The 54877-nt window shown below is 53.5% G+C and carries 61 protein-coding genes (1 of these 61 cut by a window edge); 36 read left to right on the top strand and 25 right to left on the bottom strand.

What is annotated here, in order from left to right:
- Window positions 1–95 precede the first annotated feature (95 nt).
- Window positions 96–479 carry a glycine zipper domain-containing protein gene (locus DK507_RS09195; RefSeq protein ID WP_216822368.1) on the bottom strand — a complete coding sequence of 128 codons (384 nt, stop codon included), beginning with the start codon at window positions 477–479 and terminating at the stop codon, window positions 96–98.
- Between the two features lie 192 nt (window positions 480–671).
- Between DK507_RS09195 and DK507_RS09190 the strand changes: the two genes are divergently transcribed.
- The 3 genes from DK507_RS09190 to DK507_RS09180 are packed head-to-tail and all read left to right on the top strand — an operon-like array spanning window position 672 to window position 1794.
- Entirely contained in the window at window positions 672–1154 is a 483-nt protein-coding gene (locus DK507_RS09190; protein WP_162558981.1) for a hypothetical protein, read from the top strand.
- Entirely contained in the window at window positions 1154–1378 is a 225-nt protein-coding gene (locus DK507_RS09185; RefSeq protein WP_109356056.1) for a helix-turn-helix transcriptional regulator, read from the top strand. Before DK507_RS09190 ends, DK507_RS09185 begins: the two co-directional genes overlap by 1 nt.
- Before the next feature lie 8 nt (window positions 1379–1386).
- Window positions 1387–1794 (top strand): DUF1801 domain-containing protein, encoded by a 408-nt coding sequence (locus DK507_RS09180; protein ID WP_109356055.1) that lies wholly within the window; start codon window positions 1387–1389, stop codon window positions 1792–1794.
- On the opposite strand, the gene DK507_RS09175 is transcribed toward DK507_RS09180, so the two are convergent.
- Entirely contained in the window at window positions 1763–2878 is a 1116-nt protein-coding gene (locus tag DK507_RS09175) for an AI-2E family transporter (protein ID WP_109356054.1), read from the bottom strand. The two genes, DK507_RS09180 and DK507_RS09175, sit on opposite strands and share 32 nt — an antisense overlap.
- A 141-nt stretch (window positions 2879–3019) precedes the next feature.
- On the opposite strand from DK507_RS09175, the gene DK507_RS09170 reads away from it, so the two are divergent.
- The 5 genes from DK507_RS09170 (at window position 3020) to DK507_RS09150 (ending at window position 9262) form a co-directional block, all read left to right on the top strand.
- The gene (locus DK507_RS09170) at window positions 3020–3967 is read left to right on the top strand and encodes an MBL fold metallo-hydrolase (RefSeq protein WP_109356053.1); all 948 of its coding nucleotides are present in this window, start codon (window positions 3020–3022) and stop codon (window positions 3965–3967) included.
- A gap of 103 nt (window positions 3968–4070) precedes the next feature.
- Window positions 4071–4742, top strand: coding sequence for a crotonase/enoyl-CoA hydratase family protein (locus DK507_RS09165; RefSeq protein ID WP_109356052.1), 672 nt, complete (start codon window positions 4071–4073; stop codon window positions 4740–4742).
- A gap of 31 nt (window positions 4743–4773) precedes the next feature.
- Entirely contained in the window at window positions 4774–7209 is a 2436-nt protein-coding gene (locus DK507_RS09160) for a ligase-associated DNA damage response DEXH box helicase (RefSeq protein WP_109356051.1), read from the top strand.
- Window positions 7210–7269: 60 nt separating this feature from the next.
- Window positions 7270–8253 (top strand): aspartyl protease family protein, encoded by a 984-nt coding sequence (locus tag DK507_RS09155; RefSeq protein WP_109356050.1) that lies wholly within the window; start codon window positions 7270–7272, stop codon window positions 8251–8253.
- 64 nt (window positions 8254–8317) lie between these two features.
- Window positions 8318–9262 (top strand): retroviral-like aspartic protease family protein, encoded by a 945-nt coding sequence (locus tag DK507_RS09150; protein ID WP_109356049.1) that lies wholly within the window; start codon window positions 8318–8320, stop codon window positions 9260–9262.
- Between the two features lie 2 nt (window positions 9263–9264).
- Here DK507_RS09150 and DK507_RS09145 read toward each other — a convergent pair whose 3' ends face one another.
- Genes DK507_RS09145 through DK507_RS09135 form a run of 3 tightly spaced genes read right to left on the bottom strand, consistent with a single transcriptional unit; the run spans window position 9265 to window position 11229 of the window.
- Window positions 9265–9510, bottom strand: a complete 246-nt coding sequence (locus tag DK507_RS09145; protein WP_109356048.1) for a hypothetical protein — start codon at window positions 9508–9510, stop codon at window positions 9265–9267.
- A 55-nt stretch (window positions 9511–9565) separates the two neighbouring features.
- Window positions 9566–10222: a glutathione S-transferase gene (locus DK507_RS09140; protein WP_109356047.1), complete on the bottom strand. Its 657-nt coding sequence runs from the start codon at window positions 10220–10222 to the stop codon at window positions 9566–9568.
- Window positions 10219–11229, bottom strand: a complete 1011-nt coding sequence (locus tag DK507_RS09135; protein WP_367889558.1) for a rhodanese-related sulfurtransferase — start codon at window positions 11227–11229, stop codon at window positions 10219–10221. Before DK507_RS09135 ends, DK507_RS09140 begins: the two co-directional genes overlap by 4 nt.
- 9 nt (window positions 11230–11238) lie before the next feature.
- Between DK507_RS09135 and pdeM the strand changes: the two genes are divergently transcribed.
- The 5 genes from pdeM to DK507_RS09110 are packed head-to-tail and all read left to right on the top strand — an operon-like array spanning window position 11239 to window position 16905.
- Entirely contained in the window at window positions 11239–11979 is a 741-nt protein-coding gene (gene pdeM, locus DK507_RS09130) for a ligase-associated DNA damage response endonuclease PdeM (protein ID WP_109356046.1), read from the top strand.
- Between the two features lie 17 nt (window positions 11980–11996).
- Window positions 11997–13139: an 8-amino-7-oxononanoate synthase gene (locus DK507_RS09125; RefSeq protein ID WP_109356045.1), complete on the top strand. Its 1143-nt coding sequence runs from the start codon at window positions 11997–11999 to the stop codon at window positions 13137–13139.
- Window positions 13136–13762 carry a dethiobiotin synthase gene (bioD, locus tag DK507_RS09120; RefSeq protein ID WP_109356044.1) on the top strand — a complete coding sequence of 209 codons (627 nt, stop codon included), beginning with the start codon at window positions 13136–13138 and terminating at the stop codon, window positions 13760–13762. The genes DK507_RS09125 and bioD overlap by 4 nt, the downstream gene beginning before the upstream one ends.
- Complete coding sequence (locus tag DK507_RS09115; RefSeq protein WP_109356043.1) at window positions 13762–15021, top strand: adenosylmethionine--8-amino-7-oxononanoate transaminase; 1260 nt, start codon at window positions 13762–13764, stop codon at window positions 15019–15021. Before bioD ends, DK507_RS09115 begins: the two co-directional genes overlap by 1 nt.
- 27 nt (window positions 15022–15048) lie before the next feature.
- Window positions 15049–16905 (top strand): sodium:proton antiporter, encoded by a 1857-nt coding sequence (locus tag DK507_RS09110; RefSeq protein WP_174209032.1) that lies wholly within the window; start codon window positions 15049–15051, stop codon window positions 16903–16905.
- On the opposite strand, the gene DK507_RS09105 is transcribed toward DK507_RS09110, so the two are convergent.
- Window positions 16902–17579: a YggS family pyridoxal phosphate-dependent enzyme gene (locus DK507_RS09105; RefSeq protein WP_109356042.1), complete on the bottom strand. Its 678-nt coding sequence runs from the start codon at window positions 17577–17579 to the stop codon at window positions 16902–16904. The genes DK507_RS09110 and DK507_RS09105 overlap by 4 nt on opposite strands.
- Window positions 17580–17646: 67 nt before the next feature.
- On the opposite strand from DK507_RS09105, the gene DK507_RS09100 reads away from it, so the two are divergent.
- The gene (locus tag DK507_RS09100; protein WP_109356041.1) at window positions 17647–18204 is read left to right on the top strand and encodes a thiamine phosphate synthase; all 558 of its coding nucleotides are present in this window, start codon (window positions 17647–17649) and stop codon (window positions 18202–18204) included.
- A gap of 5 nt (window positions 18205–18209) precedes the next feature.
- Here DK507_RS09100 and DK507_RS09095 read toward each other — a convergent pair whose 3' ends face one another.
- Window positions 18210–18953 (bottom strand): hypothetical protein, encoded by a 744-nt coding sequence (locus tag DK507_RS09095; RefSeq protein WP_109356040.1) that lies wholly within the window; start codon window positions 18951–18953, stop codon window positions 18210–18212.
- A 440-nt stretch (window positions 18954–19393) separates the two neighbouring features.
- Here DK507_RS09095 and DK507_RS09090 point away from each other — a divergent pair, with 440 nt between their 5' ends.
- From DK507_RS09090 to holA, 4 genes are all read left to right on the top strand, one after another.
- A complete protein-coding gene (locus tag DK507_RS09090; RefSeq protein ID WP_254054331.1) occupies window positions 19394–19810 on the top strand; it encodes a DUF3576 domain-containing protein in 417 nt (138 codons plus the stop codon).
- Between the two features lie 64 nt (window positions 19811–19874).
- Window positions 19875–22430, top strand: a complete 2556-nt coding sequence (gene leuS / locus DK507_RS09085; RefSeq protein WP_109356038.1) for a leucine--tRNA ligase — start codon at window positions 19875–19877, stop codon at window positions 22428–22430.
- Window positions 22427–22942, top strand: coding sequence for an LPS assembly lipoprotein LptE (lptE, locus tag DK507_RS09080; protein ID WP_109356037.1), 516 nt, complete (start codon window positions 22427–22429; stop codon window positions 22940–22942). The genes leuS and lptE overlap by 4 nt, the downstream gene beginning before the upstream one ends.
- Window positions 22943–22996: 54 nt before the next feature.
- The gene (holA, locus tag DK507_RS09075) at window positions 22997–24043 is read left to right on the top strand and encodes a DNA polymerase III subunit delta (RefSeq protein WP_109356036.1); all 1047 of its coding nucleotides are present in this window, start codon (window positions 22997–22999) and stop codon (window positions 24041–24043) included.
- Between the two features lie 18 nt (window positions 24044–24061).
- On the opposite strand, the gene DK507_RS09070 is transcribed toward holA, so the two are convergent.
- The gene (locus DK507_RS09070) at window positions 24062–24610 is read right to left on the bottom strand and encodes a DUF4402 domain-containing protein (RefSeq protein WP_254054315.1); all 549 of its coding nucleotides are present in this window, start codon (window positions 24608–24610) and stop codon (window positions 24062–24064) included.
- Window positions 24611–24948: 338 nt separating this feature from the next.
- Between DK507_RS09070 and msrB the strand changes: the two genes are divergently transcribed.
- On the top strand, window positions 24949–25347 hold the full coding sequence (gene msrB / locus DK507_RS09065; RefSeq protein ID WP_109356035.1) for a peptide-methionine (R)-S-oxide reductase MsrB: 399 nt from the start codon (window positions 24949–24951) through the stop codon (window positions 25345–25347).
- A gap of 88 nt (window positions 25348–25435) precedes the next feature.
- Complete coding sequence (locus DK507_RS09060) at window positions 25436–27535, top strand: transglycosylase domain-containing protein (protein ID WP_109356034.1); 2100 nt, start codon at window positions 25436–25438, stop codon at window positions 27533–27535.
- A 6-nt stretch (window positions 27536–27541) separates the two neighbouring features.
- Here the strand turns inward: DK507_RS09060 and DK507_RS09055 are convergent, their stop codons facing one another.
- The 3 genes from DK507_RS09055 to DK507_RS09045 are packed head-to-tail and all read right to left on the bottom strand — an operon-like array spanning window position 27542 to window position 29311.
- Window positions 27542–28303, bottom strand: coding sequence for a M48 family metallopeptidase (locus tag DK507_RS09055; RefSeq protein ID WP_109356033.1), 762 nt, complete (start codon window positions 28301–28303; stop codon window positions 27542–27544).
- Window positions 28272–28718: a YcgN family cysteine cluster protein gene (locus tag DK507_RS09050; RefSeq protein WP_109356032.1), complete on the bottom strand. Its 447-nt coding sequence runs from the start codon at window positions 28716–28718 to the stop codon at window positions 28272–28274. Before DK507_RS09050 ends, DK507_RS09055 begins: the two co-directional genes overlap by 32 nt.
- Window positions 28706–29311, bottom strand: a complete 606-nt coding sequence (locus DK507_RS09045; RefSeq protein WP_367889557.1) for an SCO family protein — start codon at window positions 29309–29311, stop codon at window positions 28706–28708. The genes DK507_RS09050 and DK507_RS09045 overlap by 13 nt, the downstream gene beginning before the upstream one ends.
- 165 nt (window positions 29312–29476) lie before the next feature.
- Here DK507_RS09045 and DK507_RS09040 point away from each other — a divergent pair, with 165 nt between their 5' ends.
- The gene (locus tag DK507_RS09040; RefSeq protein WP_109356030.1) at window positions 29477–30085 is read left to right on the top strand and encodes an ankyrin repeat domain-containing protein; all 609 of its coding nucleotides are present in this window, start codon (window positions 29477–29479) and stop codon (window positions 30083–30085) included.
- A 16-nt stretch (window positions 30086–30101) separates the two neighbouring features.
- On the opposite strand, the gene DK507_RS09035 is transcribed toward DK507_RS09040, so the two are convergent.
- From DK507_RS09035 to DK507_RS08985, 11 genes are all read right to left on the bottom strand, one after another.
- Window positions 30102–30644: an MmcB family DNA repair protein gene (locus DK507_RS09035; RefSeq protein WP_367889556.1), complete on the bottom strand. Its 543-nt coding sequence runs from the start codon at window positions 30642–30644 to the stop codon at window positions 30102–30104.
- Between the two features lie 80 nt (window positions 30645–30724).
- The gene (locus tag DK507_RS09030; RefSeq protein ID WP_109356029.1) at window positions 30725–31426 is read right to left on the bottom strand and encodes a cell wall hydrolase; all 702 of its coding nucleotides are present in this window, start codon (window positions 31424–31426) and stop codon (window positions 30725–30727) included.
- A gap of 194 nt (window positions 31427–31620) precedes the next feature.
- The gene (locus DK507_RS09025; protein WP_109356028.1) at window positions 31621–31956 is read right to left on the bottom strand and encodes a DUF1491 family protein; all 336 of its coding nucleotides are present in this window, start codon (window positions 31954–31956) and stop codon (window positions 31621–31623) included.
- Window positions 31953–32435 (bottom strand): PaaI family thioesterase, encoded by a 483-nt coding sequence (locus tag DK507_RS09020; protein ID WP_109356027.1) that lies wholly within the window; start codon window positions 32433–32435, stop codon window positions 31953–31955. Before DK507_RS09020 ends, DK507_RS09025 begins: the two co-directional genes overlap by 4 nt.
- Window positions 32436–32437: 2 nt before the next feature.
- Window positions 32438–32905, bottom strand: coding sequence for a PTS sugar transporter subunit IIA (locus DK507_RS09015; RefSeq protein WP_109356026.1), 468 nt, complete (start codon window positions 32903–32905; stop codon window positions 32438–32440).
- Window positions 32906–33049: 144 nt separating this feature from the next.
- On the bottom strand, window positions 33050–33622 hold the full coding sequence (gene raiA, locus DK507_RS09010; protein ID WP_109356025.1) for a ribosome-associated translation inhibitor RaiA: 573 nt from the start codon (window positions 33620–33622) through the stop codon (window positions 33050–33052).
- A gap of 65 nt (window positions 33623–33687) precedes the next feature.
- Entirely contained in the window at window positions 33688–34386 is a 699-nt protein-coding gene (gene dnaQ / locus DK507_RS09005; RefSeq protein ID WP_109356024.1) for a DNA polymerase III subunit epsilon, read from the bottom strand.
- 27 nt (window positions 34387–34413) lie between these two features.
- Entirely contained in the window at window positions 34414–35013 is a 600-nt protein-coding gene (coaE, locus tag DK507_RS09000; protein WP_109356023.1) for a dephospho-CoA kinase, read from the bottom strand.
- Window positions 35010–35828, bottom strand: a complete 819-nt coding sequence (gene aroE, locus DK507_RS08995; protein ID WP_109356022.1) for a shikimate dehydrogenase — start codon at window positions 35826–35828, stop codon at window positions 35010–35012. Before aroE ends, coaE begins: the two co-directional genes overlap by 4 nt.
- The gene (locus tag DK507_RS08990) at window positions 35825–36418 is read right to left on the bottom strand and encodes a nucleoside triphosphate pyrophosphatase (RefSeq protein ID WP_109356244.1); all 594 of its coding nucleotides are present in this window, start codon (window positions 36416–36418) and stop codon (window positions 35825–35827) included. Before DK507_RS08990 ends, aroE begins: the two co-directional genes overlap by 4 nt.
- Window positions 36419–36434: 16 nt before the next feature.
- Window positions 36435–37280 (bottom strand): pyruvate, water dikinase regulatory protein, encoded by an 846-nt coding sequence (locus tag DK507_RS08985; RefSeq protein ID WP_109356021.1) that lies wholly within the window; start codon window positions 37278–37280, stop codon window positions 36435–36437.
- A gap of 302 nt (window positions 37281–37582) precedes the next feature.
- On the opposite strand from DK507_RS08985, the gene hemE reads away from it, so the two are divergent.
- The 5 genes from hemE (at window position 37583) to DK507_RS08960 (ending at window position 41529) form a co-directional block, all read left to right on the top strand.
- Window positions 37583–38617, top strand: coding sequence for a uroporphyrinogen decarboxylase (hemE, locus tag DK507_RS08980; RefSeq protein WP_109356020.1), 1035 nt, complete (start codon window positions 37583–37585; stop codon window positions 38615–38617).
- Window positions 38614–39057, top strand: coding sequence for a CopD family protein (locus tag DK507_RS08975; RefSeq protein WP_109356019.1), 444 nt, complete (start codon window positions 38614–38616; stop codon window positions 39055–39057). Before hemE ends, DK507_RS08975 begins: the two co-directional genes overlap by 4 nt.
- A gap of 168 nt (window positions 39058–39225) precedes the next feature.
- The gene (rho, locus tag DK507_RS08970) at window positions 39226–40482 is read left to right on the top strand and encodes a transcription termination factor Rho (RefSeq protein ID WP_109356018.1); all 1257 of its coding nucleotides are present in this window, start codon (window positions 39226–39228) and stop codon (window positions 40480–40482) included.
- Between the two features lie 25 nt (window positions 40483–40507).
- Window positions 40508–40804, top strand: coding sequence for an antibiotic biosynthesis monooxygenase (locus DK507_RS08965; protein WP_109356017.1), 297 nt, complete (start codon window positions 40508–40510; stop codon window positions 40802–40804).
- Window positions 40801–41529, top strand: coding sequence for a TerC family protein (locus tag DK507_RS08960; RefSeq protein WP_109356016.1), 729 nt, complete (start codon window positions 40801–40803; stop codon window positions 41527–41529). Before DK507_RS08965 ends, DK507_RS08960 begins: the two co-directional genes overlap by 4 nt.
- Window positions 41530–41547: 18 nt before the next feature.
- On the opposite strand, the gene DK507_RS08955 is transcribed toward DK507_RS08960, so the two are convergent.
- Window positions 41548–41955, bottom strand: coding sequence for a nuclear transport factor 2 family protein (locus tag DK507_RS08955; RefSeq protein ID WP_109356015.1), 408 nt, complete (start codon window positions 41953–41955; stop codon window positions 41548–41550).
- Window positions 41952–42650 carry a dienelactone hydrolase family protein gene (locus tag DK507_RS08950; RefSeq protein WP_109356014.1) on the bottom strand — a complete coding sequence of 233 codons (699 nt, stop codon included), beginning with the start codon at window positions 42648–42650 and terminating at the stop codon, window positions 41952–41954. Before DK507_RS08950 ends, DK507_RS08955 begins: the two co-directional genes overlap by 4 nt.
- Window positions 42651–42786: 136 nt before the next feature.
- On the opposite strand from DK507_RS08950, the gene DK507_RS08945 reads away from it, so the two are divergent.
- From DK507_RS08945 to DK507_RS08900, 10 genes are all read left to right on the top strand, one after another.
- Complete coding sequence (locus DK507_RS08945; RefSeq protein ID WP_109356013.1) at window positions 42787–43050, top strand: DUF6489 family protein; 264 nt, start codon at window positions 42787–42789, stop codon at window positions 43048–43050.
- A gap of 18 nt (window positions 43051–43068) precedes the next feature.
- The gene (gene mnmE / locus DK507_RS08940; RefSeq protein ID WP_109356012.1) at window positions 43069–44364 is read left to right on the top strand and encodes a tRNA uridine-5-carboxymethylaminomethyl(34) synthesis GTPase MnmE; all 1296 of its coding nucleotides are present in this window, start codon (window positions 43069–43071) and stop codon (window positions 44362–44364) included.
- Window positions 44365–44453: 89 nt separating this feature from the next.
- On the top strand, window positions 44454–46319 hold the full coding sequence (mnmG, locus tag DK507_RS08935) for a tRNA uridine-5-carboxymethylaminomethyl(34) synthesis enzyme MnmG (protein ID WP_109356011.1): 1866 nt from the start codon (window positions 44454–44456) through the stop codon (window positions 46317–46319).
- Between the two features lie 7 nt (window positions 46320–46326).
- Window positions 46327–46944: a 16S rRNA (guanine(527)-N(7))-methyltransferase RsmG gene (rsmG, locus tag DK507_RS08930; protein ID WP_109356243.1), complete on the top strand. Its 618-nt coding sequence runs from the start codon at window positions 46327–46329 to the stop codon at window positions 46942–46944.
- Window positions 46945–46986: 42 nt separating this feature from the next.
- A complete protein-coding gene (locus DK507_RS08925; protein ID WP_109356010.1) occupies window positions 46987–47769 on the top strand; it encodes a ParA family protein in 783 nt (260 codons plus the stop codon).
- Complete coding sequence (locus DK507_RS08920) at window positions 47769–48728, top strand: ParB/RepB/Spo0J family partition protein (protein WP_109356009.1); 960 nt, start codon at window positions 47769–47771, stop codon at window positions 48726–48728. The genes DK507_RS08925 and DK507_RS08920 overlap by 1 nt, the downstream gene beginning before the upstream one ends.
- A gap of 268 nt (window positions 48729–48996) precedes the next feature.
- Window positions 48997–49497, top strand: a complete 501-nt coding sequence (locus DK507_RS08915) for a DUF4402 domain-containing protein (protein ID WP_109356008.1) — start codon at window positions 48997–48999, stop codon at window positions 49495–49497.
- A 238-nt stretch (window positions 49498–49735) separates the two neighbouring features.
- Window positions 49736–50578 carry a molecular chaperone gene (locus DK507_RS08910; RefSeq protein WP_174209031.1) on the top strand — a complete coding sequence of 281 codons (843 nt, stop codon included), beginning with the start codon at window positions 49736–49738 and terminating at the stop codon, window positions 50576–50578.
- Window positions 50579–50637: 59 nt separating this feature from the next.
- Window positions 50638–53394 (top strand): carboxypeptidase regulatory-like domain-containing protein, encoded by a 2757-nt coding sequence (locus DK507_RS08905; RefSeq protein WP_109356007.1) that lies wholly within the window; start codon window positions 50638–50640, stop codon window positions 53392–53394.
- Window positions 53395–53488: 94 nt separating this feature from the next.
- Window positions 53489–54379, top strand: a complete 891-nt coding sequence (locus tag DK507_RS08900; RefSeq protein ID WP_109356006.1) for an alpha/beta fold hydrolase — start codon at window positions 53489–53491, stop codon at window positions 54377–54379.
- Between the two features lie 19 nt (window positions 54380–54398).
- Here the strand turns inward: DK507_RS08900 and DK507_RS08895 are convergent, their stop codons facing one another.
- A protein-coding gene (locus DK507_RS08895; protein WP_109356005.1) for a diacylglycerol kinase family protein crosses the window boundary here: on the bottom strand, window positions 54399–54877 show its 3' end. It continues 493 nt past the right edge of the window; 479 of the gene's 972 nt are visible here — the last part of the coding sequence; its start codon lies beyond the right edge, outside the window; the stop codon is at window positions 54399–54401.

Here is a 54877-nt window from a genome sequence, read left to right as displayed (position 1 = left end):
CTTCGGAAAATATGCCCCGATGGTTGTTTTGTTGATTTTGTGAAATTTGCGGTCGTGACTGACTGGATCAGATCGCTAAGAAATCTCGTATTTTATCAGCCGACAACGGCGTGACCGCGACCACTCATGCAGCGAATAACAATGTCTTTTCGATCCGTTCGGGTATCAGCGGCGCCGCTCGCACCGCCGATCAGGCCGCCCAAAAGCGCACCGACTATCGCACCCTCTACTGAGTCATCTTCTATGGCCCCTACTGCGCCGCCGACAACGGCACCGGCCAAGGCTGAAGTCTTGGTATCCCCATTGTCATAGCGCTTCGTTTTCGCAAGTGCCTGACAATCGGCAAGATCTGCATGATAGGCTTCATCCTCATAGCCATCGACTATCGGCCGATATCCGGATGCGGTATTTGCACACCCTCCCAGGACAAGGCTGCCACAGGCGATTACCATAATAGCGTTGCTTCTTTGAATTCTCATTTCTGCGTTTCCTTCAATGGATATTTCGATTGCATATCGCCAGCTACACTCTAGAATCTTTCTGAAACATGAATATTTATTATTGTTCTACAATAATTTTTATCTGTCATTCAAAAGGTAGTTTCTATGAATCAGAAAGCTTACATTCAGAATCGATGGCTTTATCGAGCCCTGCGAATTATTGCCGGACTCATGACTTCGTTGGTCGGATTGGTCATTATTCTTACGGCCGTGACTGCATTGACCGGAGATATGGAGTTATTGACCGATATGGTCGAAATCGAGTCGGACGATCCCAAACTGGGTTTGGTTGCCCAGATTGCTCTTGTCGCCACATGCAGCCTCGCAGTTTTCACATTCCTCCTGCTTTTCCGGTCTATCAATCGGTTTCTAGCTCATGCAGAGAAAGGCGAGCTATTTTTGGACAGTGCGGCCAATGCCTTATCCAGAATGGGTGTCTCGATGATATTGCTATATGTGGTTTTCCTCGGTTTTGACATATTGCTGCCGATGCTGATCGAACCGGAATCGATCATTGAAAATAGCATTGATTTCTTTGTCTATCTGATCGATCTCAATGCTCTGGGCTTGCTTATCGGCATTGTGCTGATGGCACTGGCGGGAGCCCTGCGCGAAGGACGCGAGCTTCAGGACGAACTGAGGCAGATCGTCTGATGAGCATTGAAGTAACCCTTGATGTGATGCTGGCCGTCCGGAAAGTTAAGTCCAAAGATCTTGCCGCTCATGTGGGCATTACGGACGCCAATCTCTCCCTGTTAAAATCCGGAAAGGTCAAGGGCATTCGTTTTGAAACGCTTTCCAAAATCTGTGAGTATCTGGATTGTACGCCGGGAGAACTGCTGCGCTATGTGCCTGGCGCTTCGGCTGATGAAAAATAGGTGACATCATGAACACCAAGCTACCATCGCAAACCGAGGCAGTTTTCGACGGCCTTCCCCCAGCCATGGCTGATCGGCTGGTGACGCTGCGGGCGCTGATATTTGAGACCGCTGCCGACAATCCGGCAATCGGGCCGCTGGAGGAAACGCTCAAATGGGGTCAGCCAGCATATCTGACGCCTGCTACCAAATCCGGTACGACCATCCGCATTGATCGCCACAAAAAATCCGGCAGCGGTTACGCCATCTATGTGCATTGCCAGTCCAATCTGATCGAACGCTGCAGGCAATTATATGGCGATATACTGACATTTGAGGGCAACCGCGCGATTGTCTTTGACGTCGAGAGTGAATTACCGACCGAAGCAGTAAAACACTGCCTTTCTATGGCTTTGACTTATCATCTGCGATCCTGACTTTCGCCATTCGCTCTCTCTCGCTCTTGTTCATTTCGGCAAAAATCCGCCAGACCGCGATAAACAAGGCGGCCAGTAGCGGCCCGATGACAATACCATTAAAACCGAACAGCTGCAGCCCACCCAATGTCGAGATCAACACAACATAATCCGGCATACGCGTGTCCCGGCCGACCAATATTGGCCTAACAATATTATCGACCAAGCTGATGACGAATATACCCGCGAGGATAAGAACAACCCCCTGCCATATCGATCCTGTAACCAGCAAATAGATCGCAACCGGCACCCAGACAAAACCGGTTCCAATCGCAGGAATGAGCGACAATATTGCCATCGAAACGGCCCAAAGCAAAGCGCCGCGAATATCCAGCGCCCAGAATATCAGCCCGCCGATCGTTCCCTGCAGCAATGCAACAACAAAGCTGCCCTTTATCGTTGCGATGATGACGACAAAAAACTTGTCGATCAGGATGGCACTCTTACTCTCAGACAGCGGGACGATATTTTCAATCTGGGCAGCCAGGGCGCGCCCGTCACGCAGCAGGAAGAATGTCAGATAGAGCATGACGCCCAGAGCGAGCAGGAATCGAAACGCCCCCTGACCGAAGCTAAGCGCCTGCGCGATCAGAAATTCAAGACTGCTGCCAATCGCGTCTTCAATTTGTGGCCGTACGGTTGCCAGATCGCCATAGCCCATAGCCGCAATTTGATTTTGCGCCCATGATGGCAGGCTATTTTGAAAGGCTATGAAGGCGCCGCCAAAATCAATCTCCCCCGCCTGGATGCTGGCATAAGCGCTGGTCGCCTCACGCACCAGAGCCATGCCCAGCAAAATAGCAGGAACAATAACCAGAAGAATAACAAGGATCAGCGTCACAAAAGCCGCAAGGTTGACCCGCGGCGAAAGCCAGCCGGATATTTTTTGATAAACCGGCTGAAACAGAACTGCGACGACAACGCCCCAGACTATCGCGCCAAAAAACGGCTCGATCAGCATCGCAAAAGCCAGTGAGATAATCACCAACAGCGCCAGCACAAAAAGCCGTTCTATTCCAAATTGGGGGGGCTCTGATTCATTCATATATTTTCGGCCACTTTGGTATAACAATTTGAGTTTTTACACAATAAATCCCGAAACCACACCCCATTTCGGTCCTCTATCCAAATGGTCCGAAAGCTGCCAGAACATGCAAAAAAGAAAAACAGTAAAGCGAGAGGTAAAATGGATAACATACCCTTCCAGAAAGGCCTGTATGAAACCGGCAATGGCATCTTCGCCTATTTGCAGCCTGATGGCGGCTGGGGCTGGTCCAATGCCGGGCTGATTACTGATGGTGGGCAATCGTTGCTCGTCGATACATTGTTCGATGCCAGCCTCACCCGCGATATGCTGTCCACCATGGCTGATGCTGCGGGTGTTGGCGCCGATGACATTGGCATTATCGTCAACACACATGCGAACGGAGATCATACCCATGGTAATGGTTGCTGCCAGCACGCGGAAGTAATTGCGTCAAAGGCCAGCGCCAAAGAAATGGACGAGCTGCCCGCACCTGCCCTGGCGGCAATCATGGCACAGGCAAAAGACTTGGGCCCGACCGGACAGTATCTTGTCGATATTTTCGGCAGCTTTGATTTTACCGATGTCGCCGAAAAACACCCAACCAAGACATTTAGCGGGGAATATAGCGTAACAGTCGGTGACAAGCAGGTTGACCTGATCGAGGTCGGTCCCGCCCATACCGCTGGCGATGTGTTGGTTCATGTGCCGGATGACAAAACTGTTTTCACCGGTGATATCCTGTTTATCGAAGGCACACCGATTATGTGGGCGGGGCCGGTTTCCAACTGGATCGCCGCCTGCGATCATATTATCGATTTGAAACCGGAGACGATTGTTCCGGGTCACGGACCGATCACGGATGAAGCAGGCGTAAGGCGAGTGCAAGACTATCTGCACTATATCGACGGAGAAGCGCGCAAACGCTATGATGCAGGTCTCCCGGCGCGTGATGCTGCCCATGATATCCGGCTGGGAGACTTTTCCAGCTGGGGCGATAGCGAACGGATCGCGGTTAATGTTTCGACCCTCTATCGCGAATATTCTGGCGACACCACGCCCCCTGATGCCACACAGTTATTCGGGTTGATGGCGGAACTGCGGCGTTAGACGTTAGAGACCTTTCGTCACTGCCAAAAATCGCTGGCACAAATAGCAATTGCTTTTCGGTTGAATTTAATCGATTGATTAAATTTTCGATCCGGAGATCAAAATGAACATTACAGTGAAGATAGACGGCGACATCGCCTATCTGACGATGGATGATGGCAAAGCCAATGCAATCAATCCTGATTGGATGACCGATTTTGTAGCAAAGTTCGAAGAAGCGGAAAGCGGTGCCAAGGCCGTCATCCTGTCTGGCCGCGAAGGTGTCTTCAGCGGCGGATTTGATCTCAAATGGTTGGCCGCAGAAGGGGCAGCGCGCTCGGGCGAGCTACTGGATCAGGCAAGCAAGATGCTGATCAAAGTCTATGGCAGCCGGGTTCCCGTCATTGCCGCGTGTAATGGCCATGCCATTGCCATGGGTGCGTTTCTATTATTGGCCTGTGATACCCGCATCGGCGCGAAAGGCTCGTTTCGATACGGAGCGAACGAGACGATCAACAACATGAATTTGCCGGTATTTGCCGTTGAACTGCCAAAGGCACGTCTGGATAGTCGCAAACTTACCCAAGCACTGATTCAGTCGCAACTTTATGAGCCAGCGGAAGCGCTGGATGTAGGATATATCGACATGCTGGTTGATCCCGAGCTGGTTCTCAAAACCGCAAAGGAGCAGGCTGAACTACTCAGCAAACTTCCCGGACGTGCATATGGCGCCAATAAACTGGCCGTGCGCAAACCCACGCTCGATCTCATTGAAGCGGCGATAGGGACCTACTAGATATCTCAGCTGCGCTGCTTATGGTGAAGTGATGAGCGGCAACGCACTTCCTAAACCTCTTTCCGACTGGTTCGCCTCGCGCAAATGGACGGTGCGTCGGCATCAGCTGGAAATGCTCGAAGCTGCGAGGGCGGCGAGGCATGCCTTGCTTACCGCACCCACAGGCGCGGGCAAGACACTGGCCGGGTTTCTGCCGACGCTGGTGGACCTGATCGAACAGCCCGATTTTGATGGTCTCCACACGCTCTACATTTCACCCCTCAAGGCCTTGGCCGTCGATGTGCAGCGCAACCTGCTGACGCCGATTGACGAAATGGGCCTGCCAATCAAGGTGGAGACCCGCAGCGGGGACACGCCCGCCAATCGCAAGGCGCGCCAGCGCGTCAAGCCGCCGCAAATATTACTGACCACACCAGAATCGCTCAACCTGCTGCTCAGCCAGGAAGACAGTTTCACGCTCTTTGCGAAACTGAAGCATGTGATCATCGATGAAGTGCACGCTTTTGCATCCGGCAAGCGCGGTGACCTGCTTTCCTTATCACTTGCCCGGCTACAACGGATTGCGCCGGATATGCGCCGCGCCGCCTTGTCGGCAACCGTAGCCGACCCTGATGATTTTCGCGCATGGCTGGCACCCTATGGTGATATTGACGCTGTCACCCACGTGCTGGGCGAAGAGGGTGCACCTGCTGACATCGCGATCATGATCCCCGAGACCCCGGAAGGCGACAAGATCCGTGTGCCATGGGCCGGGCATGCCGGTGTCTATGCCGTTCCTCAGGTGATGGAGCAGATCAAGGCCAATCGGATGACACTGGTTTTCACCAACACCCGTTTTCTGGCCGAATTTATCTTCCAGAAACTGTGGGAGATTAATGACGACACCCTGCCGATCGGGGTGCATCACGGCAGCCTCTCCAAAGAAGCCCGGCGCAAAGTCGAAAATGCCATGGCCTCGGGCAAGATGCGCGCGCTGGTCTGCACGGCCTCCCTGGACCTTGGTGTCGATTGGGGCGACATAGATTGCGTTATCCAGATGGGGGCGCCTAAGGGCAGTTCGCGCCTGCTCCAGCGGATTGGCCGGGCCAACCACCGGCTCGACGTCTCGTCCAAGGCTTTGCTGGTCCCCGGTAACCGTTTTGAATATCTCGAAGCCCAGGCGGCACTGGATGCCGTCAATGAAGGCCGGCGAGATGGGGAGCCTTTTCGCCCCGGCGGGCTCGATGTCCTCGCACAACATGTCATGACCTGCGCTTGCGCCGCGCCATTTCAGGAAGATGATTTGCTCGACGAGCTGCAATCCTCACTGCCCTACAGCGCGCTCGACAGAGAGACGTTTGACCGCGTGCTCGGCTTCACGCGCGACGGCGGATACGCGCTGAAAGCCTATGACAAATTCAAACGCCTGCGGCGCGACAACAAGGGTGTCTGGCACCTTGTCCATCCGCGTTTCGCCACCCAGCACCGGATGAATGCGGGGATTATCGTCGATGCCGCGATGATGAATGTGCGGTTTAAAAATGGCCGGAATCTCGGCAAGGTGGAGGAGAGCTTCGCTGCCATCCTGAGCCCCGGTGATACGTTCTTTTTCGCCGGTATGAGCCTGGAGCTGATCAAGCTCGACACGTCGGACGTCATTGTGCGGGCGACCAAGAAAGCGGCGATGATCCCCAGCTATATGGGCCTGCGCCTGCCGCTCACCACGCACCTGTCAGACCGCGTACGCGGTTTTTTGACAGATCGGGCAGGGTGGGCGCGTTTCCCCGATGACGTGCGCGAATGGTTGGAAATGCAGGACCATCGATCACGGCTGCCTGAACCCGGCGAACTGCTGGTTGAAACTTTCCCGCACGAGGGGATGCACTATATGACGGCCTATAGCTTTGAAGGCTGGAACGCCCATCAGTCGCTCGGTATGCTGCTGACGCGGCGGATGGAAACCCGGGGGCTGAAACCCATCGGCTTTGTCGCCAATGATTATGCGCTCGCCTGCTGGAGTGTTGAGCCGGTAACTGATCCTGTACCACTGTTCAGTGCCGACATATTGGAAGACGAGTTCTTCGACTGGATCGAAGGTTCCTATCTGCTCAAACGTGCGTTTCGGGAAGTGGCTGTAATTAGCGGACTGGTCGACCGGCAACATCCCGGCAAGCGCAAGACCGGCAAGCAGGTGACTTTCTCCACCGACCTGATTTTCGACGTCTTGCGCAAATATGAGCCCGATCATCTGTTGATGCAGGCTGCCTGGGCCGATGCAAGGGCACGAATGACCGATGTCGCCCGACTCGGCGACCTGCTAGACCGGGCAGCGGGTTCCATGGTCCATGTCGAACTCGACCGGGTCAGTCCCCTTGCCGTACCTGTTTTGGTGATGATCGGCCGCGAACATGTGGCGCAAGGAGCTACGGATGACGCACTGCTGATCGAAGCGGAAAGCCTGATTGAAGAGGCGATGCGCGGTGATTAGACACGTTTGGTATTTCGTACATATTTGTCGCCCGCTAAAATTTCGGGTAACTAGCTATTGATGAGCATATCTTTTCCCCTGGCTGCAGTGTTACCGCTGCTATTTTCAGCCCAAACTGCTGAGCCGGCGGCGCCTTTGCCGGAAACGGCAGCCGCCATACCGGAAATTGTCGAACCCGAAGCGATATTGGCTGATCGCCTGCCCGATCAGTTCATCAAGCCGGATGCCGAACAAATAGAGATTACCGAAGACCGCAGAGCGCGCATGACTGTTCCGGTCAGTATTGAAGGAAGCGGCCCTTTCAAGTTCATTATCGATACGGCAGCACAACGCACAATATTGTCCAAAGAAATTGCGGGCAGCCTGACCCTGGAACTGGAAGAGGAGGTCAATATCATTGCCTTGGCGGGCAACACGGTAGTGCAAACCGTCTATGTTCCTGAACTGACTCTGGGCAGTCGCAGCTACGGGGGCATTATCGCACCAACCTTTCGGTCAACCAATATTGGCGCCGATGGCGTATTGGGTCTCGACAGTCTGCAGGGACAGCGCATTTTATTTGATTTTATCTCCAGCGCCATTTCGGTCGAAGATACAGCCAAAAAGCGCAAGGCCCGCTCTCGCCGCGAAATCGTTGTCACCGCCAGACGCCGTTCCGGCCAGTTGATTTTTACCAATGCCGAAATTTCAGGTATCAAGGTCAGTGTAATCATCGATACTGGTGGAGAGCTTTCAATCGGAAACAAGGCGCTGCAACGCCGCTTGCGGATGAAGCGCTCGGCATTGCAACAGATTAGTCTGGTCGACGTGACCGGCCGTTCCATTGCGGCGGACTATGGTATTGCCAGCGAGCTGCACATCGGTCGTGCACGCTTTGGGGTGATTCCAATCGCCTTTGCCGATATCGCGCCTTTTGCCGCCCTGAACCTGCAAAAAAAGCCGGCCATGTTCCTGGGCATGGATGCGCTTCGGAAATTTGACCGGATGGCGATCGATTTCGCCAACCGCAAAATCTATTTTCTTTTGCCAGAAAGCGCTACGTGAGCGCGTTTTGGCAATATCCCGATTTGATGTTACTATATGACCCAAACCATGGCTGGAGAGTATAATGCCTGTTTTTTCGAATGGCCTGATTCCCGCAATTGCATCTTCGGTTCTAGCCTTTTCCTATCCTGTCCCAATGGGGCAATCGATAGAACCCGGGGCACTAACTAAACCGGAAGGGGAAATCGTTTCGATAGACGAGGATCGCGCGCGGCGGATGACTGTTCCTGTCAGTATTGAAGGCCGGGGACCATTTTCTTTCGTGATCGATACGGGTGCCGAACGAACGGTATTATCCCGTAAAATTGCCACCCGGCTTGCGCTTGATGCGGAAGAACCCGCAGAACTGCTCAGCATTGCTGGCAGTAGTACCGTAGATATGGTCTATGTTCCGGAATTGACTGTAGGCACCAAGAGTTACGATAGCCTAATTGCGCCTGTTCTACTGGCACGACATATTGGAGCAGACGGTATATTGGGCCTCGATAGTCTTCAGAATCAGCGTGTTCTGTTCGATTTTGTTGCCAATCAAATATCCATTGAAGATACAGACACCCCGAATTCGATGGCGTCAAATCGTGAAATTGTGGTGACCGCCAAACGGCGTTCTGGGCAATTGATTTTTACTGAAGCAACCATTTCGGGAATCAGGGTGAACGTGATTGTTGACTCAGGCGCACAAATTTCCATTGCAAACTCAGTCTTGCGAAAACGATTATCCAAGCGCGCGAAAGAACGCGGCGAAGACGACAGCCTGATCGCGGTTACGGGTCAGACACTGGGTGTCGAATTTGGCAGAGCACGCAACCTTCGCATAGGCCGCGCAGAATTTGCGAGCCTGCCGGTAGCCTTTGCCGATGCGCCGCCCTTTGAGAAGTTAGGAATGGCCAAAAAACCGGCGCTGCTTCTTGGTATGGATGTTTTACGCAGGTTTGATCAGGTCGCTATCGACTTTAAAAAGCGGAAAATCCATTTTCTTTTGCCAAAAAATACTCGCGTGAAACTATAGTTTCACTCTTCACCATCCTCTGCGCTGTTTTCTGTCTCAGCACTATCTTCCAGCGCCCTTTGCTCAGCTTGCAGCTCTTCAAGCGCGGCATCGGCCTCTTCTTCGGTCAGTGATTCGTTGATTTCGGGCTGTGGCGGCATTTCTGCCTCCACCGGCACCTCGTCATCCAGCACGGGAGCGTCCGCTTCCTCACTGCATGCGGATAACAGGCACAAAACGGGGGCGATAATGATCAGGGCGATTTTCATTGCGGCATCCTTTGGCTGGTTTGGCTTTACTGAACAGCAATAGGGAGGCAAAAGTTTATCCCGGAAATGCGGGCTCAGTATCGCCTGTTTGCCACTGCGGATATTTTTTCATCGTACTGGCAAACAAGTCGGAGCCCAAATGCGCTGCGAGCCATGATTGTATTGCTGGCAGCGGCTCAGCGTCAAACCAGTTGCGATCATTATTGGCAAATTGGCGGACGAACGGAAAAATCGCAAAATCCGCCAGCCGAGGCTCGTTTCCCAGCAACTGCCCCTTTAAGGCCAGTAGTCCCTCCAGCTTCTCCAGAAATGCGAGGCCAGCGGAACGATGCGCTATCGGGTCAACATCATCATAGCGCGTCGGATATTTATAGCGGTCGAGATTGTCTTTGAAGTCGCTGTCAGCTTCGGCGATCAAATCCGCGCCTGCCTCTCTATCATCCAGCCAGTCTGCCGGATCATTCCGCTCTAATGCCCAGTGCATGATTGCCAGGCTTTCATCAATGACCGTACCATCATCCTTTACCAGAACCGGGACTGTCGCCTTGGGCGAAGCGGCAATCATTTCCTCCGGCTTGTCGCGCAATACCACTTCTCGCAGGCGCACCTGTGTCTCACTGATCAGCAGCGCCATGCGCGCCCGCATGGCATAGGGACAACGCCGAAAACTATAGAGGATCGGCAAGCTATTTCCGGTCTCTGCGGGACTCATGTTGTTCCCAGATGCTGACGGCCTTCCCGCGCCGCCCTTTCCACCTGGCGCTGCCGTTCGCGATAGCGTTCGCGCTGCTCGTCCGTGCGGCTGTCATAGCAATGGGGACAAGCCTCTCCCGGAACATATTTTTGCGATGCGCGCTCTTCGGTGTTTAACGGCATCCGGCACGCATGGCATTGATCATAGTCGCTCTCTTTCAGCCCGTGACCAACCGCCACACGCTGATCGAACAGGAAACAATCACCATTCCAGCTGCTATTTTCTTCCGGCACATTTTCGAGATATTTAAGGATACCGCCCTTCAGATGATGGACATCATCAAAACCTTGGGCCTTCACATATGCCGTCGCTTTTTCGCAGCGTATGCCGCCGGTACAGAACATCGCAATTTTCGGCTGCTTTTCGGATTTTTCCTGCAACTGCCTGGAAAAATCATCAAACCAGCCCGGAAAATCGCGAAATGTCTCTGTATCCGGATTAATCGCACCCTCGAAACTGCCAATCGCCACTTCATAGGCGTTGCGTGTATCGATCACGACCGTGTCAGGATCGGCAATCATCGCATTCCAGTCCAGCGGATCGACATATTCACCCTTGGCCCGTGCGGCATCAATGCCATCGACACCCATGGTAACTATCTCTTTTTTCAGCCGCACTTTCATGCGCAGAAATGGCATGTCCTCAGCATCAGAATATTTGACTTCCAGCCCGGTAAATTGGGGCAGGTTTCGCAAGAAAGCGATCAGCGCATCTATGCCGTCTGCTTCACCCGCAATGGTCCCGTTAATCCCCTCTGGCGCAAGCAGGATTGTGCCTTTCAGCCCCCTGGCTTCGCAGGCCGCAAGAATTTCCGGCTTCAGGGCCGCAGGATTCTCAACCACTGTAAAATGATAGAGTGCGGCCACCTTGTATGAAAAATTTGATTCCGTCATGGCGCGCATATAGTCGGACCCGCCGTGAAATTCCAACCCTTCCCGCTTGCGCGCGCACTCTGATCGTCGCATAGCAGACAAATGGTTCCCCTTTCGTTCGCCAATCATCTGTTCCATGTGGCTGGCCCGGCGGCCTTGTACTGGCCGGTGCACAAGGCATTGCTGGTGGCCGACCTGCATCTTGAAAAAGCCAGCTTCTATGCACGCCAGGGACAGATGCTGCCGCCTTATGACAGCCGTGCAACGCTGGATGAGCTGGCTAGCCTGATCACCAAAACGGCTGCAGAGACGGTTTTTTGTCTTGGTGACAATTATCACGATGATGACGGCGAGGCACGCTTGGAGGGCGAAGCGGCACGCTTGCTGGAAACGCTAACCCGAAACACGCGCTGGGTGTGGATCAGCGGCAATCATGACCGCGATGTAAGCGGCCTATGGGGCGGCGAAGTTATGACCGAATGGATTGGCGATGGTCTCGCTCTGCGTCACGAAGCGACACGGGGCACTGACCTGCCTGAAATTTCCGGTCATTTTCATCCCAAATTGCGCGTGCCCGTGCGCGGACGGCATGTGTCCCGGCGCTGTTTTGTCAAAGGCGAAAAGCATTTGATCATGCCAGCTTTTGGTGCGTTGACCGGCGGACTGGCAGCCAACCATAGCGCGATTGAAGAAGCTGTTGCAGGATCGGCGGAGGCGGTCATCGCACTTAAAGAAAAGCTTGTGTGCTTCGATCTCGGATTCGCGTCTGCATCATCCCGGTCGCAGCAGGAAACTACTCCAAAAACCCAACTCACATTACCACTGGCCATAGCCAATAGCTGACTGCTAACAGCGCGGCGATGCCCCGATTCGAACCGTTTCACCAACAACTGGATGCCCTTGATAATGCAGGTCGCAAACGCGCACTGGTCACACCTGTGGGCAAGGATTTTTCGTCCAATGATTATCTGGGTTTAGCGCGCAGTTCTTATCTCAAAGAGACGGCCTGTGCCGCGCTCGACAACGGTATTTTGCATGGTTCCGGCGGGTCACGCCTATTGGGCGGCAATCATCCGCAACATGAAGCACTGGAGATATTTGCAGCAAAGCATTATGGTGCCGAAGCCGCTCTGTTCTTCAGCACCGGCTATGCCGCTAATCTCGCTCTATTCTCCACATTGCCGCAAACCGGCGATCTCGTTCTACATGATGAACTGGTCCATGCCAGCAGCCATGACGGTATGAAGCTGGGCCGTGCAGAAACACAGAGCTTTCGCCATAGCGATCTGACAGACCTGACCGGCAAGGCGGCCGCCTATCGGCGCGCCGGGGGCACCGGCACAATCTGGATAGCGGTGGAAAGCCTCTACAGCATGGACGGGGATCGGGCGCCACTGGCTGGACTTGCCGAAATTGCCGGAGCCAATGACGCCGTCCTTATCATTGATGAAGCTCATGCGGTCGGTGTTTTCGGCAAAGGCGGCGTTGGTTTATCTGGCGCCCTGGAAAATCAAGACAATGTTATCGTTTTGCGCACCTGCGGCAAGGCCTTGGGAGTCGAAGGTGGATTGATCACCATGCCGGTGGTGCTACGCAACTTTTTTATCAACCGCGCCCGGGCCTTTATCTTCTCAACCGCGCCCAGTCCGCTCACCGCGCATCTGGTGCACAAGGCGATAGAATATGTCGCCGAAAACCCGGCGTTGCAGACACAGCTGCGGGATCATATTGCGGTCGCTGAAAATCGGCTGGGTACGCTTTGCCGGTCCTCTCATGCAGGCAGCCAGATTTTCCCCGTCATCATTGGCGAAGACAACCTTGCTGTCCAGATAGCGGCCTCTTTGCAGCAAAAGGGCTTTGATGTTCGCGCCATCAGGCCGCCCACAGTACCGGCCGGAACCGCGCGTCTGCGCTTGTCCTTGACGTTAAACGTCTCTCGGGAGGATATCACGGCGCTGGCCGACGCTTTGACCGAAGCGCAAAAAATGGAGAATGCGGCTTGAGCCAGAAATTCGTTGTTACCGGTACCGATACCGACATCGGAAAAACCGTCTTTGCCGCCGCGCTAACCGCTGCGCTCGATGCCCATTACTGGAAACCGGTGCAGGCGGGTCTGGAAGATGAAACGGATAGCGAAGCCGTCGCACGATTGGGCGGCATTGCTCCCGGCAATATCCTGCCCGAGACGTTTCGCCTGAAAACGCCGGCTTCTCCGCATTTTGCAGCGGCAGAAGATGGCGTCATGATATCCGCTGATGATCTGCCAATCCCGCAAATCAATGGCCCCTTGGTGATTGAAGGGGCCGGTGGAGCCCTGGTGCCGATCAATCATAACCTGCTCTATGCTGATTTATTTGCGCAGTGGAAATGCCTCGCCATTATCGTCGCATCAACAAAGCTGGGTACGATCAATCATAGCCTGATGACCATCGAAGCACTGCGAAACCGCCATGTACCCATATTGGGCATCGCTTTTGTCGGCGATGAAATTGCCGACAGTCAGGATACCATATGTCGCATCGGTAAAATGAAGCAGCTGGGCCGCCTGCCGATTATCGATAATCTGTCAGCCCGAACCCTCTCGGCAGCGTTTCATGAGCATTTCAATGTGTCGGACTTCAGCTGATGACCTCAAAAATCTGGCATCCGTTTACCCAGCATGGCCTTGGGCAAGACATTCCCGAAGTTGTAAGGGCAGAAGGCGCCACGCTTTACACAAATGACGGCCGCGAGATTGTTGATGCGATTTCGAGCTGGTGGGTGCAGACCCATGGTCATTGCCACCCCAAAATTGTCAGCGCGATACAGCAGCAGAGCGCGCAGCTGGACCAGATTATTTTCGCGGGCTGGACGCATGAGCCTGCCGAAGAACTGGCGAAGAATCTGTCTGATTTTCTGCCCGACACACTCAACCATATCTTCTTTTCCGACAGCGGATCGACAGCCGTTGAGGTTGCCCTGAAAATGGCGCTCGGCTTCTGGCATAATCAGGGCCAACAGCGTCATCGCATCTTGGTCATGGATCATAGCTATCACGGCGACACGATCGGCGCGATGTCGATTGGTGCGCGCGGTGTGTTTAATGATGCCTATGCGTCGCTTTTGTTTGATGTAGGTTCCATTCCTTTTCCCGAATCAGGCGCGGAGCAGATCACATTTGATGCGCTGGCGGTTTTTTGCGCGGACCAAGACGACCCGCCGGCGGCACTGATCGTGGAGCCGCTGATCCTCGGCGCGGGTGGCATGAAAGTCTATACGCCGGAAACGCTGCGCGAGATGCAACGTATCTGCCGTGAGCATGATGTTCTGTTTATCGCGGATGAAGTCATGACAGGTTGGGGGCGTACCGGAACTGTTTTTGCTTGCGAGCAAGCTGGTATCACGCCTGATATCCTGTGCATGGCGAAAGGCCTGACCGGGGGTGTGATCCCGCTTGCGATTACGGCTGCGAGCGCGCCGGTATATGACGCGCATTTTTCCAAAGACCGCGCCAAAACATTTTTTCATTCCAGCAGCTTCACCGCCAACCCGATCGCATGTGCCGCCGCCAATGCCAATTTACAGATCTGGCGGGACGAACCGGTGCAACAGCGGATTGAACATATCATCCGTCGCCATCAGGCCTTTGCCGGGCAAATTGCCGAACATCAGAACGTATCCGGCATACGCCAATGCGGCACGATACTGGCTTTTGAAATCAACGATGCCAGCGGCAATTACATGTCCGCCATCGGCCCGGATCTGCTTAAGTTTTTCGCCGAGCGAAACATTCTGCTGCGCCCGCTTGGCAACACGGTATATATAATGCCGCCTTATTGTATTTCCGATGCGGAGCTCACGGCGGTTTACCGCGCTATCGAAGACACAATCGTTCATTTTGCATAACAGTCAAAAAAACGGCATAGATTACAAATGATTATTGTTGATTCGCTGATGGTGAAAATTGCGTTGATCGGCCTTTTGGGCATTGGCGCACAATGGGTCGCCTGGCGCACCGGCCGACCAGCCATTGCCCTGATGCTGATCGTCGGCATTATTGCTGGCCCCATATTGGGTATTATCGACCCTGAACGGGACTTTGGCGCGCTACAGGAACCGATTATCAAGCTGGCCGTTGCGGTGATCCTGTTTGAAGGCGGCTTGAGCCTCAACTTCCGCGAACTTCGCCAGGCAGGCGGCGCGGTGTTCATGATGATTTTCATTGCCGGTCCGATTGCCTGGATACTCGGCACAGGAGCAGCCCATTATGGGGCCGGATTATCCTGGGAGATTTCTGCACTGCTCGGCGGAATAATGATCGTTACCGGCCCGACTGTGATCGGCCCGATGCTGCGGACCTTGCGCGTACCGTCGCGGGTGCGCAACGTGCTGAAGTGGGAGGGTATCGTCAACGACCCGATCGGCGCCCTGCTCGCGGTCGGGATTTACGCCTATATTACCTATGAAGGCCCCAATGCGAATATTGCGTCGATCAGCATGGACGTGCTGGCGGCGAGTTTCCTGGCGGGCCTGATCGGCGCGGCTTTGGGCTATGCGATTACCTGGCTATTCCCGCGCGGCCATGTGCCGGAATATCTGAAGGCGCCCTTTTTGCTTATCACCGTGATTGGCGGTTTTGTGCTCGCTGATTTGATCATGCATGAAACCGGCCTGATCACTGTCACGGTCATGGGTGTGGTTATGGCCAACAGACAGATTTATTCCAGCCAGGCGCTGCACCGGTTTAAGGAAGATCTGGCGGTTTTGCTGATTTCGGGGGTTTTTATCATCCTGTCAGCCACCCTCGACTGGGAGACCGTCCAACAGTTCCAGCCACAATTTATCGTTTTCCTTATCCTGCTGTTGTTCGTCGTCCGCCCCTTGTCTGTGCTGATCGCACTTCTCTTCAGTTCGCTACCCTGGCGAGAGCGGCTGTTCATCGCATGGATCGCGCCGCGCGGTATTGTTGCGGTTGCCATTACCGGTCTGTTTGCCATCCGTCTGGTCGACTATGGCCTGCCCGGGGCAGAGGCCTTGGTTCCGCTCAGTTTTGCAGTGGTTATCGCCACCATCTTTGCTCATGGTTTTTCCGCTGGCTGGGTCGCTGACCGTCTTGGCATTAACGAAGGCAAGGGCGAAGGTGTCTTGATTGTCGGTGCCACCAGATGGTCCGTCGCCTTGGGTAAAATCTTGAAATCCCTGGATATCGACGTTCTGATCGCAGACACTAGCCAGTTTGCCCTGCGCCGGGCCAGACATGAGGACCTGAAGACCCATCAGGGTGACATACTTGATGAGGCCCATAACGACCATGTCGAATTGGGGGAGTTCCAGCATATGATCGTTGCCACCGATAATGACAGCCAGAACCAGCTGATCACTGCCGACCTCGGCCCCGAAATGGGCTTTGACCAGATTAGCCGCTTGTCCAATGATAGCCGCGCCAAAGCCAATAGCAAAGTTGGTCATGGGCGGATTTTATTTGAATCAGGTGCGGACTTTAACAGTCTGCTCGACCGTGAGCGTGATGGCTGGCGGTTCAGTAAAACAAATATTACCGAGGTCTTCTCGGCCGAAGAATATCGCAAGAATCTTGAATCGGGCGAAGAGCCCCTTGCCGTGCTGAAGGAAGATCGCCGCTTGCTATTCTTCGCCACCGAAGCCCGGCCAGTTATCGAAGAGGGCGATATTGTGATCAGCTTTGTCGCGCCAGACACCCCGGAAGAACGCAAAGCCGGTCGCGCAGCCAAAGGGGCCGAGAAAAACGGAGCCTCAAAAGGCGAGAACTAGGTTCGCGCGCCGAAAAGTGCGGTGCCGACACGCACATGGGTCGCACCAAGCTTGATCGCGCTTTCAAAATCGCCGGACATACCCATGCTAAGGCCAGAAAGGTCATTTTCTTTGGCCAGTTTGGCGAGCAGTGCAAAATAGGGCGCAGGGTGCACCCCGGATGGCGGCACGCACATCAGGCCAGGGACTTCTATACCGGCCGAGCGCGCTGACTGCAGCAAATCCGGCAAATCGCTGATCTCGCAGCCACCCTTTTGCGGTTCCTCACCGATATTCACCTGAACGAAACAGGGGATGCGGCGATCCAGCTTGTCCATCGCCTTCGCCAGCGCCTTGACCAATGACGGCCGGTCAAGCGAATGGATCGCATCAAAAAGCTCGACCGCGTCTTCCGCCTTGTTGGATTGCAACTGTCCCACCAGATGCACTTTGACGTCGCCAAACGCATCACGCAGTGCTGGCCATTTCCCGGCCGCTTCCTGCACCCGATTCTCGCCGAAAAGCCTGTGTCCCGCTTCCATTAGCGGCCGTATCTCATCAGCGGAGCGGGTTTTGGAAATGGCAATCAAGCGTACATCTTCAACCTTGCGCTGGGCGATTTTCGCCGCCTTGCTCATTTGCTCTCGCACCATAGCCAAATTCTCTGTGGCAAGCTTTTCGTCAGAATCCGTCATTGTATAATGTTCCGCTTTTATCACATTCCCGATTGGCTATTCGCTGCCTATATGGCAGGCAAGATGCATGCACCAGTCCTGGTTTTCCGATCTTTATCCGCAAATCTGGCTGATGACAGATGCACGCAATGACGAAAGTCTGGAAAAGTCCATAAAGGCCTTGCCGCGGGGCAGCGGGATTATCTTCCGTCACCATCATTTGGACAACGATCAGCGGCAGGAAAGATTCCAGGCAATCAGGGCTTGCGCGAGGCGCCATGACCATATTCTCTTGCTCGCCGGATCGCCATCGCTGGCGCGCAAATGGGGCGCAGATGGTGTACACGGGCGGCAGTGGAAACGGCATCAGACCAACGGCCTGCTGCACAGCGCACCGGTTCATAATCCCGGCGAAATAGCTATTGCGCAGCATCATGGAGCAGACCTCATGTTTCTATCGCCCGCTTTTGCAACGCGGTCGCACCCCGGACAAAAACCGATAAACCGTTTGCAATTGCAGCGGCTAATCAACCTCAGCAGAAAGCCGGTGATCTTGCTTGGCGGGATGAATGCGGTGCGGTTTCAACAGCTTGAAACATTGGGCGCCCATGGCTGGGCCGCCATTGATGGTTTAACCAGATTGTAGAAATATCAGAAGCGGAACTGCGTTCCGACATAGACAGCTTGGCTATCCTGACGAGAATCGGTCAGCGGAGCCATGCGGTCCCGCTCGTTCTTCAAACGAACGCCAGCAGTAACATCAAGATTGCGCGTCACTGAATAGCTTCCACCCAGATCAAGCGAATAATCTTTTTCACTCGCAGTCAAAGCACCTGGAGCTGCACCAAGGGGCGTTTTTGCATCAATAGACAGACGCGGATTGAACCGGCTTTTCTTGCCTTTTTCTTTATCGCCTGAATCGATACCCGCACCAATTTCTGAAAGATCCGGCAGATTATCAGCCAGCTTCTTGACCGGAATAGCAAAGCTCTTCAGTCCTTTGGCCGTACCAAGGCTGAATGATGTCGGTGTAATCTTGGCTGGTGTCAGCACGCCTGCACCCGGTGCTGCGGACGCAACATTCTGCCGAATGGAAATGGCATTACTCGAAGCGTCTTGCCGCACCACAACAGTTACCGCACGATCACCGCTTGTCGTTCCGCCAGCAGGCGTGAACTTAAACTGGGTTTTGCTACCAAGCACATTGCGTTTGAAGCTCGCAGCCAGTTCAGGATCTGCACCGGCAGTTGTGAAAGAACCGATGGAACTCAGCGAACGCAGCGAAACTGCATTGCCTTGATCGGACAATACGCGGGCCAAAGCAGGAGTCATGGCAAGACCGGAAGCAGCGAGTCCCGCTGCTAACCAACCCAAAAGATTGCCATTTTTCCTCATGACGACGGTATTTCCCCTTGTTCGAGTCCTTCTATATCAAATTTTTCGCCGAGAGACGAGTCAACTTGCTGATTTTGTCGGATTTTCTTGATCTGAACATTTTCTGTTGCAGTTGGGTTACGGTTTTTCATTTCTTAAGCATATTATTTAATTACCTTAAGCTGAACAAAGGATGATCGATTCGCGCGGCTCGTCTCGGGCCACACCCGGCGCACTGCAAAATATTCGGCATCCGCCCCATTCAACTGCCATTCACGCGGGACTTCGCAAGAGCGAAATGTTGCGCTTTGGCTTGCCCCCTGCGGCAAAGCAATTATAGAGAGCGTTGAAATCAGATTTACAGGCAGATGGTGCAATCCAAAAATGCCGCCAGACTGCCAATGAGGAGCTTGTTCATGTCCCGCCTTTCTTTGTCCACCCCGAAAATGCGTCCTTTGGTAATGGGTCTTTCGGCCGTGGCTCTCGTATCGGGCCTTTCCGCCTGTGCCAGCAACGATCGACCAACAGCTGATCTTGCCGCATCACAGATCACCACCATCGGTGTGAACAGCTATTTGTGGCGTGCGACACTTGACAGCCTTTCCTTCATGCCGCTGACCCAGACCGACAGCAATGGCGGCGTCATCCTCACTGACTGGTATGTGAACCCGCAAAACCCGTCGGAGCGGATGAAGTTGAACATCTCCATCCTCGATCAGGATTTGCGCGCCGATGCGCTGCGTGTCGGGGCGTCCCGGCAGGTTCGCAATGGCGGCACCTGGGTAGATGCGCCGGTAAAAGCTGCGACGACGCAGAAGCTGGAACAGATCATCCTCACCAAAGCGCGCGACTTGCGGCGTGGGGCCCTTACCAATTGAGCGGGACGACCAACTAATCCAACGACGGGCCTGCTGAAACGGGCCACATTCTTATAGGACCAGCATGACCGATCAGCGTTTTAACCCTTTATCGGCGGACAAACGCTGGCAAGCCCGCTGGGCCGAATCCGGTGTTTTTGAGGCGGATAACAACTCGCCAAAACCGCGCAGCTTTGTGCTGGAAATGTTTCCCTATCCTTCTGGCCGCATTCACATGGGTCATGTCCGCAACTACACGATGGGTGATGTGCTCGCCCGTTTCCGGCGGATGCAGGGTTTCGAGGTACTTCATCCGATGGGTTGGGATGCCTTTGGCATGCCGGCCGAAAACGCAGCCATGGAAAAGAAAGTCCATCCCGGCGAATGGACCCGCGCCAATATCGTAGCGATGCGTAACCAGATAAAACGGTTGGGCTTTGCTCTCGACTGGAGCCGTGAACTGGCGACCTGCGAACCTGATTATTACGGTCACGAGCAGGCGCTGTTTATCGACATGTTCGAAGGCGGTCTGGTTTACCGTAAAGAGTCTGCCGTTAACTGGGATCCGGTCGATATGACCGTACTCGCCAATGAGCAGGTGATCGACGGGAAAGGCTGGCGCTCCGGTGCGCCGGTGGAGAAGCGCAAGCTCAGCCAGTGGTTTTTGAAAATCACCGACTTTGCGGAGGAATTGCTGGCCGGTCTCGATGACCTGAAAGGATGGCCTGAAAAAGTTCGCACGATGCAGGAAAACTGGATCGGCAAATCGCAAGGCCTGCAATTTCATTTCACGCTGGCCGAAAAACAGCAGAATATTGAAACCATTGAGGTTTTCTCGACCCGCCCGGATACGATTTTCGGTGCCAGCTTTATTGCTTTGTCCGCCGACCATCCACTGGCTCAGCAACTGGCGCAAGATAATGATATGCTCGCTGCCTTTTGTGAGGACTGCAAAAAAACCGGGACGACTGCCGCCGAACTCGAAACGATGGAGAAAAAGGGCTTTGATACCGGCCTGAAAGCAACCCATCCGCTTGACCCGTCATGGGAATTACCCGTTTTCGTCGCGAATTTCGTGCTGATGGACTATGGTACCGGCGCTGTTTTCGGCGTGCCCGCCCATGACCAGCGCGACCTTGATTTTGCCCGCAAATATGCATTGCCGGTAACACGTGTGGTCGCTGCCGAAGGCGACGAAGATGCGCCCATCCACGATGAATCCTATACGGGCCCCGGCAAGCTGGTGAACAGCCGCATGCTCGACGGCATGGATGTTGAGACCGCGCAGCAAACCATCATCGACAAAGCCGAGTCCGAAGGCTGGGGCAAAGCCCAGACAACATGGCGGCTACGCGACTGGGGCGTTTCGCGGCAGCGTTACTGGGGTACACCAATTCCGATCATCCACTGTGATGATTGCGGTGCGGTTCCTGTTCCGAAGGATCAGTTGCCAGTCACATTACCCGATGATGTCAGCTTTGATATTCCCGGCAATCCGCTGGAACGCCACGAAACATGGAAACATGTCGACTGCCCGAAATGCGGCAAGGCGGCGCGGCGCGAAACCGATACGCTCGATACGTTCACCAATTCGAGCTGGTATTTCCTGCGCTTTGCCAGCCAGCCGGACGATCAGCCATTTGATGCCGATGCGGTCAGGCAATGGATGCCGGTGTCGCAATATATTGGTGGCATTGAACATGCGATCCTGCACTTGCTTTACGCGCGTTTCTGGACGCGCGCACTGGCATCGATTGGCAAGCTCGATTTTGCCGAACCTTTTGAAAGCCTGTTCACCCAGGGCATGGTGACGCACGAGACTTATTTCGAAACGTTACAAAACCAGGATACCGGGGCCGATCAGATCGTCTATTACAGCCCTGATGAAATCGAACATCGTGAAGGCGGCGTATTCAAGTCATCCGGCGGTGCCCCGATCCAGATTGGCCGGATCGAAAAAATGTCGAAGTCGAAGAAAAACGTCGTCGATCCTGATCCAATTATCGACCAATATGGTGCAGATGCCGTACGTTTCTTCATGCTGTCCGACAGTCCGCCGGAACGTGACCTGCCATGGTCCGAGGCCGGGATCGAGGGCAGCTGGCGCTTTGTCCAGCGGCTTTGGCGCCTGTTTGTGTCGATTGCGGATCAGCCTGCGCCAACTGGCGAAGACAAGAAGCTAAAACGCAAGTTGCATCAGACCATAGCCGGTGTTGCCGAAGATATTGAAGCCCTGTCGTTTAACAAGGCAGTCGCAAAAGTGTTTGAGCTGGTCAACATGATCGAGAAAGCCGCGCCATCGGCAGATCGTCATGACGCCATAAAATCACTGGCCCGGATTGTTGCGCCCATGGTTCCCCATATCGCCGAAGAAGCCTGGGCGCTGCTCGGTGAAAGTGAGATTATCGCCAATGCTCCCTGGCCGGAAGTGGACGAAAGCCTGCTGGTCGAGGATGAAGTGATCATAGCTGTTCAGGTGCGCGGAAAGCTGCGCGATACGCTGACCGCCGCCAAGGGCAGTGATAAATCGGTGCTGGAGGAGCTTGCACTCGCCTCGGAGAAGGTGCAGCGTACAATTAATGGAGCGGACATAAAGAAGGTAATCGTGGTGCCCGACCGACTGGTGAATATCGTTATATGAAGCAGCTGCGCATAATCTCTCTGCTCGCCGGAGCCAGCGCCCTGCTCGCTTCCTGCGGTCTGCAACCCCTATATTCCGGTGGTTCCAATAGTGTCGTCGCCTCTCAGCTGGGTGCCGTCCAGGTTGAACCGATCCAGGGCAAGGCGGGATGGCTGATGCGCAATGCGCTGAATGATCAGCTATCCACCTTGGAAGGCAGCGACCTTAAATATCGTCTGATCGTCGAACTGGACGATAAAATTGCCGGCTTTGGTGTACGCAGCAATGATCGCATCACCCGGGAACGCCGGACCCTGCGCGCGCGCTATCAGCTGGTCCGCCTGTCCGACAGCAAGGTGGTGCTGGATGCAACCGCCGGCTCCGATGCCGGTATTGACGTGGTGTCTTCGGAATTTGCCACCGTGGCGGCTGAAGAAACAGCGCTGGAGAACCTGTCCACAAGGGTTGCCGATCAAATTGTTAAACGATTGTCTCTCTTTGCGCGCGAACAGGCCAGCACCGATGAAAATTGACAACGGCAATTAATGGTAGCGGACGACAAATGACAACGGCAGGGGAATGAAGCCGTGAAAGTCAAAGATAATGAAATTGTGCGCCGTTTTCATGCGGCACCTGAGACGATAAAGCTTGCCGTTTTGTGCGGCCCCAATGCGACGCGCTGTCAGGCTTTGGCCAATGAATTGGCGGCCCCGCTGGCTCAATCCGCGGAACGAATTGACCTCACCATTGGAGATCTGACCGAAAGTGCAGCGCGGCTGAATGACGAGGCGACATCGGCATCTCTATTTGGTGACAAGCGCTTCATCATGGTCCGCCTGAACAGCGGAGAAGCGGTGAGGGCAACGGCAGCTATAGAGAATCTACTGGAAAGCGAGACCAAAGGTGATCCGGTATTCATAGTCGCGGCGGGAATGGCGGACAAAACCGCCTTGGCCAAAAAAATCGCGGCAGCCCCCGATGCCCTGATCGCCACCTGCTATGAAACTTCGCAAAGCGATGCAGTTTCAGCCATTTCCGGCATGGCGCGCGATGAAGGCGTGCGCATGTCGCGCGACACCGCAGCTGCAATAGCCGCCCTGACCAGCAATGATCTTGTTCTCGCGAGACTCGAGGTAGAAAAAATTGCGCTGTATCTTGATGCCACGCCGGATAGCCCGAAAGAGGCTGCGGCGGAACTCCTCAATCTGCTTGGCGCAGAAAATGACGAAGAAGATCTGGGGCTTTTGATCAACGCCGCGGTGAGTGGCGACACCAGGAAACTGACCTGTGAACTTGCGGCAGTCAGCACCGTCGGCTTTAGCGAGGTCGGGCTGATCCGGTTAATGCTGCGCCATCTGAACAAGCTGGCCGAACTGCGCGCCAAAGTTGATCAGGGGTCGAATATCGCCAAACTGGTGAATCATCCCAGCGTGTTCTGGAAAGACCGCGACAATTATGCGCGGCAGCTGAATATCTGGTCATCCGCTCATATAGGGCGGCTGATCGAACGGATTTTGGTACTGGAGATTGCCCTCAAAAGCAGCGGCCAGCCGGAACATGTGCTGGTCGAACAGGAATTGCTTACCATCGCCCGAAAGGCTGCCCAGGCCAAAAAGGTCGCCGGATTGCGCTAAAAACTACGCAGGGGCTGTTTACTCATAATCAGCGGTAATCGCGATCCGGCCGCGAAACTGGCCGCTGGCATTGCCGGTTACGCGCAACCGGCCACCAAAAGAGAAGTTCAGCCTTCCATCACGATCGAGCCGTGCCTGCGCCGGTAGATCGGTGTCGAGCTTAACCAGATCGGCAGTCGAGCCATTTGGGGCGCTTAATGTGATCCTCTCCGGCAGGTGCACGCGCACCACACGCCCCGGTTCCCCGGTCAAACGCCCCTCGCCATTGAGGGATAAGCCGCCCAGATCCGTCAATCCTCCGCTAATCCGGCGCTGTCCAGATTGTGGATCGATCTCAACCTCACCGCCCGCCCGATTAAGTAGGGCCAGTCTGGAAAAATCCAGATTGGCGGTGATTTCGATATTGAGAGGTGTCTCGGTCTTGTCGGATGATCGCGCAGATGGCGCGCTGTCCGGTGGAGCCGCACATAGCCGACACTGCGCCGCAGCACTGTCCGGCGCAACAAGCATCCAGCCGCACAGCAGCATCAAAGCCGGAAAAACCAGCCGAAATGTTGCATTAATCATCACCACATTCCGGTTTTATCGCAAAGCACTGAAAAAATGGTTAATTATTTATGATCACGGCCTCTTGCAGGCCGGATATCCGGCTTTCCCACACCAATGCCATTGTGATATTTTCCATCCGCTCCTTCTCAATCTTTGAACTATACACAGCTCGTTTTGGCCGAAAATGTCAAAATTCTGCCCGAAACTGACTGTGACTTGTGTGAACTTTGGTCGGGAACAACCGCTCCGAGCCACTGTTACAAGACCACAAAAAACACCCGAAAGGACATTGCGCACATTGTAAACTTCGCCCGCCGCCGCTTGACGCCAGCGGCTTTTCTCCCCACCTTGGCTTCATGGAAAAAATCGTCTTGAGCGCTGATGAATGGCGCGAAAAACTTAGCCCAGAACAATATCATGTGCTGCGTGAAGCGGGGACAGAGCGCGCCTTTACCGGAAAACTCAACGCGGAAAAACGCGATGGCGAGTTTTTCTGCGCCGGATGCGGCGTAAAATTATTCGATGCAGCAAAAAAATTCGACAGCGGCTGCGGGTGGCCAAGTTTTACAGAACCCTCCGAAGCCGAAGCCGTCACCGAAATCGAAGATCTCAGCCACGGCATGCGCCGTATCGAGGTGCGCTGCACCAGCTGTGATGGGCATTTGGGTCATGTTTTCCCGGATGGTCCGGCGGAAAACGGCCTGCGTTATTGCATGAACAGCGCCGCATTGGATTTTGAACCCAAAGATAGCTGAAAATTTCGCTGTCCTACAACGTTCAGCCTGCAGTAAGACGATAACACGCTAAACAGACGCATAGTAAGCGTATGGTGAATGGGACAATATGGCGCGGGGCAAAAAACGCAGCAAACAATCGGGAGCAGTCCGAACATGGCTCTCCCGGATAATAAAAACCGGGCTTATCGTTGGCCTGCTCGGCTTCATTGCGCTTGTCGTCGCGGTGATGGTCATCCGGTCATCGCTGCCGGGCTATGAAGACCTGAAATCCTCGCCCAACGGGCAAATGATCCGTGTATTGGACGTGAATGGAAAAGAATTGTTTTCCATGGGCCCCAGCTATGGCCAATGGCTGGACTATGAAGATATTCCCCAAGTCATGAAAGACGCCATGATAGCTGTGGAAGACCGCCGCTATGAAAGTCACCTTGGCGTTGATCCCATCGGAATTGCGCGTTCGTTTAAAGTACGTCTGGAACGGGGACACTGGGCGCAGGGTGGTTCGACCATCACCCAGCAACTGGCCCGAAACATCTTCCTGAACAGCAGCCGGACATTCGGCCGCAAGGGCAGGGAAATGCTGATTGCCTTGGCGATGGAGCGCAAGTTTTCCAAGGAGCAGATACTAGAGCTTTATCTCAACAAGGTTTATTATGGCGGCGGGGCTTATGGCATTGATGCCGCCTCTCGCCGGTTCTTTGCACATGGTGCCGGGGAGCTTAGCCTTGCCGAAGCAGCGATTATTGCGGGGCTGGTCAAAGCCCCATCACGCTATTCACCTACTGCCGATGCGCAAGCCGCTATCGACCGCGCGACTGTTGTTTTGCGGGTGATGCAGGATGCCGGAGCCATCAGCGCATCACAGGCGGCTGAAACCAAACCAACTGCCGTCAAACTTGCGCCTGAACCGCGCCAGAATAGCGTGCGCTATTTTACCGATTGGGCTCTGCCGCAGCTCGACCTTCTGATCGACGAAGCGGTGGAACCGATTGAGGTGTGGACAACCCTGGACCTTGATATGCAGCGGGCAGCCACCAATGCTATCCAGACCGGCGCCCCTGCCGGCACACAAGGTGCATTGGTTGCCATTGATCGCGACGGTGCCGTGCGTGCGATGGTTGGCGGAACCGATTATGTAACATCCAACTATAACCGGGCGACACAAGCCGTGCGTCAACCGGGATCGGCATGGAAAATCTTCGTCTACATGGCTGCGCTGGAGGCCGGCTATACGCCCAATGATATTGTCACGGATGAACCGATCAAAATAGGCAACTGGACTCCGCGGAACAGCGGTGGACGCTATGCCGGTGATATCACTCTGCGCTCCGCTTTCGCTTATTCGAAAAATACCGTTGCGGCGGCTATTGGCAATGATATCGGAACCACAACCATCGCCAACATGGCTCGCCGGTTCGGGGTTACCACGCCCATTGATACCAATCCGTCAATGGTATTGGGGACATCGGACGTCCGGCTTCTGGACATGACAAGGGCCTTTGCCTCGGTCAATGCCAAGGGTGTTGCGATCACGCCCTATGCAATCACCAAAGTCAGCACGATGAACGGGGACGTTCTATACCAAAGCAAATTTGATGGCAGCCGGGTGCTTGTCGATCCATGGGTCGCGGCTGGTATTACCGATCTGATGCAAACCGCGGTTAACGCGGGTACCGGTAGGGCCGCCCAGATTGGCCGGCCCGTAGCCGGTAAGACGGGCACCACCAGTAGCAATAAAGATGGCTGGTTTCTGGGCTTTTCAAGCGGTTTGACCACAGGTGTATGGATGGGCCGGGACGATGCCAAAGCGGTTCGCGGACTGCAAGGAGGCCGCGCGCCTGCTGCGGCTTTCGCATCCTTCATGAAAGTCGCCGTGGCCAAACGGAAAGCGGAAAAATTTGATACCGAGCTGATCTTGCCCGACTGGCAACTGGAACCGGATGAAGAAGAATTTTATGGGGCGCCGGAAGACGGCATCTATGTGGACGAAAACGGCATGCCCATCGAGACGGGGCAAGGCCTGGAATATGATTTGGAGGGCGGACAGGCGGAGGACGGCCCGCCCCAGCTGGATCAGGACTGGATTGACTCGGTTTTGGGTCGGGGCGAAGAAGAGGATAGCACTCCTGCAGGGGAACCGGATGATCCGCCGGCTGACCGACCTGATGGACCAGTTTCGATCTTGCCCAAACCAGCCGAAGAATAGAGCTTGCTATCTGATTGGTGCGCCAATCAGGTGCAGCGCAGCGCCATGTTGCTTCAGCCAACAATCCGCTTCATTGCGTTTGCCTTCAAAAATCCGGTCCAGCAGTGCGTAGAAAGCAGGGCTGTGGTTCATGTGCCGCAAATGGGCCACTTCATGAGCAACCACGGAGCGCCTGACCATCGGCGGGGCCATGATGAGACGCCAGCTCAGCCTTATGGCTTTGCGTCCAGAACAGCTGCCCCAACGTCTGCGTGCATCGCCCACCGATAGCGCGGGCAAATCGACCTCTGCTCGATCGCAATAAAATGCCAGATCCTCCGCATACATGTCCCGCGACTGGTCTTTCATCCAGCTGATTACACGCGATTCAATCCGGTTTTCCGGGCCGCCAACGCGGATTTCGCCATCGATTTTCAAAGGTTTGCGGGAATATTCAGCAGACCATCTTATGGCATGACTTTCCCCCGCAAAGGCAATTTCGGCGCCATTGATAATCGGTACCGCTGGCAAGGCATCGGCAAAGCGCTCCGCCAACCAGTCCGATTTGGACTGGGCAAAACGCAGCGCCTGGGCGGTGCTGGCATAGCGCGGCATGGTCAGCTTTACCTCCCCTTTCACTGTGTCAGCTGACACAGCAATAGAGCGCGCCTGTGCCAATTTGCGGACTTGCAGCGGGTAAAAGCGACCTTCGAGTTCAATCTCGAATTCATCCCTTTCGGTTGGGACCGGTCGTGCCTTAGAGCGGTCTGTCCAGAATATGCTGTTCAATCGGCCCAGCTTCCACCTCCGTTATCACCTTGCCCCGGATTGAATTCCCGGTTTCGTGTATCGTTTCGCGATCACCAGAGACCAGATAATGCCATTCCGGCAACGGTAAATTACGCGCCCGCATCTTATAAGCGCAACTGTCCGGAAGCCAGGTAAATTGGTCAAGCTTACCGCGTGTCAACCGTATGCAATCGGGGACATAATAGCGGCGCCGCCGATAGTCGCTGCACCGCGCGCTCTGTGTGTCCAAAAGCTTGCAGGCAATGTTGGTCATATAGACCTTACCATCATCCTCATCTTCGGCCTTCAGCAAGCAGCACTTGCCACAACCATCGCACAAGGCTTCCCACTGCGCACGGTCTAGCGTGTCCAGTGGTTGTTCCCAGAACGGAAGCTCGGTGTTTACCGCGTCCACCGCTTAATCTCATCCGCAACTTGCTGGGGGGTACCGTCAAACGGGAGCAGCGCAATTGGTTCGCCCTCTGGTCCGAACAGATAGCCTTGCCGGCTATGGTCAACCAGATATTCGCTAAAACCCGGACTTTCGCGCTTATTGTAGATGATCAGATATTTCTTTGCGACAACGGCAATCTCATCGACACTGCCTGTCAGGCCTATCAACCGGGGGTGAAAATTCCCGACATATTGTTTCAGTTGTTCCGGGCGATCACGCTCCGGATCGATCGAAATAAAGATCGGCTGGATTTTCTCCGCAAGAGAAGGGTCTTCCTTTTCGGCCAACGTCAAGCCGTTCATCAGATTCGCAAGATCTATCGGGCAGACATCGGGGCAATAGGTAAAGCCAAAATAGATGATCCGGTATTTTCCGGTAAAATCCGTATCGGAACTTGTTCCGCCATCTTGATTGGTTAGCGTAAAACTGCCACCAATATCTGCTCCCGCGAGAGGAGCTTCGGTTTCTGCGCTGCCGGGAGAGGCCGGGTTGCAAGCGGCGAGAAGCAACATTAAAAGGGTAGCAGAAAAAGCAGATAGTAAATTATTCATCATGCGGCCAGACATGGTCTGCTATGGATGATTATTCAACTGATAATTGATGGCTTCTATTGTCAGGCGGCAACTGGTTTTCGAGTTTACGCGCGTTAAATTTATATAAGGCAGCTCATTATGCTTCGGGGCAGAAACAGATTTTCAAACATCCGCAAGGGAAACAAGATGGTTCGTTTCTACGCGCTGATATTGGCAGCTTTTTCGCTGGTGGCTCCAGGTGTTGCAAATGCCCAATTTTCAACGAGTTACAATTTTCTGAAAGCAGTGAAAGACCGGGATGGCACCGAAGCCACAAAATTCCTGAATGAGCCAGGCACAGTTATTGTTAACACAAAGGACCTTTCGACAGGCGAGACGGCGCTGCATATTGTTGTAGCGCGGCGAGACGCCACCTGGACCGGATTTCTTTTGCAAAAAGGTGCCAATCCGAATGTCAGGGATAAAAGCGGCACAACCCCGCTCATGCTCGCCACCCGCTTACGGTTTATCGAAGGAGCGAGAGTACTCCTGCAAAAAAAGGCCGATGTCAATCAGACCAATAACCGCGGCGAAACAGCCTTGATACGTGCTGTCCAGCTACGCGATTCTGAAATGACACGGCTATTGTTGAAAAACGGTGCAGATCCAGATCGCACCGATACCCTGGCCGGCCTGTCAGCGCGCGATTATGCAACCCGCGATCGCCGCGCTTCTGCGATATTGGCCGAGATTGAAAAAGCGGATAAAGAGAAAAAACCGGAAACCACTGGACGATTTTTTGGTCCTGAAGGCTAAGTCTTTCACCCAAATTTTAGTAGAATTCCCGTGCCTGTGGGTCGATCCAGCCATGGGCTACCGATAATCGCTGCATGGAGCGACGTGCCAGACGCATTGTCTCTGTTTTCCGCCGTGCAGGGGCAAGTGCATGGGTTGCTGCAGAACGGACCATTTCCGCATCATAAGCATCGGCGATGATCAACCCGGCGCGTTCTGGCATAAAATCCGGTCTATCCAAGGGAGATGCATCAAAATCGCTTGGCAATGCCCAGTAGAAGCGGTCACAATAGTCGAGATATTCTGTCCACTTATTGTCGCCCAGTAAATCACCGCGCGCGACCTTGATCTCCACAATCACGATCTGCCCCTTGGCATCAACACCCATCAGATCCGCTCGCCTCTTATTGGGCAGGCTGACTTCAGACAGAACCATTATATCGTGGCGGGAAAAGAGGCGCGCCACACCGCGGGCAACTGCAGCAGCCCCCGTTAATGGCACCGTATTTTCCTCGATCTGATCGGGATTCAGTGTCAGAGCGGCGACTGATAGGGGCGAATCACTTTGTTCTATCATCATGAAAAGAAGCTAGAACATAAATAGAACAAAATAAAGTCCCCCGATTGGGAGCCCTTATGAAATCAGTTTGTCAATCGGTATCACCGATAGAAGATATGATTGTCAATCGTTGCCATCCGCTTTAACCGCCAGCCGGGCGATACATAGCGGGCATGGAAGAACAGTGCGCCTTCGACAGGGCTTTTCCAACCATCGTTCATAGCGATTTTTGAAATCGCAACTGCATTGCGCCAATGGCGGTGTCCTTTGTCAATCCGCGGCATTTTGCCGTTACGGATAAAGGAAAATTGCTTACGCTGATACACAACGCCGCAAAGGGTGTCAGGAAAGCGCGAAGATTTGGCACGCGCCATTACAACCCGTGCGACGGCTAGCTGACCGGCCAGTGTTTCACCTTTGGATTCAAAGTAGACTGTTCCAGCAAGGCACTGCATCTCTTTGCTGAGCGCCCCATCCACCGATTGCTGTCGGACCAGTTCGCGCAATGAACCAGCGCCATTATTGGTAAAATCAACTGTTTCAACGGCAGCACGCTGTTCGTTAGCAAGCCGATCCGCTTCGACAACGTCTTGGGGAATAGCAGCCGCTACTTCCTTCAGCTCCCCAAAAATTACCGGGGTCGTATCATCGGCAGATTCCAGCATATCAGGATCAATAATGATCTCGGATTCTGGAGTAGTGTCATTGGCTTCTAACGCGAAGGACACATCGGTCACTGCGAGAGCGGCGACCGTAGAAAATGCAAGCGACAACACGCTTGCAGCTTTAAAAATTTTGCTCATAAACCTGTTATTTTATGCGGCGAGTCCAGTGCGAGCCAAAAGCCCGCGTAAATAAGCCTAAAAAACCAACCAACGGCTTATCCCTGTTCCCTCCGTCTGCATGTTTATTCCGCGCCCATATGGACAATCCCTCGGAACAACCTTCGCTTCAAAGTTGGTCGCGAAATAGGGTGCAGTGCAGCAAAGTCAAGAAATCAGGTCATTTCAGCGATGAGCCGTTCCGCATCCGCGACGTCCAGTTCAATTAACCATAAGTCCGGATCAAATCTGCTCCGGCGTTCCAGATATCCGTCTAAATTTTGTTTATTATCAGTGCTTTGCGGCCATATCACCTGCCAGGTCGCAGGACCATCAAGACTTGGCATTTTCTCCAAAAGTCGCGGATCTTTACCTTTTTCGACGCATATTATGAGGATCGCGCCAGAGATTCGATCGCCTTTTCTAAGTACCGCTGCAAAGCCACCCTCCTGATTTACTTTGCGCAACAAGGACTGCACAATCATCTCCGCAGACAACCGCGGTTCTATCATAGATCCTGCTTATATCCGGGGAGAGACGCTAGCGGGATATGCGACCGCATGAACGTACCGGTTCCGCGGGCAATTTCCTCACCTTCCTCATCAATAAGCCGGGAGTCAGCAACAAAAACCCGTCTTTTTCCACTGACCCAGCGACCTTCAGCAGTCACAGTGCTGGACTTTAACGGCCGGGTAAACAGGACGTTGAATGCGGTGGTAAGTAAAAAACGATCGGAAACCAAACTGTTAGCGGCATAAAATGCAGCATCATCGAGCATTTTAAAATAGCTGGTGCCATGAACCGCGCCGGCTGCATGATAGTGACGCTCATCAACCGCAAATGTAATACGCGCAAAACCGCGTTCGGAAATTTCAAGATCGGATTCGAACAGTTGATTGATCGGCGCTGCCTTATAGAGCCGCTCTAAAGCCCGAAAATGTTCGTGTGACCCGTTGTTATTTTCCTGATCTGAATCATTCCGGACAGCCATGATCAAGCCGCTTGCTGACCCTGTTGTCCCGTAAGCAGCGCATATAGGGCATCCTCGGACGCCGCGCCCCGCAATTTGGTGACGACAGATTCATCACGCAGAAACCGTGATACTTCTGCCAGCGCTTTCAAATGATTGGCGCTACCTTGTTCCGGAGACAATAAGCCAAAGATCAAATCAACGTCCTGACCGTCATGAGCATCAAAGCCTATGGGTTCCGCAAGGCGAATAAAAAGCCCGACACATTTGTCGAGCTGTTTGATCCTTGCATGGGGAATCGCAACCGACCCGCCAAAACCAGTAGAGCCTATAGTTTCACGGTCATGAAGCCGTTCCAGCACTAAATCTGCGTCCAAACCATATGATTGAGCCGCGTTTTCCGCCAATACGGTAAAAATCTGCTGCTTTGATAGAACCGTGGCGCTCGCCATAACGGCGGCAGGGTCAATGTAGACTGACAAATATTCCATTTTTTCCTCTCAGACCCACTGGTCTGAATTTTCACTACGCAAAACATCATAAGAGGCGAATCGCCATCACAGGATGCAGCTGATCACAAACATCTGTCCGCCAAGTTTTTCTGGCGAACCGGGGGAATCAATATCGAAAAGGCGCTATTTCTGTGGTTCGACCCAGCCGATAGTACCATCCGCGCGGCGGTAAACCATATTATGTGATCCAGTTCCAGCATTTTTAAACAATAGCGCATTGGTATTGCGCAAATCCATCATCATCACCGCATCGGATACGCTTGCTTCGGGGATATCGGTACTGGTTTCAGCAATAATGGGCGGGTCTTCGGAAACAGTTTCGACTTCCACCTCATCGTCACCGGCGTCAAATACGCGGTAAGCTGCCTCCTCCTGTTTTGCCGCATATTGCGCCTGAACATGGTGATCATTCAAACGGCGCATATATCGACGAAGCTGCTTTTCAATCTTGTCCGCCGCTTGGTCAAAGGCTTGATGTGCATCGCCAGCCTTGGCCTCTGACTTCAACATCAAACCAGTCATGATGTGGGACACAATATCGCATTGAAAGTGATTATGGGGGGCTTTGCCAAATGTTGCATGGCTGGAAATCGCCTTGGGAAAATATTTGTCGGCTATCGCATTCATTCGATCGTCAACATGGCCTTGTAGCGCATCGCCGGTGTCCACCTGATGTCCTGAAACACGAATTTCCATATTTTTTCTCCATTATGGTTACGCACTATTTTATAGATATTCAGCCGGAAAAGATATCTCGCTGGTCAGGTTTCAGCCCACAGCGGATCCTTAATACCTTCCATGAAAGCGGCATGACGCTCCAGTTCTTCTGTGCTGGGACTATGCGGTCGCGGTGCAATAAACTGCCTGCGTAGCGCCGATTCCTTTTGTGAAGGCTGGCGTTCTTTAGTTTCCGCAGCGGGCTTGTCATCCGCCAGACCAAGACCGATTTGCCGGCCGCCAGTAAGCTCAATATAAAGCTGTGTCAGTAGTTCGGCATCCAGCAGCGCGCCATGCTTTACCCGATGACTACGGTCAATGCCGTATCGACTACAGAGCGCGTCGAGAGACAGCTTTGCCCCCGGATGCTTTACCTTCGCAATAGCCAGCGTATCGACCATGCGAAATTGCGAAATTGCGGTTTTTCCACACAAGACCAGCTCGGCATTGAGGAAATTGAAATCAAATTGCGCATTATGGGCGACCAGATCGGCATCGCCGAGAAATTCAAGCAATTCTTCTGCACCATCAGCAAAGAGTTTCTTGTCCGACAGGAAGACATCGGAAAGCCCGTGTATTTCTTCCGCTGATTTGGGCATCGGGCGCTGGGGATTATAATAACAGTGAAAACTGTTACCTGTTTCAACCCGGTCGATCATTTCAATACAGCCTATCTCAACCATCCGGTCGCCGCTTTGCGGGTCGAATCCGGTGGTTTCGGTGTCGAAAATTATCTCGCGCATAAGACCAATATCGGACTCAATTTCCGGTTACGCAAGGGAAGCTTTCAATTTTTCTATGGTATTTTGCACTTGCTGCCGTGTTTCTTCGAGAGGCCTTGATGTATCAATGACAAAATCGGCGCGTTTGCGTTTTTCTTCATCCGGCATTTGCAAGGACTTAATCTTCTCAAACTTGTCCACAGTCATACCGGGCCGGCGCAAAACCCGTTCACGCTGGTCATCCTCTGTGGCGGACACCACGATCACATGATCGACACCGGCCGCCCCGCTTTTTTCGAACAGGAGCGGAATATCGAAAAGGATCATGGGTGCAGCCTTATTATCTTCTAAAAAATCCATCCGCATCGCACCAACAGCCGGGTGAATGAGCGCTTCGAGCTGTTTTAGGGCATCCGGATTGCCAAGCACCGCAGGACCAAGTTTTTGACGATCTACTCCTTTTTCGTCAGTTGTGCCGGGAAACAGGGCTTCAATCTGCGCGACAAGAGCGCCGCCGGGACCCTGCAAGACATGTACGGCGGCATCGGCGTCAAATATCGGTACCCCTTCATCGGCAAACATTTGCGCAACAGTGGACTTTCCCATGCCGATAGAACCGGTAAGTCCGATGATCATCGGACCAGTCATATGACAAGTAGCTTTCTAAGCTCAACATCATGTTCGAGCGGCGGAGCTTGTCCAAAGAAAATTTCAAAAGCGACAGCAGCTTGCCCGATTAACATTGTCAATCCATCAATCGTATCGAGACCACGAGACTCCGCAGCCCTGAGCAATTTGGTTTTCAGCGGAACATAGACGAGATCGTAAATAATCGCGTCGTCCGGTTGACCATCAAGATCAATGGTCAACTCGTCCTGCCCTTTCATGCCAAGTGCGCTGGCATTTACCAGGAGCCGGGCGGGCGGAAGGGTCGAGCCATGTTCCAACGCCTGCCCCTTCAAGCCAAAGCGCGCCAAAAGGGCCGATGCCTTCAACACGTTGCGGTTGATGATAGTCACCGATCCAACCTTTATACGGGATAGGGCAAACAACACTGCCTGTGCAGCACCGCCAGCCCCGACAACAATCACATCCTGACCGCTTAACGGCACATCGGCGATCGGCGCAAAAAAACCACCTGCATCCGTATTGGTGCCAAAAAGATCCCCGCTGTCATTACGTGCTATGGTGTTCATGGCACCGATAGACGCCCGCACATCTCCCGGGTCGGATACATGATCCATCACCGCTAATTTATGTGGAATCGTGACGTTGCAACCCTGCCAGTTTGGATCATCCCGACGATCAGAAATATAATCCGCCAGTTCATCCGGTTTCACGCGGAAAGTCTGATAATTGGCTTTTATACCCAGTTTCTTGAGCCAGAAATTATGAATGATCGGCGATTTGCTATGGGCAATCGGGTCACCGATCACTTCGGCATATGGTAGCGTTTCGGTCATGACGTCATCACGCCCCTGACGCGCAAATAGTCGAGCAAATGAAGCAGTGGCAGGCCCATGATTGTAAAGTGATTCCCCTTAATGTCAGAAAAAAGCTGCGCGCCGTGGGCTTCAATTTCATAACATCCAACACAATGGCGGATATTATCCCATTCTGCCTCAACATAGCTGTCAATAAACGTGTCGCTCAATGGCCGCATGGTCAAAGTCGCGATGTCAACATGCCGCCAGACCGGTGATCCCTGATCTGCGATCACCGCTGCACTGAATAGTTTATGCTTCTTACCGGATAGCAATTGTAAATGTGCCTTGGCGTCATCGCGGTCCAATGGCTTATCAAGCATGGAGCCGTCTTCCAGCGCAAGAACCTGATCCCCGCCAAGCACCAGCGCCGGACCGATCCGCCGCGACAAGCGTACGGCTTTTGCTTCGGCCAGCGCGTCAGCCAGATTCCGCGCCGTGACACCATCAGCCTGCAAACCAGCTTTCAAAGCCTCTTCGTCAACATTGGGCGGAAGGGATTCAATGACTACACCTGCCGCTTCAAGCATGGCGTGTCGCGCCTTGCTCTTCGAGGCCAGAACAAGCATGGGTTCCGTCACCGGATCATCCATTGCCCTCATCCTTCACGCTTTTCGTCGAGCTAATGTGGCGCTCATTATAGAAATTTATGATCGCAGCAGCAGACTCCTCAATCGAACGCCGCGTCACATCAATCGTCGGCCACCCGTTATCTGCAAACATGCGCCGGGCATACTGGATTTCCGCCTTTACCTTTTCCTCATCTACATAGTCCGTTTCCGGTGCCTGGTTGAGAGACAATAGCCGGTTACGTCTGACCTGCACCAGACGGCCAGCGCCCGCCACCAATCCGACCACCAGAGGGTTTTTCAAATGATACAGCGCGTTCGGCGGCGGTGATTCCGGAACAATCGGGATATTGGCGGTCTTATAGCCCCGATTGGCGAGATAGATTGATGTCGGCGTTTTTGATGTGCGTGAAACACCTGCAAGAACAATATCTGCCTCTTCCCAATTCTCCCAACCAATCCCATCGTCATGGGCGATGGTGAATTGAATCGCTTCGACCCGCTCAAAATAGGCGGCATCCAGTATATGTTGGCGACCTGGTCGCGCTTTTGCTTCCTGACCTAACATGTTGGACAGGGCATCGGTCACGGTATCCAGTGCTGGCACTACCGGTAGCCCCAAATGGCGGCATTCCCGCTCCAGCCGCGCCCTTATATCACTGTTTACCAACGTAAAAATAACCAGTCCCGGATTATCCGCAACTTCGACCAATATCCGGTTCAGATGGGTTTCGGAGCGCACCATCGGCCAGAAATGTTTGATGATTTCCACGCCATCAAATTGTGCCAAGGCCGCTTTTGCGATATTTTCCAGTGTCTCTCCGGTCGAGTCAGACAGCATGTGAAGGTGAAGCCTATTCATACCCGCAACCCTGTGATTTCATTGTGGATAAAGCAAGGGATGAATGCGGGATTTTTGGAGCCTCCATTTTCATCCCCGTCATCCCAAATTCTATCCACAGTCCGTCAAGTTTTGGAAATTTCATCCACAGATTGTGGATAATGGGGACCAAAATCGGGAATCGGTAAAATTTTCGTTAACAGCCATCTGTCAATCTGTTTGTAATCTCGGTAGAGCAGCGTTACCGCCTCTTTCCACGCACTATCATCATCAACAAGATTCTATAAATATACTATATTATTATATGGGATGACCCTTATCTTATGTCTGACGGTACCGACTCTCCAAAAACTTTGTTCAACACTCTGCGCGGCAAGAAACAAGATCAAACGCCCGTCTGGCTTATGCGTCAGGCCGGACGCTATTTGCCGGAATATCGCGAGCTTCGCGCGCAAAAAGGCGGTTTTTTGGAACTTTGCTATGATGCTGAGGCAGCTTCAGAGGTAACCATACAACCGATAAAGCGATTTGGCTTTGACGGAGCGATCCTGTTTTCCGACATTTTGATCGTGCCTCATGCCATGGGTCAGAAGCTCTGGTTTGAGACGGGAGAAGGACCCCGTCTGGCACCGAGGCTCGTCGATGCCGCTTTATCGTCTCTTGAGGCTGCTCCGGAGCATTTTGAGGCTATTTATGCCACGGTGCGCAGTGTCGCTTCGCAGCTGGACGACAAAACCACCTTCATGGGCTTTGCCGGCAGCCCCTGGACCGTCGCAACATATATGGTGCATGGGCAAGGCAGCAAGGATCAGGGTGTCGCGCGACGCTATGCTTATGGCGATGAAGCAGCTTTTTCAGAGCTGATCAGCGCGATTATTGATAATACCGTTACCTATCTGCTTGGTCAGATTGATGCAGGTGTCGACGCGGTTCAGCTTTTCGATAGCTGGGCAGGATCCCTTTCTCCTGCACAATTTGAAAAATGGGTAGTCGCCCCCAACGCAGAAATCATAGCACGGATAAAAGCCGTCCATCCCGATCTGCCGATTATCGGTTTTCCAAAGGGAGCGGGGGCAAAGCTGGCCGCCTATGCCAATGAAACTGGCGCCGATGCCATTGGTCTGGATGAAACCGTGGATCCCCAATGGGCGCACGATACCTTGCCAGCCGATCTGCCCCTGCAAGGCAATCTTGATCCTCTTGCCCTGATTGCAGGCGGACAAGCTCTTGAAAAATCTGTCAAACACATCTTGCAAGTCTTTGAAGACCGCCCGCACATATTCAATTTGGGTCATGGCATCTTACCCGACACGCCCATTGAACATGTTGAAAAGCTGCTTACACTTGTCCGGCAATGAATGAATATCTTTCCATGCTCTATCTCTGGTTAAAATCTGCTCATCTTATCTTTGTCATCTTCTGGATGGCCGGCCTGTTCATGATGCCCCGATTTTTCGTCTATCATCAGGAATCAGTCGTCGGATCAGAAGAAGATTCCAAATGGATTGAGCGAGAGAACAGGCTTCGCAAGATCATTCTCAATCCTTCGCTGATCATCACGTGGGTTTTAGGATTGTTGCTGGCTTATCATATCGATGCGTTCAGCCAGGGCTGGTTCCACGGGAAATTACTTATTGTCCTGCTGCTCTCCGGCTATCATGGCTGGATGATGGGCTATGTCAAAAAACTCGCGCGCGGCGAACGGACGATGACGGATAAAAAGCTACGGTTGGTCAACGAAGTGCCCGGAATTGCGGCGGCGATAACCGTGATCTTGGTGATTGTGAAACCGTTCTGATCGGGTCTGTCCGTTTTGGTTTCAGCTTTTGTTGACAGCCAAAGGGCAAAGGCGTAATTGACCGCCAAAGCCCGTCCGGGCGATCTTTCATGTGAAAATTTGACGGCGCACACGCTGCACACATGCAAAAACAATATATAACTTCCTGATATTTTTGGATAAATCTCCATGCATTTAAAAGAATTAAAAGAAAAATCGCCTGCTGATCTAGTCTCTATGGCGGAAGAACTCGGCGTTGAAGGCGCATCAACCCTGCGCAAACAGGATCTGATGTTCGCGATTCTCAAAGAACTTGCGGATAATGATGAACTGATCATGGGCCTTGGCACCATTGAAGTGCTGCCCGATGGATTTGGCTTTTTGCGCTCGCCAGAAGCCAATTATCTCGCTGGTCCTGATGATATTTATGTTTCACCGAACCAGGTTCGCAAATTCGGTTTGCGCACGGGTGATACGGTCGAAGGCGAAATCCGTGCACCGCGGGATGGGGAACGCTATTTTGCGCTGACCAAACTGACGGCGATCAACTTCGACGAGCCCGATGCGGTGCGTCACCGGGTGAATTTTGATAACCTCACGCCGCTTTATCCGGACTCGAAGCTGACACTCGATAGTCTAGACCCGACGGTCAAAGACAAGTCCGCTCGCGTCATCGATATTATTTCGCCCCAAGGTAAAGGCCAACGTGCCTTGATCGTGGCGCCGCCGCGGACCGGTAAAACCGTGTTGCTGCAAAATATTGCCAAGGCGATTACCGACAACCATCCCGAAGTCTATCTGCTCGTTCTGCTGATCGACGAACGGCCGGAAGAGGTGACCGATATGCAGCGCTCGGTAAAGGGCGAAGTGATCAGTTCGACCTTTGACGAACCTGCGACACGGCACGTGCAAGTTGCTGAAATGGTTATTGAAAAAGCCAAACGCTTGGTTGAGCATAAGCATGATGTTGTCATCCTGCTCGACTCCATCACCCGTTTGGGCCGCGCCTATAATACGGTTGTTCCAAGCTCCGGTAAGGTTTTGACCGGCGGTGTGGATGCCAATGCTTTGCAACGTCCAAAACGCTTTTTCGGTGCCGCGCGTAATATTGAGGAAGGCGGCTCGCTTTCCATCATTGCAACCGCGCTGATCGATACCGGCAGCCGGATGGACGAGGTTATCTTTGAAGAATTTAAAGGTACCGGTAACTCCGAAATTGTTCTGGACCGGAAAGTTGCCGACAAGCGGATCTTCCCAGCACTGGATGTTGGCAAATCCGGTACCCGTAAGGAAGAATTGCTGGTCGAAGATGACAAGCTCAAGAAAATGTGGGTGCTGCGCCGTATCCTCATGCAAATGGGCACGATCGACGCGATGGAATTCCTGCTCGACAAGATGAAGGACAGCAAAGCCAACGACGATTTCTTCGACAGCATGAATCAGTAGGATTGCGGGGAGGGGCGCCGCCGCGATGATTATTGAACAGGCTTTGCTGCAGGTAAAACCGGGTCAGTCCGACCAGTTTGTCTCAGCGATGCAAAAAGCAAAGCCGCTTATCGCTGCGCAGTCAGGTTTTCAATCCATAGAAGTTCGCCCCTCTGTCGATCGGCCGAATCAGTTTCTCTTACTGGTTAAATGGAAAAGTGTTGAGGCGCACCGCAACGGATTCCGCAAATCACCGGAATATGCCCAATGGCGCGCCTTGCTTCATGACTTTTATGACCCTATGCCGAGTGTAACATATTTTGGGGAAACGATTTTTTCATGATTGATCTGCTGACGATTTTGACTGCTGCGGTGCCGAGTGGTTTGGGTTCACCGGCGGAAATCTGGGCTGCAATTGTTCATGATTTTTCCAACATGGGGTCGCCGGAAGCTTTGGCTGCCTTTGGCCAGGTTATTCTTATCGATCTTGTTTTTGCTGCCGACAATGCGATTGTTGTCGGCGCACTGGCGGGCGGATTGCCTGCGGATCAGCGACGCAAAGTCATCATGCTGGGTATCGGTGCAGCGTTGGTTTTGCGTATAATTTTTGCGCTGATCGTCGTGCAATTGTTGCAAATTGTAGGGTTGGTCTTTGCTGGCGGGTTGCTTCTTCTTTGGGTCGCCTGGAATTTTTATCGCGAGATTTTCCATGAAGGAGAATCGCCGGGTTCGCCGGAGATTGCTGGCGATGAACATAGCGGTGTTAAGGCGCAGAAAAGCTTTTGGGCCGCTGCCTGGGCGGTAATGGCCGCCGATGTATCGATGAGCCTCGATAATGTCCTCGGCGTCGCTGGGGCCGCGCGCGAACATCCCGGCATATTGGTTGTCGGTTTGTTGTTGTCGGTGGCGCTAATGGGGCTCGCCGCCAACATCATCGCCAAATATATCGAGCGCTATAAGTGGATAGCTTATCTCGGTCTGGCGGTGATCGTCTATGTCGCTGGAAAAATGATCTACTCCGGTCTGGTTGGCGATGAACAAACGATCGGAATCTTGACTCTTTTCTGATTCGAAAGATTTTGGGTATCAGGCTGATTTCTTCATTTTTTCCAGCATCTTACCCATTTCATCCCAGACCTTGTTAATCGCCTGTAACGGTCGCACCATGACCTTGAAATCCTGAATCTTGCCATCATCATTCCAGCCGATGATATCGACGCCGTTGACTTGAATATCATCCAATTGGAGCTGAAACTCCAGCATTGCCATATTGGCATCATCGTCGACAATCTCGCGGACATAGCGGAAACTGTCATTGCCGAGCACGCTGTCGGCGGCGGTCAAATAAGCCATGACAATGGGCTTCCCGGCCTGCGGTGTGTGCACGACAGGGGAGTGGAATACCGCATCATCGGCGAGTTGTGCGCTTAGCGCTGCTTCGCTTTTGTCGGCTATGCGTGCATGCCAGGCTTTCAGATTTTCGCGTGCGCTCATGACAGTTGCTCCTTGAAAAATTCTGCTGTGCGGCTGTCGGCCAGTGTCGCTGCTGTCTCCTCACGGCGCGCCCCAAATTCGGCGGCAAAACCGTGATCCAGTCCTTCGTAGTCATGTAAGGTGACCTTGGGATGATCATCCAGCCCTTCGTGCATGGCGGCCTGTGCATCGGCAGGCACAAAGCCATCGGCTGTCGGGATATGGAGCATGACATCATGCGCAATCGCGTTTTTCTCGCCAAGCAGGCCATCAATACCTACGCCATAATAGCCAACAGAAGCGTTAATATCGGTTCTGGCTGCCGTCATGAAAGCCAGTCTGCCGCCGAGGCAATAGCCAACGCAGCCCACTTTTCCACCATTTGCAGCGTCGCGTGCGAAGTGAATCGCTGCTTCAATATCTCTGATGCCCTGATCCTGATCAAATTTGCCCATCAGATCGAGCGCGACCTGAAATTCTTCCTGAACATCGGCATCCAGATCCGTACCTTCGTTGACCCGCCAGAACAGGTCTGGCGCAATGGCCATATAACCGGCCTTTGCCCAGCTATCGCATTTCGTCTTGATTCCCTTATTCACGCCGAAAATTTCCTGAATCACGATGATCGCAGCGGTCGCGGTTCCTTCCGGAGCAGCAACATAACAAGGAAATTCTCCATCTCCGCTCAATGTTTTGATCGGCTTCATATCACCCATTTTTTGCGCTCCTTTGCATCATGACTTGATTAATGGTGCACAATATCCCCATATCCTGTTGTGGCAAGGTGGAACATCATCTGTTGCGGTGAGGGGGGAACTTCGCTTCAACGATTAAGATAAGAGGAAGCACATAATGAAAGTAACCGTAGAACTGGATTGCACACCGGAAGAAGCACGCCGGATGATGGGTTTGCCTGATGTCGCAAAGCTCAACGAGACTTATGTCAAGGAAATGTCGAAGTTTCTGCAGGGGGCCAGTTCTGTTGAGCAACTGCAAAACTTCACGAAGATCATCGCTCCCATGGGTGAAGCCGGCATCAAGATGTTCTCTTCCTTCTTGGGCGGAGCGATGAGTGGCGGTAACGGAAAATCTTCTTCGTCCAAGAAAAAAGACTAGATATCAAATAGATAGAACATGTCTGCTGGTGATACAATCTTTGCGCTGTCGAGTGGGCAGCCACCAGCGGCCATTGGTATTATCCGGATTAGCGGTCCAAAAGCATCAAATGCTCTGCAGGCTTTGAGCGGATCGTTGCCGGAGGCGCGGCGCCCCCGTCTGGCGAAGTTAACGGACCCGGTAAGTAAACAGCTGCTCGATACAGCACTGGTTTTATGGTTTCCGGGCCCCAATAGCGCGAGCGGTGAAGATCTGGCTGAAATCCATTGCCATGGCGGCCGGGCGGTTGTGCGCGCACTGGAATCGGCGTTGGATAATATGGATGGTCTGCGTCAGGCGGAGCCGGGAGAATTTACCCGCCGGGCCTTTACTCATGGGCGAATGGATCTCGCTGAAGCAGAGGGTTTGTCTGATCTGTTATTTGCAGAAACGGAGCTACAACGCCGTTCTGCCATTCAGACGGCTGGCGGCGCCTTGTCTCGAAAAGTGGAAGATTGGCAAAGCGCCATCTTGCGCTTGTCTGCTCTGGTTGAGGCGGAGCTCGATTTTTCGGACGAAGATGATGTCACTCCGGCGCAGTTAGAGGTAGTGCAATCATCGGCGGTTGGTGTTGCCACGGAAATGAAAGACATTCTGGATCGCCCACGCGCTGAAAAGCTGCGTGAAGGGGTGAGGGTGGTTTTAGGTGGTCCGCCCAATAGCGGGAAGTCGACTTTGCTCAACGCGCTGGTGGAAAGGGAGGCGGCGATTGTTTCAGCTATTGCCGGAACCACGCGGGACGTTATTGAGGTGCCGATTGCGATAAAGGGCATACCGTTTCTGTTCATTGATACAGCCGGCATAAGAGATGAAGGGGCGGAAGAAATTGAACGGATAGGCATAGATCGTGCTCGCGCGCAATTTGATGCGGCAGATATCATTCTGTGGCTTGGACCGGAGGGAGAGGGGTCCGACAGCCCAAAATTGATCGAAATCGCATCGCGCCAGGATCATCCCGAATATCAACCCAAGTCTTCAACAGTGCTTTCTGTATCCCCGCTTGCGGGAGCAGGGATGAACGAGCTTGTGGCGCTGCTTGTTGAGCGTGCGAAAGAAATTGTACCGCGCGGTGACGAGATTAGCGTCAACAAACGCCAGGCCGATCATCTTGCTGAAGCACAGGTCAGCCTAGGTCAGATACCAGAGGTGCAGGATTATCTGATCATTGCTGAACAATTGCGCCTGGCCCGGGCTGCGCTTGATGCGCTGACGGGCAGGGCGAGCACCGAAGATATGCTCGACGGCCTGTTCGGGAAATTCTGTATCGGTAAATAAGACTGTTCCACGTGGAACAGGGTTAGCACTATTCCTCATCAGCGCGAGATCATTTTGACCTGAAACCCCCATTCCGCTATGGGCGCAGCATGAATCGCGATTTTGATCTTATTGTCGTTGGGGGCGGACATGCCGGCTGTGAAGCCGCGGCTGTGGCTGCGCGCATGGGTGTGCGCACGGCTTTGGTCAGCTTTACCAAAGACAGTATCGGTGCGATGTCCTGCAACCCGGCAATTGGCGGGTTGGGTAAAGGTCATCTTGTGCGCGAAGTGGACGCGTTTGACGGTTTGATCGGGAGCGCCGCAGACGCTGCCGCAATCCACTATCGCATGCTTAATCTGTCCAAGGGTGCGGCGGTTCAGGGGCCACGAGTTCAGGCGGATCGCAAGCTCTACAAAGCGGCAATCCATCGGATGCTGGATGCGCAGGACAATCTGTCTATCGTTGAAGGCGAAGTTGCTTCATTGATCTTTGATGGCCAAACGGTCAGCGGGATTACTCTTGCAGATGAAAGCCAAATTACGGCAGCGGCTGTCATATTAGCGACAGGAACGTTCCTGAACGGCAAGCTGTTCCGGGGCGAAGAAACAGTGGCTGGCGGCCGGACCGGTGAAGCCAGTGCCATCTCCCTCGGTCAGCAGATTCGCGACGCAGGCCTTCCGATTGCGCGTTTAAAAACCGGAACACCGCCACGCATCGACGGCCGCACCATTGATTGGGCTGCGTTGCCGGAGCAGCCATCGGATGATGATGACTGGACAATGTCACCCATGTCATCACGTCGGGATGTACCGCAGATATTCTGTGTGGTCAGCCGAACCAGTGTCGCTACCCATGATATCATTCGTGATAATCTCGATCGATCACCTCTGTTCAGCGGAGCGATTGATGCACAGGGCCCGCGTTATTGTCCGTCGATTGAAGACAAGATCCATCGCTTTGCAGACCGGGATTCCCATCAGGTATTTCTGGAACCGGAAGGGCTCGACACCAACCTCGTCTATCCCAATGGCATTAGCACATCTCTACCCGCTGACGTTCAGGAAGCGTTTGTTCGGACAATGGACGGTCTGTCGAAGGCCGAAATAATCGTGCCGGGCTATGCGGTGGAATATGACCATATAGATCCGCGCGCTTTGGATCGGTCGCTGAAGGTTCGGGACCTAGATGGCCTTTATTGTGCGGGCCAGATCAACGGCACGACGGGATATGAAGAGGCAGCGGCGCAAGGACTGATCGCCGGTATCGGCGCCGCCTGCGCCATACAGCGGAAGGATGCTCCGCAACTGGATCGCGGCACCAGTTATATGGCCGTGATGATTGATGACCTGGTGCTCCAGGGCGTGACCGAACCCTATCGGATGCTCACGGCCCGAGCGGAATATCGTCTGCGGTTGCGGGCAGATAATGCGACAACGCGGCTTAGCCCGATCGCGGCATCTATCGGCTGTCTGGGCGATGAGAGAAGGCGCTGGTTCGACGACCGGCAATCACGGCGCGCTAGGGTTCTGGAAGAACTGGAGACAGTATATAGCTGCGAGGCTATTGCTGAGCAGGGGATAGAGGTCAGGCGTGATGGTACCAAACAATCGCTTTTTGACTGGTTGCGTTTCCCCAATATCTCGATAGCGGCGCTTAAGGACTTGGGTCTGTCTGTTGATGATCGAGATACCGGCTTGCTGGCTGAGGTTGAAGAAGACGCGCGCTATGCGCCCTATCTGCAGCGGCAGGAATCGGAACTGAAAGACTTGCGTGCCAATGAGCAGATCCGTTTGGGCGATGATCTGGACTATGCGGCAATAGCCGGCTTGTCGAATGAAATGGTTGAGCGACTGAACGGCGCGAGGCCTGAAACACTCGCGGCTGCTTCGCGCGTTCGAGGTATTACCCCCGCGGCGCTGGCCGCCATCCTGGTTCATGCGCGTCGTCGCGAAGCCAAAAATCTCGCGGCATGACGACAATATGACGGAACAAGAGGCGCAGGACTGGTTGCGCAAAACATTCGATGTTCCACGTGAAACATGGGATCGGTTGGAGCATTTCCTGGCAATATTGGCAGAAGAAATGCAGCGCCAAAACCTTATCTCCAAATCGAGCGCGGACCACGTCTGGGAGCGCCACGTTGTCGATAGTGCACAACTTCTACTCCACGCCCCCAAGGGCGAAGGTGACAAAATTTGGATGGACCTTGGGACCGGCGCTGGTTTCCCCGGGATCATCATTGCCATATTGAGTGACTATAAGGTGCAGATGGTTGAATCACGCACCCGGCGGATAGCCTTCCTGGAATCTGTCGTGGCAAAACTGGGGCTGGCCGAAAAAGCCTTGGTTTTTGGCGATCGATTGGAGAATGTTGAAAGCCATTCCGTCGATGTCATTAGCGCCAGAGCTTTTGCCCCGTTGCAAAAATTGCTTTCACTTTCGCACCGGTTTTCCACAGAAAATACGGTTTGGCTCTTACCAAAAGGCAAAAATGCGGTAAGGGAGTTAAAAGGTCTATCCCCAAAACGGCAAAAAATGTTCCACGTGGAACAAAGTTTGACCGATCCGGAAGCGGGAATATTGGTGGGATTGGGTTGAAAACGTTATTTTATATCGGCTTAGCGAAGGGTTCTGCGTAAAATGGTCCGGATAGCGATAGCAAATCAAAAAGGCGGTGTTGGTAAAACGACAACAGCCATTAATATGGCTACAGCTCTTGCCGCGAGCGGGTGGAAAGTTCTGTTGATTGACCTCGATCCGCAGGGCAACGCGTCCACAGGACTGGGTTTGAATCAAGCGGAACGCACGCATAGCAGCTATGATCTGCTGATTTCCGACACGCCATTGGCAGATTGCGTCATCAACACGCCTGTGCCGGGCCTTGATATTGTGCCGGCCGTTGTTGATCTTTCTGGTGCAGAAGTGGAGTTGGTCGAGTTTGAAGAACGCACCCACCGGCTGAAAAAAGCGCTTGATGCCGGCGATGATGGTCAGTGGGACATCTGCCTGATCGATTGTCCACCGTCTCTTGGATTGCTGACGCTCAATGCCATGGTTGCGGTCGAATCTCTGCTCGTGCCGCTGCAATGCGAGTTTTTTGCATTGGAAGGGCTTAGCCAGCTATTGCAGACTGTCGAACGCATCAGGGCGCGATTCAATCGCGGTCTGTCGGTCATGGGCGTAGTTCTGACCATGTATGATCGCCGTAACAAACTGACCGAACAAGTGTCTGACGATGTGCGGGCCTGTCTTGGCAATGTCGTCTTCGATACAGTAATCCCTAGAAATGTAAGGCTCTCAGAGGCACCAAGTCACGGTTTGCCCGCATTGATTTATGATCATCGATGCCCCGGATCGGAAGCCTATATCAATTTGGCGCGGGAATTGATTTCCCGTCTGCCGGAACGGAAGGTGGCCGCGTGATGGCGAAAGAAGAGGAAGCTCCATTGCCCAAAAAAGCTGCAATCAAGAAAGCTACCGGCTTGGGTAGGGGGCTAAATTCGCTTTTTGGCGAGATTCAACGGGAAGAACCGCTGATTCAAGCCTCTGAAACCGAGATAGATGACGATGGCCCGGAGATCCGGACCGACGGACTGCGTTCCATCGCTGTTTCCGATATCCGCCCCAATCCGGATCAGCCACGCCAGATGTTCGATAATGAAGCACTGGATGAACTGGCTGACAGCATGAAGCTGCGCGGTGTGATTCAACCAATTGTTGTTCGCCCCCATGGCAAGAATTTTCAGATTGTCGCAGGTGAGCGCCGCTGGCGTGCGGCACAGCGGGCAAGGTTGCACCGTGTTCCAGCAATTGTCCGCAGTCTCAATGATGCGGAAACTCTTGAGATAGCGATTGTTGAAAATGTTCAGCGACGAGATCTCAACGCTGTTGAAGAAGCAGAAGCTTATGTGAAGTTGAAAGATGATTTCGGCCACAGCCAAGCGAAGTTGGCGGAGTTGGTTGGGAAATCCCGCAGTCATATCGCCAATCTCATGCGACTTCTGGAGCTACCTGAATCGGTTCGGACGCTGGTGGGTGAGGAAAAACTGACTATGGGGCATGCCCGGGCGTTGATTAATGCGCCTGATTCGGTGGAGTTGGCTCAACAAGTTGTAAAACAAGGACTTTCCGTCCGGGATACTGAAAAACTGGTACGCAAGGCTCTGGGAGGGTCACGGCGTAAGAGCAAGACTCAGTCGGCGGGAATTAGCGAAAGCGATGCCGATATCCGTGCGGTTGAGAGCCATTTGGGTGATTTATTGGGCCTGAAAGTGACCATTCAGTCCAAAGGCCACGCGGGTGCAGGCTCGATGACCATTGAATATAGCAATCTCGATCAACTGGATCTGATTTGTCAGCGCCTAACAGGTGAACATATTTAATTTTTCGTCGGATTTTGTTTGAATTCAAGCCCCGAATCACTTCTTTTGAAATCTATAATCCTGTAAAATCACCTGATTAAACCTATATTTATCAGTGTATTAGCTGGTTTAGATTTTTTTAACCATGACTGGCAGCAAAGCCTTATCCTTTCCCGTGGATAAGCAATTTCGAATGTTGGCGTATAGCGACATTTGGCCAGTGGGTTTGGCCGGATGCACCGTAGGCGCCCTTTCGATTGTAAGTAGTGAAATATAGGGACCAGAAAATATGTCTAAATTTATTAAAGCCGCTTTGGCTTCTTCCGTTCTTGCCGCTTCGGTTATGGGTGCTAATGCTGCTCACGCCGCTACCGCAAACGCAGATGCGCGCGCAAATATCCTGGAAGAACTGACCGTTACCAAAGATGCAGGCACCGATCTTGACTTCGGTACGATTGTTACAACCGGAACGGCTGAAACCGTAACTGTTGGTACAGACGGTGTTCGCGCCGTTTGTGTAAACGTTGTTTGTTCAGGTGCTTCTGATGCAGCTGATTTCTCGGTTACCGGTTCGGCTTCTGAAGCTGTTACCCTGACCGTACCTGCTTCAGTTACTCTTTCTGGTCCTGGTGGCGCGATCATGAACGCTAACTTGTCTTCAACCGCTTTGACCGCGTTGGATGGTTCAGGCAATGGTGCCTTTTCTGTAGGTGGTGCGCTCGACGTTGCCGCTACTCAGGCCGATGGCGCTTATCTCGGTACCTTCACGGTAACCGTTGACTATCCTTGATTTTTTCATTGCCCTGTTAGCAGGGTAATGATTGTCAACAACAAGAAACCCGTCCGCGACATATGTTGCGGGCGGGTTCTTGCTGTTTGATCCTGGGTCATCCCATTCACGTTGGTTTGTAAGCAAATAATGGGCGTGGTTAGCGCTTTGGTAACCCTCTTTCGGCATAGTCATCGCGTGGGGATATGCGCGGGAGACCGCCTGTCCGGATGACCAGTATTTAAAACCGGAGAACAAGATGACGATCAGGGGTCTAAAACGACTGCGTAATATATGTGTGGGTTTGGGAGCAGCTGCATCAGCCGTTGCACTTTCGCTGTCCCCGGCTCAGGCCGCTGGAGACCTTCTGGTTGCTCCTACCCGTATCGTTCTCGACGGTCAGCGTGGAACCGAGATTATTCTGAACAATATCGGTTCAGAAACAGCAACTTACCGCATTTCATTGGAACTGCGGCGGATGACCGCAGAGGGCCGGCTGACAGAAGTTAGTCCTGAAGACGCGAATGAGCTGGAGCAGGCGGCGAAGGAAATGATCCGCTATGCCCCGCGCCGCGTAACTCTGCCGCCCAATCAACCTCAAGCGATCCGTCTTGGCGTCAGAGCGCCGAAAGATCTGGCCGATGGCGAGTATCGTGTCCATCTGCTGTTCCGGGCGATTCCAAAGGCCAGGTCTGTCACCGCTTCGCCGGAGCAGGCAGATGGCTTTTCCATCGCACTTACTCCAATATATGGTGTAACCATTCCGGTTATCATTCGTCAGGGCAACTTAAGTGCTACAGCGGCCATCGCAAATGCCCGTATTGAGCAAGGAGATGAGGGGAAAGCCTTTGCTTTCGACCTCAGTCGTACCGGTGATCGTTCTACCTATGGCGAGATTCGTGTGATGAAGCAGGGTGTGAATGAACCTCTGTTGCTGGTCCGCGGGATCGCGGTATATCCAGAGTTAGCGAGCCGAAAGGTTTCTCTGCCGGTGCCGCCGGAGGTTGCTGCACAGCTCAAAGGGCCGCTGTCGATCGAATATTATGAACCGCGAAATATTGGCGGCGGGTTAATTACCAAGACCGAGCTGGTTCTTAGATAAGTACGCTATATCAGTGGCTTGAAATGACTTCAGTTCGTTAAGCCGCCAAGATATTCGCAATGAAGCAGCAACTCACCATATTCCGCCAGCGGTTAAAATCGCTGGCCTTGGCCGCGGGGATCACCATGACCTCTGCGGCTTCGCCGTTTATGGTGCCAGCTGCCCAGGCGCAGGATGTACAAGCCCAAAGCAGCTGGGCGGCCAGTGATGATGATGCGTTACTGTTTGATCTGCGATCCGGAAAATACCGTCTTGGCGATGGTATAAGAGGTTATCAGACAGATAAAGGTGTCTGTGTTGACTTTGCCGATGTTATCATCGGGATGGATTTACCAATAAGGTTAGATAAAAAGTCGCGCCGCGCAACTGGATGGGTGTTTGCGGAGCGCGAAACGCTCACCATCGAACGTGACGCCAGCAGTGCACAACGGATGAATGACCGCAGAAAACTGGCGCCTGGCGAGATTTACGACACGCCGGAAGGCTGGTGCGTCAATGTCAAAACGCTTTCACGCTGGCTTGATATCGAGTTCCGGCCGGATCTGTCCAACGCGCTGCTGGTTATCGAGACAGAGCGGAAACTGCCGTTTCAAAAGGCTCTGGAGCGCAAGGAACGTGCAGCAAAAATCCGCCCACGTAGAAATTTCGACCTTTCCAGCCTGCCGCAATCAACCGAACCGTATAAATTCTGGAGAACTCCGTCGGTAGATGCCGTCGTGTCGGCTGGCGGCCTGCGCGACAAGCGATCGGGGCAGGAACTGGATGTGCGTTACGAGCTGTTTGCCGCCGGGGAAGTCGGCAAAGCCTCTTTCGATGCGCGATTGTCGTCCGATGACAAAGGCGTGCCGGAAAGCCTGCGGCTTCGTGCCTATCGCACAGATCCAAAAGGCGAGCTGCTGGGTCCTTTGAAGGCGACACATGTCGCTATTGGCGATGTTTCGAACTTTTCAACGCCGCTGGTTTCGCAGAGCACCGCAGGACGCGGCGCGATTATCACGAACCGGCCAGTTGATCGCCCGGATAGTTTTGATCGTACCAGTTTTCGTGGAGAATTGCCGGCTGGCTGGGATGCGGAACTATATCGCAACGGGCAATTGCTTGCCTTTGCCGAGAACCGGTCCGATGGCCGTTATGAATTTATCGATGTACCGCTGTTATACGGCCAAAACCGGTTCGAAGTGGTGCTCTATGGCCCGCAAGGCCAGATTCGCAGGGATAGCAAGTCCGTTCCTGTCGGCTTGGATTCCATTCCGCCACGTAAAACCTATTATTGGGCCGGCGGACAGGAGGCTGGCAAAGACCTGATCAACTTCAATAACTTTGAAAATCTGCGGCAGGCTGGCTGGCGTGGCGGTTTTGGTGTGGAGCGCGGGTTGAATGCAAAAACGTCAGTCGCAGCTTCGCTATTCAGTCTTCAGATTGACGGGAAGCGGTATAATTATGCCGAAGGATCGGTGCGCCGTGCGGTGGGACCAGCGCTTGTCGAGCTGACAGCTTCATCCGACCTTGAAAATGGTATGGCTTTCCGCGGCCAATTGCTTGGCGAACTCGGGAATACCCTGATCACCGCTGAAACTATCTGGGCCAGGGGCAGCTTTCGGTCAGACCGTATTGAACAAAACGTGAACGGGAGGCATCGACTCTCGCTGGACCACAATTTCAAATTCGGCAGCAAGCTCGTTCCCTTTCATATTGATGCCCAATATGAAACGCGAACGGATGGACGATCTATATTGGATTTTACCGGCAGGACTTCTTTGAATTTGCGCCGTTTTTCGCTGACGGGCGAGGTAAATTGGGAAAAGCAGTTTGTCGACGGTGGCGGCTCCACAGACCGTATTGAAGCGCGGCTCCTCGCCAATGGGCGGGTTGCGGGTGTGCGGTTGCGCGGTGAGGCAACTTATCGTCTGGCACCGGAAAAACGTTTCGAAAGAGTTAATTTTACCGGCGAATGGCGTGCGGGTGATCGTGCCGACTGGCGCGCAGAGCTTGGCTATGATGTTGCGCTCGACCGGGGCAGGGCCGGCATCGGTATTATCCGCCGGTTTGACAAATTCTCGCTCACCGCCAGTGCAGAAGCGGCAACGGATGGGTCTATCGCCGCCGGCTTGAATCTAGCCTTCAGCTTTGGTCCGGATCCGCGCAATGGCAAATTCCGCCTGTCGAACAACAAGCTCGCCAATAGTGGTCAAGCCCTGGCCATTGTTTATCGGGACGAAAATCGCGATGGCAAAAGGCAGCCGGACGAAGAACTGGTTGAAAATGTCGAACTGACGGCCGGGCAATCCACCGCATTGACACCAACGGATGCCACCGGACAATCGATTATCGACAATCTGGCACCTTTCCGGCCGATATTGATCGGTATTGACAGCAGCAGCTTGCCCGATCCCTATGTGCAGCCGGCACTTCCCGGCGTTGTTGTCACGCCGCGCCCCGGTGTCGCCGCGACTGTGGAACTTCCGCTGGTTAGCGCAGGCGAGGTAGAGGGTACTTTGATGCGCAAAGGCGGCGGCGCGCTGGCAGGCGTAGGGCTGGAACTGCTGGATGTTGAAGGCCGGGTCACGCATGAGACACAGAGTGAATTTGACGGCTTTTTCCTGTTCGAAGGAGTGCCTTACGGGGCCTATACGCTACGCATTCAGGAGCTGTCGGCGCAGGCTATAGGCGTTACGCCCGTGCTTAACATTCGCGCAGTCGTGGATGATGACAATCAGGTCGCCAAACTGGGCGCAGTCATTGCGCAGTCGGATGCTGTCATGGCCAAACTGGCCGATGTGCCCACCGGCGCACCTGCAGGAGCACCGGAGCCCTGATTTCCTTCATGTCCTGACTTGTGCGATTTTCCGGTTCTGCTAGGGTTTTGGGCTGTTTTATCGTCCGGAGCCGGACCCTTATCAGGACAAGAATATGCAAGTCACCGCCAATGGTATCAACATCGAAGTCGAAGATCATGGAAATGCAAAGGATCCGGCGATCCTCCTTATCATGGGTTACGGCACGCAGCTGATCTATTGGCCGATGGACTTCGTCAACGGGCTGGTCGAAAAAGGGTTTCGCGTCGTCCGTTTTGACAATCGTGATGTGGGACTTTCCTATAAATATGATGGCGTTAGGGCTCCCGGACCGATCAGGCAGCTATTTGCGAAACGTTTTTTTCCAAACCGCAATCTGGCGCCTTATGACCTTGGCGATATGGCGCGAGACACGGTTGGCGTTCTGGATGCGCTGGATATCGACAAGGCGCATATTGTCGGTGCATCCATGGGCGGTATGATCGGACAGCTGGTTGCCGCCGATCATGCAGAGCGGGTTTTGTCTTTTACGCCTGTCATGTCTTCCACCAATGCCCCGGGCCTGCCCGGCGCAGATCCAGCGGTGCGCAAGGCACTGATCCAGTCGGCGCGCGCAAAGGCCAGTACGATTGATGAAGCCTTGGCAACCGGTATGGTCTTTTCCAGCATCGTTGCATCCGAAGAAGGACGGGCGCGTGAAGAAGAGCGGGAAGCGTTGATGAAAACGGCGCTTGAGCGGAATTTCTATCCCGCCGGTCGTCGCCGACAAATGGCGGCGATTATCGAGACCGGTAACCTGCGGCCCAAGGCGCAGAGCATATCTGTGCCGACCATGGTGATCCATGGAACAGCTGATCCGCTTATCCCGCATCCTTGCGGTGCCGATATTGCAGCGAATGTAAATAATGCGCGGTTTGAGCTTGTCGACGGAATGGGTCATGACTTGCCGCCGAGCAAGTTGCCGTTAATGGTCGAGATGATCGCCGAGCATTGCCGCGCCGCCTGAACCGGCTTGATCCACTGGTTCAATCGTCCAGCGGCAGGCAATATTCCACGGCATAATCGGTCATTTTTACTTGCATCGGGACATGCCTCATGCTGTCTCCATCTTCTTGATAAAAAAGAATATTCGCTGGTTCCTCGCTGGCGCCGATCGTCATGGAGATCACGGGATATTGACGGGCGAAAGACAGGTTTCGTGGATGACGGCCACGTGCGATTGACAGCATGAACCGGATAAAATTCCAGCGGCCCGCGCGGGACAGGGCGATCAGGTGGAAAACATCGCCGCCCAGGCCAGCCTCTGGCGTCAGCGTCCATGGCCCGGCAAAATATCGTCCCTTGGCAATATAAAAAGCTTCACAGCCCAGACTATTTTCCGATCCGTCTCGCGCGATAATCTCCAGTGAATATTGCTGTCGCGGCCAGCGCAGGAAGAGTTTGGCAAATGACCAGGCATAGGCTGCGCGCCCGATTTTCTTTTTGAGCGTGGGAGAATGTTGGG

Origin of the sequence: Sphingorhabdus sp. EL138 (assembly GCF_900258045.1) — a bacterium.
In the GTDB taxonomy this organism is placed as follows: domain Bacteria; phylum Pseudomonadota; class Alphaproteobacteria; order Sphingomonadales; family Sphingomonadaceae; genus Parasphingorhabdus.
This window is presented reverse-complemented; position numbering and strand designations above follow the sequence as displayed.

What these genes read in the sequence shown, in the direction of transcription:
- DK507_RS09195 (WP_216822368.1), bottom strand. Translation starts at nt 479, where the DNA reads ATGAGAATTCAAAGAAGCAACGCTATTATGGTAATCGCCTGTGGCAGC.
- DK507_RS09190 (WP_162558981.1), top strand. Translation starts at nt 672, where the DNA reads ATGACTTCGTTGGTCGGATTGGTCATTATTCTTACGGCCGTGACTGCA.
- DK507_RS09185 (WP_109356056.1), top strand. Translation starts at nt 1,154, where the DNA reads ATGAGCATTGAAGTAACCCTTGATGTGATGCTGGCCGTCCGGAAAGTT.
- DK507_RS09180 (WP_109356055.1), top strand. Translation starts at nt 1,387, where the DNA reads ATGAACACCAAGCTACCATCGCAAACCGAGGCAGTTTTCGACGGCCTT.
- DK507_RS09175 (WP_109356054.1), bottom strand. Translation starts at nt 2,878, where the DNA reads ATGAATGAATCAGAGCCCCCCCAATTTGGAATAGAACGGCTTTTTGTG.
- DK507_RS09170 (WP_109356053.1), top strand. Translation starts at nt 3,020, where the DNA reads ATGGATAACATACCCTTCCAGAAAGGCCTGTATGAAACCGGCAATGGC.
- DK507_RS09165 (WP_109356052.1), top strand. Translation starts at nt 4,071, where the DNA reads ATGAACATTACAGTGAAGATAGACGGCGACATCGCCTATCTGACGATG.
- DK507_RS09160 (WP_109356051.1), top strand. Translation starts at nt 4,774, where the DNA reads ATGAGCGGCAACGCACTTCCTAAACCTCTTTCCGACTGGTTCGCCTCG.
- DK507_RS09155 (WP_109356050.1), top strand. Translation starts at nt 7,270, where the DNA reads ATGAGCATATCTTTTCCCCTGGCTGCAGTGTTACCGCTGCTATTTTCA.
- DK507_RS09150 (WP_109356049.1), top strand. Translation starts at nt 8,318, where the DNA reads ATGCCTGTTTTTTCGAATGGCCTGATTCCCGCAATTGCATCTTCGGTT.
- DK507_RS09145 (WP_109356048.1), bottom strand. Translation starts at nt 9,510, where the DNA reads ATGAAAATCGCCCTGATCATTATCGCCCCCGTTTTGTGCCTGTTATCC.
- DK507_RS09140 (WP_109356047.1), bottom strand. Translation starts at nt 10,222, where the DNA reads ATGAGTCCCGCAGAGACCGGAAATAGCTTGCCGATCCTCTATAGTTTT.
- DK507_RS09135 (WP_367889558.1), bottom strand. Translation starts at nt 11,229, where the DNA reads ATGCGACGATCAGAGTGCGCGCGCAAGCGGGAAGGGTTGGAATTTCAC.
- pdeM (WP_109356046.1), top strand. Translation starts at nt 11,239, where the DNA reads ATGGTTCCCCTTTCGTTCGCCAATCATCTGTTCCATGTGGCTGGCCCG.
- DK507_RS09125 (WP_109356045.1), top strand. Translation starts at nt 11,997, where the DNA reads ATGCCCCGATTCGAACCGTTTCACCAACAACTGGATGCCCTTGATAAT.
- DK507_RS09115 (WP_109356043.1), top strand. Translation starts at nt 13,762, where the DNA reads ATGACCTCAAAAATCTGGCATCCGTTTACCCAGCATGGCCTTGGGCAA.
- DK507_RS09110 (WP_174209032.1), top strand. Translation starts at nt 15,049, where the DNA reads ATGATTATTGTTGATTCGCTGATGGTGAAAATTGCGTTGATCGGCCTT.
- DK507_RS09105 (WP_109356042.1), bottom strand. Translation starts at nt 17,579, where the DNA reads ATGACGGATTCTGACGAAAAGCTTGCCACAGAGAATTTGGCTATGGTG.
- DK507_RS09100 (WP_109356041.1), top strand. Translation starts at nt 17,647, where the DNA reads ATGCACCAGTCCTGGTTTTCCGATCTTTATCCGCAAATCTGGCTGATG.
- DK507_RS09095 (WP_109356040.1), bottom strand. Translation starts at nt 18,953, where the DNA reads ATGAGGAAAAATGGCAATCTTTTGGGTTGGTTAGCAGCGGGACTCGCT.
- DK507_RS09090 (WP_254054331.1), top strand. Translation starts at nt 19,394, where the DNA reads ATGGGTCTTTCGGCCGTGGCTCTCGTATCGGGCCTTTCCGCCTGTGCC.
- leuS (WP_109356038.1), top strand. Translation starts at nt 19,875, where the DNA reads ATGACCGATCAGCGTTTTAACCCTTTATCGGCGGACAAACGCTGGCAA.
- lptE (WP_109356037.1), top strand. Translation starts at nt 22,427, where the DNA reads ATGAAGCAGCTGCGCATAATCTCTCTGCTCGCCGGAGCCAGCGCCCTG.
- DK507_RS09070 (WP_254054315.1), bottom strand. Translation starts at nt 24,610, where the DNA reads ATGATTAATGCAACATTTCGGCTGGTTTTTCCGGCTTTGATGCTGCTG.
- msrB (WP_109356035.1), top strand. Translation starts at nt 24,949, where the DNA reads ATGGAAAAAATCGTCTTGAGCGCTGATGAATGGCGCGAAAAACTTAGC.
- DK507_RS09060 (WP_109356034.1), top strand. Translation starts at nt 25,436, where the DNA reads ATGGCGCGGGGCAAAAAACGCAGCAAACAATCGGGAGCAGTCCGAACA.
- DK507_RS09045 (WP_367889557.1), bottom strand. Translation starts at nt 29,311, where the DNA reads ATGATGAATAATTTACTATCTGCTTTTTCTGCTACCCTTTTAATGTTG.
- DK507_RS09040 (WP_109356030.1), top strand. Translation starts at nt 29,477, where the DNA reads ATGGTTCGTTTCTACGCGCTGATATTGGCAGCTTTTTCGCTGGTGGCT.
- DK507_RS09035 (WP_367889556.1), bottom strand. Translation starts at nt 30,644, where the DNA reads ATGATGATAGAACAAAGTGATTCGCCCCTATCAGTCGCCGCTCTGACA.
- DK507_RS09030 (WP_109356029.1), bottom strand. Translation starts at nt 31,426, where the DNA reads ATGAGCAAAATTTTTAAAGCTGCAAGCGTGTTGTCGCTTGCATTTTCT.
- DK507_RS09025 (WP_109356028.1), bottom strand. Translation starts at nt 31,956, where the DNA reads ATGATAGAACCGCGGTTGTCTGCGGAGATGATTGTGCAGTCCTTGTTG.
- DK507_RS09020 (WP_109356027.1), bottom strand. Translation starts at nt 32,435, where the DNA reads ATGGCTGTCCGGAATGATTCAGATCAGGAAAATAACAACGGGTCACAC.
- DK507_RS09015 (WP_109356026.1), bottom strand. Translation starts at nt 32,905, where the DNA reads ATGGAATATTTGTCAGTCTACATTGACCCTGCCGCCGTTATGGCGAGC.
- raiA (WP_109356025.1), bottom strand. Translation starts at nt 33,622, where the DNA reads ATGGAAATTCGTGTTTCAGGACATCAGGTGGACACCGGCGATGCGCTA.
- dnaQ (WP_109356024.1), bottom strand. Translation starts at nt 34,386, where the DNA reads ATGCGCGAGATAATTTTCGACACCGAAACCACCGGATTCGACCCGCAA.
- coaE (WP_109356023.1), bottom strand. Translation starts at nt 35,013, where the DNA reads ATGACTGGTCCGATGATCATCGGACTTACCGGTTCTATCGGCATGGGA.
- aroE (WP_109356022.1), bottom strand. Translation starts at nt 35,828, where the DNA reads ATGACCGAAACGCTACCATATGCCGAAGTGATCGGTGACCCGATTGCC.
- DK507_RS08990 (WP_109356244.1), bottom strand. Translation starts at nt 36,418, where the DNA reads ATGCTTGTTCTGGCCTCGAAGAGCAAGGCGCGACACGCCATGCTTGAA.
- DK507_RS08985 (WP_109356021.1), bottom strand. Translation starts at nt 37,280, where the DNA reads ATGAATAGGCTTCACCTTCACATGCTGTCTGACTCGACCGGAGAGACA.
- hemE (WP_109356020.1), top strand. Translation starts at nt 37,583, where the DNA reads ATGTCTGACGGTACCGACTCTCCAAAAACTTTGTTCAACACTCTGCGC.
- DK507_RS08975 (WP_109356019.1), top strand. Translation starts at nt 38,614, where the DNA reads ATGAATGAATATCTTTCCATGCTCTATCTCTGGTTAAAATCTGCTCAT.
- rho (WP_109356018.1), top strand. Translation starts at nt 39,226, where the DNA reads ATGCATTTAAAAGAATTAAAAGAAAAATCGCCTGCTGATCTAGTCTCT.
- DK507_RS08965 (WP_109356017.1), top strand. Translation starts at nt 40,508, where the DNA reads ATGATTATTGAACAGGCTTTGCTGCAGGTAAAACCGGGTCAGTCCGAC.
- DK507_RS08960 (WP_109356016.1), top strand. Translation starts at nt 40,801, where the DNA reads ATGATTGATCTGCTGACGATTTTGACTGCTGCGGTGCCGAGTGGTTTG.
- DK507_RS08955 (WP_109356015.1), bottom strand. Translation starts at nt 41,955, where the DNA reads ATGAGCGCACGCGAAAATCTGAAAGCCTGGCATGCACGCATAGCCGAC.
- DK507_RS08950 (WP_109356014.1), bottom strand. Translation starts at nt 42,650, where the DNA reads ATGGGTGATATGAAGCCGATCAAAACATTGAGCGGAGATGGAGAATTT.
- DK507_RS08945 (WP_109356013.1), top strand. Translation starts at nt 42,787, where the DNA reads ATGAAAGTAACCGTAGAACTGGATTGCACACCGGAAGAAGCACGCCGG.
- mnmE (WP_109356012.1), top strand. Translation starts at nt 43,069, where the DNA reads ATGTCTGCTGGTGATACAATCTTTGCGCTGTCGAGTGGGCAGCCACCA.
- mnmG (WP_109356011.1), top strand. Translation starts at nt 44,454, where the DNA reads ATGAATCGCGATTTTGATCTTATTGTCGTTGGGGGCGGACATGCCGGC.
- rsmG (WP_109356243.1), top strand. Translation starts at nt 46,327, where the DNA reads ATGACGGAACAAGAGGCGCAGGACTGGTTGCGCAAAACATTCGATGTT.
- DK507_RS08925 (WP_109356010.1), top strand. Translation starts at nt 46,987, where the DNA reads ATGGTCCGGATAGCGATAGCAAATCAAAAAGGCGGTGTTGGTAAAACG.
- DK507_RS08920 (WP_109356009.1), top strand. Translation starts at nt 47,769, where the DNA reads ATGGCGAAAGAAGAGGAAGCTCCATTGCCCAAAAAAGCTGCAATCAAG.
- DK507_RS08915 (WP_109356008.1), top strand. Translation starts at nt 48,997, where the DNA reads ATGTCTAAATTTATTAAAGCCGCTTTGGCTTCTTCCGTTCTTGCCGCT.
- DK507_RS08910 (WP_174209031.1), top strand. Translation starts at nt 49,736, where the DNA reads ATGACGATCAGGGGTCTAAAACGACTGCGTAATATATGTGTGGGTTTG.
- DK507_RS08905 (WP_109356007.1), top strand. Translation starts at nt 50,638, where the DNA reads ATGAAGCAGCAACTCACCATATTCCGCCAGCGGTTAAAATCGCTGGCC.
- DK507_RS08900 (WP_109356006.1), top strand. Translation starts at nt 53,489, where the DNA reads ATGCAAGTCACCGCCAATGGTATCAACATCGAAGTCGAAGATCATGGA.